Raw genomic sequence first — 57,465 nt, forward strand, 5'->3', positions numbered from 1 at the left:
ACCGTGATGCCGCCCAGCACACCTCCGGGGATGGCAGCCACGACCGCCCCGAACTTCGGGCACAGGCCGAAGAGCAAGGCAAAGCCGGCGGCCGCGTAGTAGGCCGCGGTGGAGTAGACGCGGGTCGCTGCCATCACGCCGATGTTCTCGGCGTACGTCGTGGTGGCCGGGCCCCCGACCGCGGTGGAGAGGACCGTGGCCGTACCGTCGGCGACGATGGCCGTTCCCATCTTGTCGTCCAGGGAGTCGCCAGTCATCTCCCCCACCGCCTTGACGTGTCCAGCGTTCTCGGCAACCAGCGCGACGAGTACGGGCAGGGCGACCAGGATCGCGGAGGCTGAGAAATTTGGGGCGTGAAAGACGGGAAGGCCGATCCAGTCGGCTTTCGCGACGCCGGAGAAGTCGATGCGCCAGTGGTCCGTGATCTTGCCGGAGCCATTGGCGGAATGGATCTGCCCCGCGGTCCGATCGAGGCCCCAGGACAGCACGTAGCCGAAGACCAGGCCCAGGAAGATCGCGATGCGCGACCAGAAACCGCGCAGCACGACGAGGGCGAGGCCGGTGAAGAACATCGTGGCGAGGGCCGTCCACTGGTCCTGAGGCCAATAGGTACTGGCGGTCACCGGCGCGAGATTGAATCCGATGAGCATGACGACCGCACCGGTCACCGTGGGCGGGAGCACGGCGTGGATGACCCGAGCCCCGAGGATCTGGATGGCGACACCGCAGCCGACCAGGCAGACGCCCACCACGAGCATCGCGCCCGTCAAGGTCCCGGTGTCTCCCCCTTGGCCGGCGATCACCGCGCCCACACCGACGAACGACAGGGAGGAACCCAGGTAGCTGGGGACCCGCCCGCGCGTCATCAGCAGGAAGAGCAGCGTCGCCACACCGGAGGCCATCAGGGCCAGGCTGGGGTCCAGCCCCATGAGCACCGGGGCCACGAAACATGCGCCGATCATCGACACCACGTGCTGAGCGCCGAGCCCGATCGTCCGGCTCCACGTGAGACGCTCGCCGGGTTTCACGACCTCGCCCGGCCGCAGTTCCTTACCGTCCCCGTGCAGCTTCCATCCGAAGCTCGCCATGATCATGCTCCGTCTCTGTGATGCCCTGCACATCACAGAGCCGAGTCAGTAGTAGCCGAACACCGTCACCCGGATACACCGAAGCCCCTCCAGTCGCTGTACCGCGACCGGCACACCAGTGATCGCCCGCACAAAGGTTCCCATACCTGCCCAAGATCGCCAGCACTCCGATCATGGATTTCTGTGAGTACCGCACTGTCGGCGTGCCGGGTGCCCAGCCATCCGGGGTGCAGCCTGTCGTTCGTCGGCGTGGCCGCGGTGATCCGGCCGCGCACCGTAAGGCCCTGTGCCCCAAGCCAACCCCCTCCCGAACCGGGGACACCCCGGCCCCGGCGCGGGTGCTGCGTGGCCGCTCGTCCGCAAGCAGCGCGGCGCGGGCGCGCGTACGACGGCGGCCGCGCGCCGTACGCCCTGTCCGGGGGTACCCCGGGCCCCGGCGTGGAGGCTCTCGGGGCGTCGTGTGAAAGTCGTCGCGGGGCGGTTGCGTGGGGCTCGGGCGCGGCCCCAGCCGGGGGCCAGGGGCCGCCCTGCGCGGGGGCCGGGGTGTCCCCGGTTCGGGAAGGGGCGGGGTGGGGATGACGGCCCCCGCAGGGGTCAGCCGCTCGGGGTCAGGTTCTGAAGGCCCACCACGCGCAGCAGTTCCAGGCGTTCGGACGACTCGCTGCCCGGCACCGCCGTGTGGACGATCAGCCGCTGGGCGTGCTCCGCGCTCAGCAGCACCTCGCAGTCCAGCTCCAGCTCCCCCACCACCGGGTGCACGAACCGCTTGACGGTCGAGCGGCGCACCGCGACCTCGTGGGTCTCCCACAGGGCCGCGAACTCCGCGCTGGCCGCGCGCAGTTCGGCGACCAGGGCCGCCGGGGCCGGGTCGCCGGGGCGGGCGGCGACCACGGCGCGGAGGTTGGCGACGTGGATGCGGGCGTGCTCGGCCATGTCCTCGGGCGGGAAGAGGCCGATGTCGGGCCGCCGCCGGAGGAAGAAGCTCCGGACGAAGTTGCGGTCACCCGGCGGGCGGGCGGTGATGTCGCCGACCAGGGCGGCCGCCATCGCGTTCTGCGCGAGCACATCGCCCCAGTCGGTGACCACCTGCGCCGGGGTGTCGTACAGCCGGTCCAGGACCCGCAGCAGACCGGGACGCACATGCCCGGACGTGGTCGCGTCGCGCGGCGGCTCCTCCCCGACCAGGTGGAACAGGTGGTCGCGCTCGTCGTCGGTGAGCCGTAGCGCACGGGCCAGCGCGGTGAGCATCTGGCGGGACGGGCGCGGGCCGCGGGCCTGTTCCAGCCGGGTGTAGTAGTCCGTGGACATGCCGGTGAGCTGGGCGACCTCCTCCCGGCGCAGTCCGGGCGTACGCCGCCGCGGGCCGGGGGTGAGCCCCACGTCGGCGGGGCCGAGGCGGGCGCGGCGGCGGCGCAGGAAGTCCGCGAGTTCCGTTCGGTGCACGCCTCCATCGTCGCGCCGCGGCCGGTCCGTATCCAGGGTCTGCCGATCCCTGGATGAGGAGGTCTCTCCCGGTGCCGCGGCCCCTCGGCCCAGAGTGATCGGGAAGAAGCCGATCGAAAACGAGAGGGTGCTGATCGCATGCCGATGATTCTGGTGACGGGTGTGACAGGCCGGGTGGGGCAGCGGTTCGCGAAGCGGCTGCTGGCGGAGGCCCGGCCCGGGACCGAGGTGCGGGTGCTGGTCCGCGACGAGGAGCGGGGCGCGCCGTTCGCGGCGCTCGGCGCGCGGGTCGCGGTGGGGGATCTGCGCGAGGAGAAGGATCTGCGGAAGGCGATGGACGGGGCGCACGCCGTGGTCAACATCGCGGCGGCGTTTCGCGGGGTGCCGGACGAGGAGGCGTGGGCGGTCAACCGGGACGCCGCGGTGGCGCTGGGACGGGCCGCGGTCGAGGCGGGCACGAGCCGGTTCGTGCAGGTCAGCACGAATCTCGTCTATGGCGCCTCGCGCGGGCGGCCGCTGGTGGAGGACGACGAGAGCGTGCCCGGCGGCGTGTTGTGGGGCGCGTACCCCGCCGCGAAGGCGGAGGCCGAGCGGGAACTGCTGGCGCTGCATCGCGACCAGGGCCTCGACTTGCGGATCGGCAGCCTGTCCTTCGTGTACGGGGACGGCGACCCGCATCTGGCCGAGGCGCTCCAGCTGGTCGGGGCCTGGCCCGGGAACCAGCGGCTGGCCATGGTCCACCACGCGGATGTGACCCAGGCGCTGCTGCGGCTGCTGCGCGCGCCCGGCGGTACGGCGGGCGGCTCGGCGTCGGGGCGGAAGTACAACATCGTGGACGACGCCCCGGCGACCGCCGTCGAGCTGCATGAGATCCTCGGGGCGCCGCTCCCCGAGGGCATGACCGAGCGGACGGACGGCGACACCTGGTGGGGGTGCACCTCCAACCGGCGGCTGCGCGAGGAGCTGGGCTGGCGTCCGCTGTACCCGACGATGTGGACGGCCTACGACGCGGGCGCGCTGTAACGGTCTTGCCGAAACGCTCCGCCGTACGGGGGATGTGACGGCACACCAGTATCCGGCCGGGGGCGTGCGCTGCCACGCTGTTCCCCATGACGATGCCCGCCCAGCGGCTGGATGCGCCGCGTACCGTGCAGAGCGTCGTGGCGCGCATGAGCGCGCTCGGCGCGGCGCTGCCGCCCGAGGACGGGGTGGCGGTCTTCAACCGGGTGTATCTGTCGGTCACCGAGGAGGTCGGCCGCCGCCTCGGCACCGGCGGCTTCCAGGACCCGGCCGCCACCGAGGAGTTGGACGTACGGTTCGCCTGCCGCTATCTGGCGGCGGTCGACGCGGGGGCGGCCGGGCGGCGGCCACCGGCCTGCTGGCGGCCGCTGTTCGAGCTGCGCGGCCACCCCGCGGTCCGTCCGGTGCAGTTCGCGCTCGCCGGGATCAACGCCCATATCGGGCATGATCTGGCGCTCGCGCTGGTGGACACCTGCCGGGCCCGGGGGATGGAACCGGCCGCCCTGGAGGGCGACTTCGGCCGGGTCGGGGCGCTGCTGGCGGAGATGGAGGAGCGTATCCGCGAGGAGCTGATGCCTGGCCCCGATCCGCTGGAGGCGGCCGATCCGCTCACCCATCTCGTCGGCTCCTGGAGCCTGGACAAGGCGCGGGACGCCGCGTGGGCGTCGTTCCGCGCCCTCTGGGGTCTGCGGGCGCTGCCGGAGCTGGTGGAGGAGTTCACGGAGCGGATCGACAAGACCGTGGGTCTGGTCGGGCGCTGTCTGCTCACTCCCCTGCCGTCCACCGGGTAAAGGCGCTCAGTCCTCGGGGAGTTCGACGGGCGCGATCTCGTCGTACACATCGCCCGGCCCCGGGTTGCCCGGATCGGTGGCGCCCCCGAAGCGGTGCATGACGCCCCACACCGCGTTGAGCGCGGTCTGTACGGCGCCCTCGGCCCAGCCCGCGGTCCAGGAGATGTCGTCCCCCGCAAGGAAGATGCCGCGCTGTCCCGCCTCCAGCCGGTCCTGCATGAAGTGGGTGAACAGCCGCCGCTGGTAGCGGTAGTGGCCGGGCAGGTTGGCCTTGAACGCACCCATGAAGTACGGCTCGTTCTCCCAGGACACCGTGACCGGGCTGCCGATGATGTGCTTGCGGATGTCCACCTTCGGATAGATCTCCGACAGCGACTTCAGCATGACCTCCATCCGCTCGTTCGCGGACAGCGGCAGCCACTTGAGGCTGTCGTCGCACCAGGTGTACGAGAGGCAGATGACGGCGGGCCGGTCCGGGCCGTTGTCCAGGAGGTACGTACCTCGGGTCATCCGGTCGGTGAGCGTCATGCTCATGGTGTCCCGGCCGGTCTCCTCGTCCTTGTCCAGCCAGAACGGCCGGTCGACGGGGACGAAGAGCTTGCTGGACTCCATGTAGTGGGTGCGCTCGATCGCCGTCCAGTGGTCGATCGGGAAGAGCGAGTCATCGCAGTCGATCTTGGAGAGCAGCATCCAGGACTGCGCGGTGAAGACGACCGCCTGGTACGAGCGGATGTCGCCGCCCGCGTCCGTCACCACGATCCGGTCGCCCGCGGCGCGGTGCAGCCGGGTCACGGCCGGGCGCGGCGCGCCGTCGTGCAGGGAGGACAGCGAGGTGCCCTGCGCCCAGTGGACGATCTTCTCGGGCGCGCGCTCCCACAGCCGCAGCGGCAGCTGCTGGCTGCCGCCGACGATGCCGCGGTGGTGGTCGTCGGCCTCGGTGTAGACGACGCGGAGGATCTCCAGGATGGAGTTGGGGAAGTCGGTGTCCCAGCCGCCGGTGCCGAAGCCGACCTGGCCGAAAATCTCCCGGTGGCGGAAGGAGGTGAAGGCCGAGGAGTTACAGAGGAAGCCGTAGAACGTCTGGTTGTCGAGCTTCTCCACGAGCTTCGCCCAGATCTCGCGGATGCGCGGGACGTCGCGCTCGCGGATGGCGCGGTTCATGTCGGAGAAGTCGGCGCCCTCTTCCAGGCAGGCGTTCCACGCCTCGGCGACCTCGCGGTACACCTGCGGCAGGTCGTCGATGGTGCGGGCGTAGTGGGACTGGCCCTTGAGGTCGACGACGGTGGACGGGGTCTCCGGGGCCAGCGGGTTGGGGAACGGCTCGGTGACGAGGCCGACCAGGTCGATGTAGTGCTGGAGCGCGGTGGAGGACGGCGGGAACCGCATCGCGCCCATCTCGGCGGTCAGCTCCCCGTCGCAGCCCTCGAACCCGACGGTCCGCAGCCGTCCGCCGATCCGGTCGGCCTCGTACACGACGGGCCGCAGGCCCATCTTCATCAGCTCGTACGCCGTCACGATGCCGGACAGTCCGCCTCCGATGACCGCGACCTCGGCGCCGTGCTCGGTGGCCGGTATCTGGCCGAGGCCCGCGGGGTGGGCGAGGAAGTCGTCGTAGGCGTACGGGAAGTCCGGGCCGAACATGGTGACGGGCGGGAGGGTGTCGGTGTGCTCGGACGCGTGCTCGTCGTGGACGGCGGTGGGCACCGTGGACGTCATCGGGTACGGACTCCTTGCGGATCGAGCCGGGGCGAGGGTGAGGAGGGAGGGGAGGGAGCGGGGCGGGTCAGGGTCGGTCGAGGGACCCGTACAGCCCGGGGCGGCGGTCGCGCAGATACGTGTTGATCCGGCGCGAGGTGGCCAGCAGCCTGGGGTCGGCGTCGCCGAGGATCAGCTCCTCGGAGCGGCCCGCCCGGGCGCGCATGGTGCCGTCGGGACCGGCCAGACAGCTCAGCCCGATGAAGTCGAACTCGCCCTCGGGGCCGCTGCGGTTGACGTACGCGATGTACATCTGGCTCTCGAAGGCCCGTACCGGGACGAGCGATTCGGCGACGAACTGGAAGGGGTGCATCTGCGCGGTCGGCACCAGGAGGAGATCGGTTCCGGCCAGGGCGTGGGCCCGGACGTTCTCCGGGAACTCCACGTCGTAGCAGATCATGATGCCGATGGTCAGCCCGCCCAGCTCGGCCTGGACGACGGGGGTGTCGCCGGGGGCGAACCAGTCGTTTTCGAAGCAGCCGAAGAGGTGGGTCTTGCGGTAGTTGGCGAGCGCGGTGCCGTCGGGGCCGACCAGGCGGGCGGAGTTGTGGACGGCCTGCCCGGCGCGCTCCGGGTAGCCGTAGAGGACGGCGATGCCGTGCTCGGCGGCGATCTCGGCCACGGCCCGCCCGGCGGGCCCGTCGGCGGGCTCGGCCAGCCGGTGCACACCGTCGCCGATGGCGTAGCCCGTGAGGAACATCTCGGACGTGACCAGCAGCCCGGCCCCGTCCGCGGCGGCGCGCCCGGCGGCGGCGTCGAGGGCCTTGAGGTTGCGGGCGGGGTCGCCGGGGTGACCGGAGCTCTGGAGCAGGGCGGTGCGCAGCGGCGGCATGGAGACCTCTGGGGAGACGTGACGTACACGGAAAACGGTACGTTGCGCCGAGATCGGCCGACAAGCCGCGATCGTTGCGCGCTCCGCGTGGATTCGTTACGTGTTTTTGGCCGGGTACGGCGATTCGTTGCGCCGGGGCCGGAGCGGCTGCCGCCACTCCGGCCCGGGGCACCGCGTGGGACGCCCCCTACGTCGGGGCGCCCGAGGTGTAGCGCCGCAGCAGCGGCGACAGCACCAGCACCGACTTGGTGCGCTCCACGAACGGCTCGCCCGCTATCCGCTCCAGCACCCGTTCGAAGTGGCGCATATCGGCGGCGAACACCTGGACGACGGCGTCCGCGTCGCCGGTGACGGTCGACGCGGACGCCACCTCGGGGTAGCGGGACAGGCCGCGGCGGATGTCGCCGGGCGAGGTGTTGTGGCGGCAGTACAGCTCGACGAACCCCTCGGTCTCCCAGCCCAGCGCCGCCGGGTCCACCCGTACGGTGAAGCCGGTGATGGCGCCGTCGGCCCGCAGCCGGTCCACCCGCCGTTTGACGGCGGGGGCGGACAGGCCGACCAGTTCGCCGATGTCGGCGTAGGAGCGGCGGGCGTCTTCGGCGAGGGCGTGGACGATGCGTTCGTCGAGGTCGTTCAGTCGCACTGCGGGGGCGTCACTTCTCTGCTGTGGCCAGTCGGGATCGGCGCATGCCGTATCCGAAGTACAGCACAAGCCCGACGGCCATCCAGACACCGAAGACCACCCAGGTCACCAACTCCAGACTGTTCATCATCCACAGGCACAGCCCGAAGCCGATGAGCGGGAAGAGCGGCGACAGCGGCACCCGGAAGGTCCGCGGCATCTCCGGCCGGGTCCGGCGCAGCACGATCACGGCGATGTTGACCAGCGCGAACGCGAAGAGCGTGCCGATGCTGGTGGCGTCGGCGAGCTGGCCGAGCGGGATCGCGGCGGCGAGGACGCCGCAGAAGAGGGAGACGATCACGGTGTTGGCGCGCGGCACCCCGGTTCCGGCGTGGATCTTGGAGAAGACCGGCGGCACCAGCCCGTCGCGGGACATCGCGAACAGGATGCGGGTCTGCCCGTAGAGCACGGTCAGCACCACGGAGGCGATCGCGATGACCGCTCCGGCCGCCAGCACCACCGCCCAGAAGCTCTGACCGGTGACGTTCTCCATGATCCCGGCGAGCGCGGCCTCGGTGCCCGCGAACTTCTTCCACGGCAGGGCGCCCACCGCCACCGCCGCGACCAGGCAGTACAGCGCGGTGACGATGACCAGCGAGAGCATGATCGCCCGGGGCAGGTCGCGCTGCGGGTTCTTGGCTTCCTCGCCCGCCGTGGAGGCGGCGTCGAAGCCGATGTACGAGAAGAAGAGGGTGGCCCCGGCGGCGCTGACGCCCGCCATGCCCAGCGGCATGAACGGCGTGTAGTTCCCGGCCCGGATGCCGGTGAAGGCGACGGCGCAGAACAGGATCAGCGCGGCGATCTTCACCGCGACCATGATCGTGTTGGCGCGGGCGCTCTCCTTGGCGCCGCCCAGCAGGAACGCCATGGCCAGCAGCACCACGAGCAGCGCGGGCAGGTTGAAGACGCCGCCGTCGCCGGGCGGGGCGGCCAGCGCGTCGGGGATGGTGAGGCCGAGCGTGCCGTCCAGCAGTTCGTTGAGGTACTGCCCCCAGCCGACGGCGACGGCCGCGACCGAGACGCCGTACTCCAGGATCAGGCACCAGCCGCACACCCAGGCGATCAACTCGCCCAGGGTGGCGTACGCGTACGAATACGAGGACCCGGAGACCGGGATCGTGCCCGCCAGCTCCGCGTACGAGAGCGCGGAGAACAGCGCGGTGATCCCGGCTATCACGAAGGACACGATGACCGCGGGGCCCGCGTCCGGCACGGCCTCGCCGAGGACGACGAAGATGCCGGTGCCCAGCGTCGCGCCGATGCTGATCATGGTCAGCTGCCAGACGCCCATGGAGCGCCGCAGACTCCCGCCCTCGCCCTGGCCGCCCTCGGCGACCAGCCGCTCCACCGGTTTGCGGCGCATCAAGCGGGCGCCGAGCCCGCCGGCCGGAGGTTTGCCCTCCGGTCGCTGGGCGGTGGGAGGGGCTGCGCCGTGCTCCAACACGTGGGTGGCTCCTTAATCGCTGCCATCGGCTTCGTATCTGGTAGTGACGACCGAACGCGGGCATAGGAATGCCCGGTGACAAATCCGCAGGTGGGAATCGCCGAGCTGACGGCCTCCGCCACTCAGCGTCAGCGCACGACCCTATGAGCCGTCCGGCCACGGCCGTAATGCACCATCCTTGCGCATACGTGTCCGAACATTGCGCGCGGGGGCGCTCGCCGGGGAATCATTGCGACACCCGTGCGCGCGTCACCCCCCGATTCACCCGAATGCCGCGATACGGCACCAATTTGGCGGTCGTTGGTGGGGACGTGACGACTGACAGGCTGCAGCCCCCTGACCACGCTCCGCTTACAGCCGAACCCGTGTTCCGGGCCCGGGACCACGGGACGGAGGAGGAGCGGTTCCCGCACGATTACCCCCTCGAATACTGTTCGAGGGTCTGGGAGGACTTCCTCACCACCCTGGGCAGGATCGAGGACGACTTCCTCCAGCGCTCCGCTTCGGCGGAGCCGGGCGTCGAGGCGGGCGTCCAGGCATGACGTACACCGAGCCGAGGCCGGGCGGCTACGGGCCCCCTCCCACCGGCCACCGCCCGCCGCCCGACCCGGCGGAGCGGTTCGACACGGGGTTCGCGTACCAGATGAATCCTTTCCCCCTGCCGGACCCCGATTCCCTGGAGGGCCGCTGGGACCTGGAAGGAGACCTGGCGCGGCTGCTCCAGGGCACCGGGGCCATCCCCACCGTCCCCGCCCCGGACCCCGTCCCCGGCCCGGTCCCGGGCCCCGTACACGGGTCCTTCCCCGGGCCCTTCCCCGGCGCTGTCCCCGGGTCCTTCCCCGGCCCCTTCCCCGAGTCCTTCCCTGGCCCTGTCCCCGGCCCTGTCCCCGGTCCCGTATCCGCCGAGGAGCCGGTGCATTCCACCGGACCGATCCCCCTCCGGCCCCCCTCCCCCACCCATGGGCGCGGGCGCGGCAAGCGCCGCCGGGTCCGCTTCCGGGTGCCGACCATGCCGTGGCTCCAGCTGATCAGCCTGCTCTTCGCGGCGATGACCACCGTGATCGTCGGCATGCTGAGCGTGCTGGGCGGGATGATCTCGTACCGCCCGCTGCGCTATCTGGCCTCCCCCAGCACCTCGGAGTCCATGGCGGCGTGGTGGCCCCTGCTGGTCTACGGCCCCTGGCTGGTCGCCTCGCTGTCCGTGCTGCGGGCCGCGCTGCACCGCCGCGGGGCGGCGCACTCCTGGGCGGTGGTCGTGCTCTTCTCCACGATCGCGGTGTTCCTGTGCGTCGCGCACGCCCCCAGGAACGCGCCCAGCATGGCCGTCGCCGGTCTCCCCCCGGTCGCCGCGCTGGTCTCGTTCCACCAGCTGGTACGCCAGATCACCCTCACCAGCCCGCCCCGGCACGCCCTGCCCCGCCGGGGCGGTGACCCGCGAGGCGTCATCCGGTAGAGCCGGTAGCGCCGGTAGCGACATGACGGTGGCCCCACTCACCCGAGCCGAGTGGGGCCACCGTCATGTGGTGCCCTCGCGGGGCACCGCCTCGTCACTCCCAGCTGGCGTGCAGCGGCTTGCCCTCCGCGTAGCCCGCGGCGCTCTGTACGCCGATCACGGCGCGCTCGTGGAACTCCTCCAGCGAGCCCGCGCCCGCGTAGGTGCAGGAGCTGCGCAACCCCGCGATGATCGAGTCGATCAGGTCCTCGACCCCGGGCCGGGTCGGGTCCAGGAACATCCGCGACGTCGAGATGCCCTCCTCGAACAGGGCCTTGCGGGCACGGTCGTAGGGCGACTCCTCGCTGGTGCGGTTGCGCACGGCGCGCGCGGACGCCATGCCGAAGCTCTCCTTGTACGGCCGCCCGTCGGCGGCGTGCTGGAGGTCGCCCGGGGACTCGTACGTACCGGCGAACCACGAGCCGACCATGACGTTGGACGCCCCGGCCGCGAGCGCCATCGCCACGTCGCGCGGATGCCGGATGCCGCCGTCCGCCCAGACGTGCTTGCCCAACTTCCGCGCCTCGGCGGCGCATTCCAGCACCGCCGAGAACTGCGGGCGGCCCACACCGGTCATCATGCGGGTGGTGCACATGGCGCCCGGTCCGACGCCGACCTTGACGATGTCGGCGCCCGCCCCGATCAGATCGCGCACCCCCTCGGCGGCGACCACGTTGCCCGCGACGACGGGGACGTCCGGCCCGAGCGCGCGGACCGCCTTGAGCGCGGTGATCATCGACTCCTGGTGGCCGTGCGCGGTGTCCACGACCAGGGCGTCCGCCCCGGCGTCGAGCAGCGCCTTGGCGCGCCCCTCCACATCGCCGTTGACGCCCACCGCGGCGGCGATCCGCAGTCGGCCCCCCGCGTCCACGGCGGGCTGGTACAGCGTGGCGCGCAGCGCGCCCTTGCGGGTCAGGATGCCGGCCAGCTTCCCGTCCGCGTCGACGGCCGGGGCGAACTTGCGGTGCGCCGCGTCGAGGCGGCCGAAGGCGTCCTGGGGGTCGATGTCGGCGTCGAGCAGCAGCAGTTCCGTGGACATCACCTCGGACAGCTGCGTGAACCGGTCCACGCCGGTCAGGTCGGACTCGGTCACCACCCCCACCGGCCGCCCGTCCTCCACCACGACCCCCGCGCCGTGCGCCCGCTTGGACAGCAGCGACAGGGCGTCGGCGACGGTACCGGAGGGGGCGAGCACGATCGGGGTGTCCAGGACCAGGTGGCGGCCCTTGACCCAGCGGACGACATCGGTCACGACGTCGATCGGGATGTCCTGCGGAATGACGACGAGGCCGCCGCGCCGGGCGACCGTCTCGGCCATCCGGCGCCCCGCGATGGCGGTCATGTTCGCGACCACGAGCGGAATGGTGGTGCCGGTGCCATCGGGTGAGGCCAGGTCGACGCCCTGGCGGGAGCCGACCGCGGAGCGGCTCGGCACCATGAACACATCGTCGTAGGTCAGGTCATACGGCGGCTTCTGATCATTGAGGAAACGCACGTACTTCAGTGTCCCATGCGGGCCGTGATACGAACCGTGATACAAACGGTACGAACCGTGATACGAACCGTGATACGAACCGGCCCCGGCGCCCGCGGGCGCCGGGAGCACACCGCTTACACGCCGTCAGGGTCGGCGCGGTCGAGGGCGGGGCGGGGGCCGGGGTCCGCCTCCAAGAGCAGGTGGTCGGCCGCCGCCGTGTCCGTCACCAGGCTGGTGACCAGCCCCGACCGCAGGACCGCACCGATCGCCTCCGCCTTGCGGCGGCCGCCCGCGATCGCCACCACCTCGGGAATCCGGCGCAGCCGGTCGGCCTCCACCGTGATGCACCGCTCGCCCAGGTCGCGGCCGATGCGGCGGCCCTCGGCGTCGAAGAGGTGGGCCGACATCTCGGCGGCGGCGCCGAGGCTCTCGTAGTGGGCCCGCTCCTTCTCGCTGATCATGTCGTACACCGTGGAGATCCCGGCCTCCCAGGAACCGATGGAGACGCAGGCCACGGTGACCTTGTCGAAGTACTCGAAGGCGCGGGCGATCCCGGTCTGCGCGCGCAGCGCGTCGGCCGTCGCGGTGTCCGGCAGCAGCATCGGCGCGTAGATCGGGTGGGCCTCGCCGCCGGCGACGGCGGCGGCCCGCCGGACCGCCTCGACCGATCCGCGCTCGGCCGTGCCCGCGTCGTACACGCCGGTGAGCTGGACGACGGTGCACGGGGGCAGCCGGTGCAGCGCCGCGGCCATGTGGATGGTGGAACGGCCCCAGGCCAGCCCGAGCACATCGCCCTCGTTCACCAGCTCTCCGAGCAGATCCGCGGCGACCTCGCCCAGGTTCTCCGGGTCGGGGCTGTCGGCCTCGGCGTCGGCCGGGGACTCGACGACGACGGCGTGGCGCAGCCCGTAGCGGGCGCGCAGCGCGTCGGAGCGCTCGGCGTCGAGTTCGGCCGGGACCCGGATCTCGATCCGCACCAGGTCGCGTTCGAGCGCGGTCTCCAGCACCCGCGCGACCTTGAAGCGGCTGACCCCGAACTCCTCGGCAATCTGGATCTTGGACTTGCCCTCGAGGTAGAAGCGGCGCGCCATGGCCGCCGCTTGCACCAGTTCGGCGGGTCCCATCCGCGTGGCTGAACGGCCCGTCGACACCGCGGTCTCCTCACTTGTCAAAATGTTCCGGCCTCACCGTTCATCCTGTCAGAAACGGTGGAGTTGGTTCGCGCTTTACTGTGACGTTCACCGACCAGTAGCTTCGTGGCCGCACAGTCCGGCGGTGCCCGCCGCCTTCTCGGCCAGGGCGCGCAGGTCGCGTACGGCCTTGTCCGGCTCCCGCGCCCCGTAGACCGCGGAACCCGCCACGAACACATCGGCGCCCGCCTCCGCGCACCGCTCGATCGTCGAGGCGGACACACCGCCGTCCACCTGGAGCCACATCTCCAGACCGTGCCGGGAGATCAGCTCCCGGGTGCGGCGGATCTTGGGCAGCATGATGTCGAGGAACGACTGCCCGCCGAAGCCGGGCTCCACGGTCATCACGAGCAGCATGTCCAGCTCGGGCAGCAGATCCTCGTACGGCTCGATGGGGGTCGCGGGCTTGAGCGCCATCGCCGCGCGGGCGCCCTTGGCCCGGATCTCGCGCGCCAGCCGTACGGGCGCGGCCGCGGCCTCGACGTGGAAGGTGACCGAGCCCGCGCCCGCCTCGACGTACTGCGGGGCCCAGCGGTCCGGGTCCTCGATCATGAGATGGCAGTCCATGGGCGTGTCCGTCGCCTTGCCCAGCGCCTCGACCACCGGCACTCCGAGGGTCAGATTGGGCACGAAGTGGTTGTCCATCACGTCGACATGGAGCCAGTCGGCACCCTCGACGGCCTTGGCTTCGTCCGCCAGGCGGGAGAAGTCCGCGGACAGGATGCTGGGGTTGATCTGCACGGCCATGGGACCAGCCTGCCACGCCCGGCGCCGGGCCATGGACCCGGGATGATCACGATACGGTCGCCGCCCTGTCGGCCCGCCCGGTCGCCCCCGGTTGCCTCGTCCCGCTTGCGGCCGTGCGAGCGGCGCGATGTCGTGATCGTGGATCTTGGAAAAGGCCGAAGGCGAAGGCGACGATGCGACCGACCACGACAGGGCAGCACGTACACACGCGCTCCCGCGCGGCCCTCTCCCTCGCGCTGGCCGCGGGAATCCTCACCGCTCCGGTGACCCGAGCGGGAGCCGCCACGGAGAGCCCGGCGGTGGTCTGCGCCTCGGCCAGGGCCGGGCTCGCCGCCAGGCTGTCCCGGGACATCGCCGCCGCACTGCGCGGCAGGTCCGCCACCACCGCGGTCGCCCTGCGCGACCACACCACCGGCACCCGCTGCACGCTCCGCGGCGACCGGTGGTTCGACTCGGCGAGCGTGGTGAAGGTGACCGTTCTGGCCGCCCTGCTGCGGGACGCGCGGACCGATCACCGGCGTCTGACACGCCACGAGAGCGAACTGGCCACCGCCATGATCACCAGGTCGGACAACGCCGCCACGACCGCCCTGTGGCGCCGGCTCGGGGTGAAGAGGGTCACGGCACTCCTGCGGCTCGCCGGGATGACGAGGACCGTGCCCGGCGACGGCGGCCACTGGGGACTGACCCGGATCACCGCGAAGGACGAGCAGAGGCTGCTGGAACTGCTGACCCACCGCAACCCGGTACTCGGCAACAGGTCCCGCGCGTACGCCCTCGGGCTGATGCGCAGGGTCGTGGCGCCCCAGCGCTGGGGCACCCCGGCGGGCGCGCCGCGCGGCACCACGATCCAGGTGAAGAACGGCTGGCTGCCCCGGGCCACGCACGGCTGGCGGGTGCACAGCATCGGCGCGTTCACCGGGCCCGGCCACGACTACACGATCACGGTGCTCACCCAGGACAACGCCCGGATGCGGGACGGGGTCGCCACGATCCAGGCCGTGGCCCGCGCTGTCCACAAGGACCTCAACAAGGACCTCAATTCGACGGCGGCCGCAGCGAAGCCGTACACCCTGTCCCCCACCCCGCGGAAAGTGATGCCCGCGGTGCCGTAGCGGTGTGCGGGCGGATACGGAACCGCCCCGGCCGGGTGCGCGAGCACCGGCCGGGGCGGAACGTACGGAAGCGGCGACCGTCAGCGCAGGGCGGACAGCGCCTGGTTGAGGGTCTGCGACGGACGCATCACGGCCGACGCCTTGGCCCCGTCGGGCTGGTAGTAGCCGCCGATGTCGGACGGCGAGCCCTGGACGGCGAGCAGCTCGTCCACGATGGTCTGCTCCTGCTCGGTCAGGGTCGCGGCGAGTGCCTTGAACGACTCCGCGAGCTGGGTGTCCTCGGTCTGCTTGGCCAGCTCCTGCGCCCAGTAGAGCGCCAGGTAGAAGTGGCTGCCGCGGTTGTCGATGCCACCGACCCGGCGGCTGGGCGACTTGTTCTCCTGGAGGAACGTGGCGGTCGCCCGGTCCAGGGTGTCGGCGAGCACCTGGGCCCGCGCGTTGTCGGTGGTCTGCGCGAGGTGCTCGAAGCTGACCGCGAGCGCGAGGAACTCGCCCAGGCTGTCCCAGCGCAGGTAGTTCTCCTTGACCAGCTGCTGCACGTGCTTGGGCGCGGAGCCACCGGCGCCGGTCTCGAACAGCCCGCCGCCGTTCATCAGCGGCACGACCGACAGCATCTTGGCGCTGGTGCCCAGCTCCAGGATCGGGAACAGGTCGGTCAGATAGTCACGCAGCACATTGCCGGTGACCGAGATCGTGTCCTCCCCGCGGCGGATGCGCTCCAGGGAGAACGCGATCGCGTCGACCGGCGACATGATCTCGATCCGCAGCCCCTCGGTGTCGTGCTCCGGGAGGTACTGCTTGACCTTGGCGATGAGGTTGGCGTCGTGGGCGCGGCCCTCGTCCAGCCAGAACACCGCCGGGTCGCCGGTCGCGCGGGCACGGGTGACCGCGAGCTTGACCCAGTCCCGGATCGGCGCGTCCTTGGTCTGGCACATCCGGAAGATGTCGCCCTCGCTGACCGTCTGCTCCAGGACCAGGGCGCCCTGGCCGTCGGTCACGCGGACCGTGCCGGTGGCCGGGATCTCGAAGGTCTTGTCGTGGCTGCCGTACTCCTCGGCCTTCTGCGCCATCAGGCCGACGTTGGGCACCGAGCCCATGGTCGACGGGTCGAAGGCGCCGTTGGCGCGGCAGTCGTCGATGACGACCTGGTAGATGCCCGCGTAGCTGCTGTCCGGGATGACCGCGAGGGTGTCGGCCTCGTCGCCCTTGGTGTCCCACATGTGGCCCGAGGTGCGGATCATGGCCGGCATGGAGGCGTCGACGATGACGTCGCTCGGGACGTGGAGATTGGTGATGCCGCGGTCGGAGTCGACCATGGCCAGCTCCGGGCCCTCGGCCAGCTCCGCCTCGAAGGACTCCTTGATCTTCGCGCCCTCGGGCAGCGACTCCAGGCCCTTGAGGATGCCGCCGAGCCCGTCGTTCGGGGTGAGCCCGGCCGCGGCCAGCGCCTGGCCGTACGCGGCGAACGTCTTCGGGAAGAAGGCCCGTACGACATGGCCGAAGATGATCGGGTCGGAGACCTTCATCATGGTGGCCTTCAGGTGCACCGAGAACAGCACGCCCTCGGCCTTGGCCCGCGCGATCTGCTCCTTGAGGAACTCGCGCAGCACGGCGACGCGCAGCACGGACGCGTCCACGATCTCGCCCGCGAGCACCGGCACCGACTCGCGCAGCACGGTGGTGGAGCCGTCGTCACCGGTCAGCTCGATGCGCAGCGCACCGTCCTCGGCGATGACCGCGGACTTCTCGGTGGAGCGGAAGTCGTCGCCGGTCATGTGGACGACGTTGGTCTTCGAATCGGCCGACCAGGCGCCCATACGGTGCGGGTTGGACCTGGCGTAGTTCTTGACCGACGCCGGGGCGCGGCGGTCGGAGTTGCCCTCGCGCAGGACCGGGTTGACGGCGCTGCCCTTGACCTTGTCGTACCGGGCGCCGATCTCCCGCTCCTCGTCGGTCTTCGGGTCGTCCGGGTAGTCCGGCAGCGCGTAGCCCTGCTCCTGCAGCTCGGCGATGGCCGCCTTCAGCTGCGGAATGGACGCCGAGATGTTCGGCAGCTTGATGATGTTGGCCCCGGGCGTCTTGGCCAGCTCGCCCAGCTCGGCGAGGGCGTCCTCGATGCGCTGGCTCGCCTCCAGGCGCTCGGGGAACTGAGCGATGATGCGCCCGGCCAGGGAGATGTCCCGCCGCTCCACGGAGACCCCGGCCGTCGAGGCGTAGGCCTCGACCACAGGCAGGAACGAATACGTCGCCAAGGCCGGGGCCTCGTCGGTGTGCGTATAGATGATGGTCGAGTCAGTCACCGGGTGCTCCGCTCCACGTCTGCAACATTGCTCGACATCAAGATATCCCGTGACGGGCTCCCGTTCGAACGCCCCCCGCCCCTTCAGCCCGTGCGGCGCAGCAGGGCCAGGTACATGGCGTCGGTGCCGTGCAGATGCGGCCACAGCTGGACGTCGGGGCCCTCGCCCAGGGCGGGGACGCCGGGCATCAGGGGGCGGGCGTCGATCCACTCCGCCGTCGCGCCCTGGCCCTTGCGGGCCTCCCCGAGCACGTCCTCGACCACGGCGCGGGTCTCGGCGGGGTGCGGGGAGCAGGTCGCGTAGCCGACGATGCCGCCGACGCGTACCGCGGCCAGCGCCTCGCGCAGCAGGCCGCGCTGGAGCGGGGCGAACCCGGCCAGGTCCTCGGGGCGGCGGCGCCAGCGCGCCTCGGGGCGGCGGCGCAGCGCGCCGAGGCCGGTGCACGGCACATCGACCAGCACCCGGTCGAAGCTCTCCGGCCGCCAGGGCGGGCGGGTCCCGTCGGTGGCGATGACCTGGTACGGGCCGGGGTTACCGGCGAGCGCCCGCTCCACCAGCCGGGCCCGGTGCGGCTGCTTCTCGGCGGCCAGCAGGGCCGCGCCGCGCCCCGCGGCGAGCGCGGCGAGCAGCGCGGCCTTGCCGCCGGGGCCCGCGCAGCCGTCCAGCCAGCGCTGGTCGGGGCCGTCCAGCGGGGCGTTCGCGAGGGCGAGGGCGACGAGCTGGCTGCCCTCGTCCTGCACCCCGGCGCGTCCGTCGCGGACCGCGTCCAGCGCGCCGGGTTCGCCGCCCTCGGTGAGCCGCACGGCGTACGGGGACCAGCGGCCCGGCAGCGCGGAGTCCGCGCCGACGGCGGCGACCAGTTCGTCGGGGTCGGCCCGGCCGGGGCGGGCGACGAGGGTGACCTCGGGCCGTTCGTTGTCGGCCTCCAGCAGGTCCTCGATCCCGGCCCGGCCGCCGCCGAGCGCGTCCCACAGCGCCGAGACGACCCAGCGCGGATGGGCGTGGACGACGCCGAGGTGGTCCTCGGGGTCCTCGTCGTACGGCGGGGCGACCCGTTCCAGCCAGGTGTCGAGGTCCGCGGCGGCGATCTTGCGCAGCACCGCGTTGACGAACTTGGCGCGCCCGTCGCCGAGTACCACCCGGGCCAGTTCGACGCTCGCGGAGACGGCGGCGTGGGTGGGGATGCGGGTGCCCAGCAGCTGGTGGGCGCCCAGGCTCAGCACGTCGAGGACGGGCGGGTCCACCTCGCGCAGCGGGCGGTCCACGCATTCGGCGATGATCGCGTCATAGGTGCCCTGGCGGCGCAGGGTGCCGTAGACCAGCTCGGTGGTGAGTGCCGCGTCCCGGGCGTCGAAGCCGTCGCCCTCCCGCGCCTTGCGGAGCAGGGGCGGGAGGACGAGGTTGGCGTACGCGTCCCGTTCGTCGACGGCCCGCAGCGCCTCGAAGGCGAGGGCCCGCACGGGGTCCTTCTTCGGTCGGCGGTAGGGCTTGCCGGGGCGGCTGCGACGGGGAGTGCCGGGCTGGGGGCTCACGGGAAATGTGCTCCGGAAGGTATGGGGTGATCACCCCCAAGCCTACGCGGGCCGGCTCAGCGCCTTCGCCGCCTCTCCCGCCGCGGGGCGCTGTTCGAACTGGGTGCGGTACAGCTCCGCGTAGCGCCCCTCGGCGACGAGCAGCGCGTCGTGGGTGCCGCGCTCGACGATCCGGCCGTCCTCCACGACGAGGATGAGGTCCGCCGCCCGCACCGTGGACAGCCGGTGGGCGATCACCAGCGCGGTCCGTCCGTCGAGCGCCTCGGCGAGCGCCTCCTGCACGGCGGCCTCGGAGGTGGAGTCCAGATGGGCGGTGGCCTCGTCGAGGATCACCACCCGGGGGCGGGCCAGCAGCACCCGGGCGATGGTCAGCCGCTGGCGCTCACCGCCGGAGAGGCGGTAGCCGCGTTCGCCGACGACCGTGTCGAGACCGTCCGCGAGCGAGGCGATCAGCCCCTCCAGCCGGGCCCGGCGCAGCACCTCCCACAGCTCGTCCTCGGTCGCCCCGGGACGGGCCAGCAGCAGGTTGGCGCGGATGCTGTCATGGAAGAGGTGGCCGTCCTGGGTGACCATGCCGAGGGTTTCGCGCAGCGAGGCGGCGGTCAGGTCGCGGACGTCCACGCCGGACATCCGGACGGCGCCCGCGTCGGTGTCGTAGAGGCGCGGCAACAGCTGCGCGATGGTCGACTTGCCCGCGCCGGACGATCCCACCAGCGCGACCATCTGGCCGGGTTCGGCGCGGAAGGACACCTCGTGCAGCACCTGGACGCCGCCACGGGTGTCCAGCTGGGCGACCTCCTCCAGCGAGGCCAGCGACACCTTGTCGGCGGACGGATAGCCGAAGTCGACGTGGTCGAACTCCACCGCCACCGGCCCGTCCGGGACCTGCCGGGCGTCCGGCTTCTCGGTGATCAGCGGCTTCAGGTCGAGCACCTCGAAGACCCGCTCGAAGCTGACGAGGGCGCTCATCACCTCCACCCGCGCCCCGGCCAGCGCGGTCAGCGGCGCGTACAGCCGGGTGAGCAGCAGCGCGAGGGAGACGACGGCGCCGGGGTCGAGGCTGCCGCGCAGCGCGTAGTAGCCGCCGAGGCCGTAGACGAGGGCGAGGGCCAGGGCGGAGACGAGGGTCAGCGCGGTGACGAACGAGACCTGGACCATCGCCGTACGCACCCCGATGTCCCGCACCCGGCGGGCCCGCGCGGCGAATTCGGCGGACTCCTCGGCCGGGCGGCCGAAGAGCTTGACCAGCGTGGCGCCGGGCGCGGAGAACCGCTCGGTCATCTGGGTGCCCATCGCCGCGTTGTGGGCCGCCGCCTCGCGCCGCAGCGTGGCGAGCCGCCTGCCGACCCGGCGGGCGGGCAGCAGGAACACCGGCAGGATCAGCAGCGCGAGCAGCGTGATCTGCCAGGAGATGCCGACCATCACGACGAAGGTGAGCAGCAGCGTCACCGCGTTGCTGACCACTCCGGAGAGGGTGTCGCTGAACGCCCGCTGCGCGCCGATCACATCGTTGTTGAGACGGCTGACCAGCGCACCGGTGCGGGTGCGGGTGAAGAAGGCGACCGGCATCCGCTGGACGTGGTCGAAGACGGCGGTGCGCAGATCGAGGATCAGCCCCTCGCCGATGTTCGCGGACAGCCGCCGGGTCAGCAGCCCGACGCCCGCCTCGGCCACCGCGATGGCGGCGATCAGCCCGGCCAGCCCGAGGACCGTGGACTCGTGTGCGTGGCGGTCGATCGCGTTCACCACCCGGCCCGCGAGCAGCGGCGTGGCCACCGCCGTCACCGCCACCACCGTGCTCAGCAGGAGGAACAGCAGCACCGGACGGCGGTGGGGGCGGGCGAAGGCGCCGATGCGGCGCAGGGTCGCGCGGGAAAAGGGCCGCCGGTCGTCGCTGGCGTTCGCGGCCTGGTACAGGGAATGCCACGCGGTGACTTCCATGCTCATCGCGCACCTCCGAAGGGTTTCGGGGTGCCGCCACGGAAGTTACGCCGGTGGGTCCGGACCGGCGGCACGACCAGAACCGTAGGACTTCAACCAAGGTTCAGGTCAATGGCAGGGCCGCGCTGCGCCGACGAGGCCGCCCCTCTCAGCCGTCGAGGCGCTCGCCCTCGGCGATCCGTACGCCACGGGCCCAGTCGGCCGCGCGCATCGGCTTCTTGCCCTGCGGCCGGACCCAGGTCAGCTCCACGGCGTGGCTGCCCGTGCCCGCGTACACCGCCTTCTTGGTCGCGGCCAGCGCACCGGGGGCCAGATCCGTACGGTCCGCCACCGGCGCCGCCGAGACCACCTTCAGCCGCTCCCCGCGGAACGTCGTCCACGCGCCCGGCGCCGGGGCGCACCCGCGCACCAGCCGGTCGACCCGCAGCGCGGGCGCCGACCAGTCGATCTCCGCGTCCTCGACGTTGATCTTCGGGGCGAGCGAGACGCCCTCGGCGGACTGCGGCACCGCCCGCAGCGAACCGTCCTCGATGCCGTCCATCGTCGCCGCGAGCAGCCCGGACCCGGCCATGGCCAGCCGGGTCAGCAGATCGCCGCTGGTGTCGGTGGTCCGCACGTCCTCGGTCACCACCCCGTACACCGGCCCGGAGTCCAGCCCCTCCTCGATCTGGAACGTCGACGCCCCGGTCACCTCGTCGCCCGCGAGCACCGCGTGCTGCACCGGCGCCGCACCGCGCCACGCGGGCAGCAGCGAGAAGTGCAGATTGACCCAGCCGTGCGCCGGGATCTCCAGCGCCGCCTTGGGCAGCAGCGCGCCGTAGGCCACCACCGGGCAGCAGTCCGGGGCGATCTCGGTGAGCCGGGCGAGGAAGTCCGCGTCCCGCGGCTTGGCCGGTTTCAGCACCTCGATGCCCGCCTCCTCGGCCCGCTCCGCGACCGGGCTGGCCACCAGCCGCCGGCCGCGCCCGGCGGGGGCGTCGGGACGGGTCACGACGGCCACCACCTCATGCCGCTCGGACGCGATCAGCGCGTCCAGCGCGGGCAGGGCGACCTCGGGAGTACCGGCGAAGACGAGCCTCATGGGTGGCGAACGACCTCTCATACAGGGCGGAGAACGGCGAGGAACGGCAAAAACGCGACCTCAGTCTATGGGCCGTACGCCCCGGGGGGCGTACGGACCGACTCCCGCACGCCCCGGACCGTGACCGACTGGCGGGTGTCGCGTTGGTCAAGAGAGATTGACCAACGCCGGGCCGCGACCCGCGGCCGGGCACCCTTCCCGCCCACCCCCTTCACCGCCGGTTCGAGAGGCTTGTTCATGGCCGACCACGCAACTCACGACGCCCAGGCACGGGCCAGCCTGCACCTCCTGGTCCGGGACATCGAGCGGGTCCGCCGACAGGTGGACGCCCTGCGCACCCTCACCGCCCAGCTGGGCAACGTCTACCGGCCGCGGCGCACCGGACCGGCCGCGGGCTTCGTCGTCTACGGCCGCGCCCCCGCCCCCACCGTGCGGCTCGCCCAGGAGCTGCGGGACAGCGTCGAAACCCTGGTCACCGCCGCGGTCGACTTCGACCGCTCGCTCGGCTTCTCCTGGGACGCGGTGGGCTCCGCGCTCGGCGTCACCAAGCAGGCGGTGCACCGCCGTTACGGCTCCCGCCGCGCGTCCGCGGCGAACCCCGCGGAGGGCGGCGAGCCCGACACGGCGGCGCACAGCCCCGAGCCCGCCGCCGTGCCGCCGCTCCCGTCCGTACCGGCCGCCCGCTCCGTCCCCCCGCAGCCCGCCCCGGCCCTCCCCGAACCCCGCCCGGGCGTCTTCCCCAGCCCCCGAAACGGCTGAAGCTCAGCCGATGTCCAGCGGGTCCACCCGGACCGTCGGGTCCTTGTCGCCGCGGGCCAGCCGGAGCGCCTTGGCCTCCTTGACGGCCGCGGCCAGCGCGCGGCCCTGGCCCGGGGGCACCCGCAGCAGGGCGCGCTCCCACTGCGCTCCGGGCGGCGGGTCGCCGGGGCGGCGCGGGCGGCCCGGCGGGGTGGGGGGCAGCGGGACCGGGCCCAGGGTCTCGGTCCCCTCCGGCAGCGCGGCCGAGCCGATCAGTTCGGCCACCGCCTCCGCGGGACCGGCCACCGCGGCCATCCGGGAGACCGGCGGGAAGCCCAGCTGGGACCGCTCGGCGAGTTCGCGCGCCGCGTAACCGGCGGGGTCCCAGCGGACCAGCGCCTGGACGGGCCGCTGCGTCGGTTCGGCGGTCACCACGACGAGGCCGCCGTCCTCGTGCCCCCGCACCAGCGCGGCCGCCTCCAGCCAGCGGCGCAGCGCGTCCTCGCCCGCGCGCAGGTCGGGACGGCCGAGCAGGGCCCAGCCGTCGAGCAGCAGGGCGGCCGCGTAGCCGCCCTCGGCGACCGGTTCGGCGCCGGGAGTGGAGACGACGAGCGACGGACGGTCCGGCACGGTGTCCAGAATGTGGTCCCGGCCCGAGGTGCGGACCGGGACGGCGGGGAAGGCGCGGCCCAGCTCCTCCGCGGTGCGCCGGGCGCCGATGACGCTCGCCCGCAGCCGGAAGCCCCCGCACTCGGCGCAGTGCCAGGCGGTCTCGGCCCGCCCGCACCAGCCGCAGGCCAGCCGGTCCGCCTCGCGGGCCTCCAGGGGGCCCGCGCAGTGCCGGCAGCGGGCGGGCTCACGGCAGCGCTCGCAGGCCAGCCGGGGTACGTAGCCCCGGCGCGGCACCTGCACCAGCACCGGGCCGCGGGTCAGCGCCTGCCGCACGGTCTGCCAGGCGAGCGTGGGCAGCCGGGCCGCACGGGCCTCGGTGTCCCGGGCCACCTCGTCCTCACCGACGGTACGGATCAGCGGGGCCGCCGCGCGGACCTGCTCGCGGTCGGCCTCCAGGGGCCGGGCCCAGCCGTTCTCCACCAGCTGGGCGGCTTCCACGGTGCGCCCGAGGTCGCCCAGCAGGAAGCCCGTCTGCTCGTGGACGGCGCGCAGCAGCAGGACGTCGCGGGCATGCGGCTGCGGGGCGTGGTCGTCGCTGTGGCTCTGGTCGCCGTCGTCCCAGATCCCCACCAGGCCGAGGTCACGGACCGGCGCGAACATGGCCGCCCGGGTGCCGACGACGGCCCGCACCGACCCGCGGCTGACCGCCAGCCACCGCCGGTAGCGCTCCTCGGGGCCGAGGTCCGCGGTGAGCAGCACATGCCGCCCCGGGCCGCCGAGCGCCCGGGTGAGCGCCGTGTCGACCCGGGCGGCGGTGCGTCCGTCCGGTACGACGACGAGCGCGCCGCGCCCGGAGGCGAGGGTGGCGGCGACCGCGGCGGCCCACTCGTCCGGCCAGTGCGGTCCGGGCAGCGCGGTCCACACGGCCCGGGGCGTGCCGCCGCCCGCGAGCGCGTCCAGGAACCCGGGCCCGGCCGGATAGCGCTGCCAGCTGCCGGGCGCGGGCGGTGCGGGCGGGGGCAGCGGTGGCGGGGACGTCTCGGACTCGGCGCGGACGTTGCGCTTGGGCATGGCCAGCTGGAGGACGTCGGCCAGCGATCCGGCGTACCGGTCGGCGACGGCCCGGCACAGCGCGAGCAGCCCCGGCCCGAGCACCACCTCGGACGAGACGACCTGGGCGATGGCGGCCAGGGGCCCGCGGTAGTCGGACTCGGCGACCCGCTCGACGATGTACCCGTCGAGCAGCCCGCCGCCCTCGCGCCGCCCCTCGCGCACCTTGCCGGTCCCGGCCCCGAACCGCACCCGCACCCGCACCCCGGGCCGCGCCTCGGCGTCCATCTCGGCCGGGACCGCGTAGTCCCACAGCTTGTCGAGGTGGACCGGGCCCTTGTCCACCAGCACCTTGGCCACCGGCCACTCCTTGGCCAGCGCCGCTCCCCGCCAGGTCCGCGGCTTGGCCTTCGGCACCTTGGCCTTGCGCACGCTGTCCCGGATGAGCGCGAGCTGCTCACCCGCTTGCGGCTCCTCCGCCGGGGTTTCGCGCCGCTCGTCGTCCCTGCTCACAGATCAAGTCTTAGCAGAGGGCTCGGACATACGAGGGCCCGGACGCCGCAGGGGCGTCCGGGCCTTCGCTTCAAGCCGTACCGGCCGGGGTCCTTACAGACCGGCCGCCGCGCGCAGGGCGTCGACGCGGTCGGTCCGCTCCCAGGTGAAGTCGGACTCCTCACGGCCGAAGTGGCCGTAAGCCGCCGTCTGGGCGTAGATCGGGCGGAGCAGGTCGAGGTCGCGGATGATCGCGGCCGGGCGGAGGTCGAAGACCTCCGAGATGGCCTTCTCGATCTTCTCGGCGTCGACCGTGGCGGTGCCGAAGGTCTCGACGAAGAGACCGACCGGCTCGGCCTTGCCGATGGCGTAGGCGACCTGGACCTCGCAGCGCTGGGCGAGGCCCGCGGCGACGACGTTCTTGGCGACCCAGCGCATCGCGTACGCGGCGGAGCGGTCGACCTTGGACGGGTCCTTGCCGGAGAAGGCGCCGCCACCGTGGCGGGACATGCCGCCGTAGGTGTCGATGATGATCTTGCGGCCGGTGAGACCGGCGTCACCCATCGGGCCGCCGACCTCGAAGCGGCCGGTCGGGTTGACCAGCAGCCGGTAGCCCTCGGTCTCCAGCTTGATGCCGTCCTCGACCAGCTCGTTCAGGACGTGCTCGACCACGAACTCCTTGATGTCGGGAGCGAGCAGCGAGTCCAGGTCGATGTCGGAGGCGTGCTGCGAGGAGACGACGACGGTGTCCAGGCGGACCGCCTTGTGGCCGTCGTACTCGATGGTGACCTGCGTCTTGCCGTCCGGGCGCAGGTAGGGGATGGTCCCGTTCTTCCGGACCTCGGAGAGCCGGCGGGAGAGCCGGTGCGCCAGGTTGATCGGCAGCGGCATCAGCTCGGGCGTCTCGTCGCACGCGTAGCCGAACATCAGGCCCTGGTCGCCCGCGCCCTGCTTGTCCAGCTCGTCCTCGTCGCCCTCGACCCGCAGCTCGTAGGCGGAGTCGACGCCCTGGGCGATGTCGGGGGACTGCGAGCCGATGGACACCGAGACGCCGCAGGAGGCGCCGTCGAAGCCCTTCTTCGACGAGTCGTAGCCGATCTCGAGGACCTTGTTGCGGACGAGCGACGCGATATCGGCGTACGCCTTGGTGGTCACCTCACCGGCGACGTGGACCAGGCCGGTGGTGATCAGGGTCTCGACGGCGACCCGGGAGGTCGGGTCCTCCTTGAGGAGCGCGTCGAGGATGGAGTCGCTGATCTGGTCAGCGATCTTGTCGGGGTGACCCTCGGTCACAGATTCCGAGGTGAACAGGCGGCGGGACACATCGCTCCCTGGGGTTGCAGCGGCTGCTGGCTGATCATGGGCGGGACCGCCCGGGGGCTGCGCCCGACGCGGTTCCTCGGCCAGTTTATCCGGCGTATCCGCCGGTTGAGCATCCCCGTCTCACTGGACGGGCAGGCCTGACCTGGAACATACCTCGCATCGAGCCGAAATACAGCAAGGCCTCCATGACAGATAACCGTCATGGCCCGAACGGGCGCTCCCGCACTGGATCAACCCACGGTGGCGGCAATGCCTACCCACAAACGGCCGAAGGTCACGCGAATGTCTTGTGAAGATCGGGCGGAGGCCGGTACGGAAGCGGTGAGGGGCTCAGCCGAAGCGGGCCGCCACCAGGTCCCAGACCGTGTCGGCCAGGACCTCCTTCGGGCCGTACGGAACGGGCGTCTCGGCGCCGTCCGCCGCGAGCACGACCGCCTCGTTCTCCTCCGAGCCGAAGGTCTTGTGCTCGCCCACCTCGTTCACCACGAGCAGATCGCAGCCCTTGCGGGCGAGCTTCGCCCGGCCGTTGACGAGGACGTCATCGGTTTCGGCGGCGAAACCGACGACGACCTGCCCGGGGCGGGCGCGCTCGGCGGAGATTTCCGCCAGAACATCCGGGTTACGCACCAGAGCGACCGGTTCGGGCTCCTGGCCGTCCCGCTTCTTGATCTTTCCGGGGGCGTAGCGGGCGGGCCGGAAGTCGGCGACCGCCGCGGCCATGACCACGGCGTCGGCGTCCGCGGCGGCCTTCAGGACCGCCTCCCGCAGCTGGACCGCGGTCCCCACCCGCACCACATCGGCACCGGCCGGGGCGGGCAGCTCGCTGTTGGCCGAGACAAGAGTCACTCTGGCGCCCCGGGCCACGGCGGCGCGGGCCAGCGCGTACCCCTGCTTGCCGGTGGAACGGTTGCCCAGGTAGCGCACCGGGTCCAGCGGCTCACGGGTGCCTCCGGCGCTGATCACCACATGGCGTCCGGCCAGATCGGGGCGGGCCGCCTCGGGCCCGCGGGTGAGCACCCGGCGGCAGACCTCGAAGATCTCCTGCGGGTCCGGCAGCCGCCCCTTGCCGGTGTCCACCCCGGTCAGCCGCCCGACGGCGGGCTCGACGACCACGGCGCCGCGGCGGCGCAGGGTCGCCACGTTCTCCTGGGTCGCGGGGTGCTCCCACATCTCGGTGTGCATGGCCGGTGCGAAGACGACCGGACACCGCGCGGTGAGCAGCGTATTGGTGAGCAGGTCGTCCGCGAGGCCGTGGGCGGCCTTGGCGAGCAGATCGGCGGCGGCGGGGGCGACCACGACCAGGTCGGCGGACTGGCCGATGCGCACATGCGGCACCTCGTGGACGGACTCCCACACCTCGGTGCCCGCCGGATGCCCGGAGAGCGCCGACCAGGTGGCCTCGCCGACGAAGTGCAGCGCCGAAGCGGTCGGCACGACGCGTACGTCATGCCCGGACTCCGTCAGCCGCCGCAGCAGCTCGCACACCTTGTAGGCGGCGATCCCGCCGCTGACCCCCAGTACGACCCGGGGCTTGTCCGCCTTGGCCATCGCTCGCCTCTTCCCCGCCGTTCACGCATGGACGTACCCATGACACACCACGAGCCCGGCAGCGAGGCCGCCGGGCCGGTGATGAGCGTTTCGGACCTTACTGAGCCGGACCCTCGATGGCCTCGGAGGTCAGCAGACCCGCGTTGATCTCGCGGAGCGCGATCGACAGCGGCTTCTCGTGGACGTGGGTGTCCACCAGGGGGCCGACGTACTCGAGCAGACCCTCACCGAGCTGCGAGTAGTACGCGTTGATCTGACGCGCGCGCTTGGCCGCGTAGATCACGAGGCTGTACTTCGAGTCGGTCGCCTCGAGCAGCTCATCAATCGGAGGGTTGATGATGCCCTCGGGCGCGGTCATGGGAGAGGACACTCTCTAGCCTTCCTTATTACGCCTCATGGCAAGAATGAATTGAAGATCAAGCCACTCGCATCAAGGCTAGCAGCTCGGTCGCCACGTCCTCGACGGAGGTATTGACCAGGGTGGTATCGAACTCGGATTCGGCGGCCAGCTCGACGCGGGCCGCCTCCAGCCTCCGCTCGATGACCTCGGGCGCCTCGGTCCCCCGGCCGGTGAGCCGGCGGACCAGCTCCTCCCAGCTGGGCGGCGCGAGGAAGACCAGCTGGGCCTCCGGCATGGACTCGCGGATCTGCCGCGCGCCCTGCAGGTCGATCTCCAGCAGCACGGGCTCGCCCGCTTCGAGCCGGTCGATGACCGCCTCACGGGGAGTCCCGTAGCGGTTACCGGCGAACTCGGCCCACTCCAGCAGCTCACCGTTGGCGATGAGCTTGTCGAACTCACCGTCGTCCACGAAGAAGTACTGAACACCGTGCCGCTCACCGGGGCGGGGCTTACGAGTCGTGGCGGAGACCGAGAGCCAGACCTCGGGGTGTGCCTTGCGCATATGCGCGACGACCGTGCTCTTGCCGACCCCTGAGGGGCCGGAGAGCACGGTCAGCCGCGGACGTACTGGATGTGCTGCCATGCAGCAGATTATCCAGGTTCCCGGCGCTGCCGGAAAACGTCAGCCGGCGGCGCCGCCGAACTCACGCTCGAGGGATGCGATCTGGTTGGAGCCGAGCCCGCGCACACGACGGCTTTCGGAGATGCCGAGCCGCTCCATGATCTGCTTGGCGCGGACCTTGCCGACGCCCGGCAGGGACTCCAGGAGGGCGGAGACCTTCATCTTGCCGATGACATCGTTCTCCTGGCCCTGCTTGATGACCTCATGCAGAGACGCGCCGGAGTGCTTGAGTCGATTCTTGACCTCGGCGCGCTCCCGGCGAGCCGCGGCGGCCTTTTCGAGCGCGGCTGCGCGCTGTTCAGGGGTAAGGGGCGGAAGAGCCACGCCTACGTCACCTCGGATGTCGAACTGTCGGATAGGGACCGGTGAGGAACCTAGTCGGCCCTCACCTGCGGAGCAACGCGCAACGCAACAGCGCGTTCGCTCTCGTCGGAGACTAGCGGCCGATCCCGCTCCAGTCAGCGAGAACAGACGAAAAGTCCTGGTCAGACTCGCTCGACTGGGACATTTAGGGACAAAATAGCTCGGTTATTCAGCCACGGCACGCACGTCATCAGCCATTCGGGCCGCCGCCTCGACCAGTGCCGCGGCGTCCGGACCGTGCTTGAGGACCCCCCGGCTGACGCTCGGAACGACATTGCGGACCGCCGCACCGAAGACCGCCGGAAGGTCCGCGGGGGTCGCGCCCTGGGCCCCGATGCCGGGCGCCAGCAGCGGCCCGTCGATGGCCAGCTCCGCGCCGATCCGCGCCGCGGTGCCGCCGAGGGTCGCCCCGACGACCGCGCCGTACGACCCGAGGGCACCCTTTTCGGCCTCCTCGGCGTTCTCCGCCTTGAGGTGGGCGAGGACGGACGCGGCGACGGTCGTCCCGTCGGGCCCCGCCGCGTGCTGCACCTCGGCGCCCTCCGGGTTGGACGTCAGCGCCAGCACGAAGACCCCCGCGCCGCCCGCCCGCGCGGCGTCCAGCGCGGGGCGCAGCGAGCCGAAGCCGAGGTAGGGGCTGACGGTGACCGCGTCCGAGAACAGCGGGCTGGTGGGGTCGAGGTAGGCGGCGGCGTACGCGGCCATCGTGGACCCGATGTCGCCGCGCTTGGCGTCCATCAGCACCAGCGCCCCGGCGTCCCGGGCGTCCGCCACGGCCCGCTCCAGCACGGCGATGCCGCGCGAGCCGAAGCGCTCGAAGAAGGCCGACTGCGGCTTGAGCACGGCGACGCGCCCGGCGAGCGCGTCCACGACGGTCCGCGTGAACCGCTCGAGCCCCGCCACGTTGTCCCCGAGCCCCCAGTCGGCGAGCAGGGAGGCATGCGGATCGATACCGACACAGAGCGGACCACGCTCGTCCATGGCCCGGCGCAGCCGCGCACCGAAGGGGACGGGGTCGGGGGTCGTCGTCATGGGTTTCTCCTCGATGAATTCCAGCCCCTCCGGCGTTTGAGGAGCGGGGTCCGGGGCGGAGCCCCAGCGGGGGTGTGGGGGCGGAGCCCCCACCCACTAGGCCGCGGCGTCGGCCCCCACCGCGTCGGCCAGGGTCTCGTACGGGGAAGCGGCAAGCCGGGCGGCCAGCCCACCGTGGATCTCGCGGGCCCAGCACGGCCCGCGGTAGATGAACGCGCTGTAGCCCTGCACCAGCGTCGCCCCCGCGAGAATCCGCTCCCACGCGTCGTCGGCCGTCTCGACCCCGCCCACACCCACGAGCGTCAACCGGTCCCCCACACGGGCGTACAGACGGCGCAGCACCGCCAGCGAGCGGGCCTTGAGCGGGGCGCCGGACAGCCCGCCGGTCTCGGCGGTGAGGGACGCGGGGGACGTCAGGCCCAGCCCGTCCCGCGCGATGGTCGTGTTCGTGGCGATGATGCCGTCCAGGCCCAGCTCGACGGCGAGGTCGGCGACCGCGTCCACGTCCGCGTCCGCCAAATCTGGCGCGATCTTTACCAGCAGCGGCACCCGGCGCCCGGTCACGGTCCGGTCGGCGGCCTCGCGGACCGCGGTCAGCAGCGGCCGCAGCTGGTCGACGGCCTGAAGGTTCCGCAGTCCGGGGGTGTTGGGCGAGGAGACGTTGACGACGAGGTAATCCGCGTGGGCGGCCAGTCGCTCGGTCGAGGTCACGTAGTCGGCGACCGCTTCCGCCTCCGGGACGACCTTGGTCTTGCCGATGTTGACGCCGACCGTCGTACGGAAGGCGGCGCGGCGGCCCGCGAGACGGTCGGCGACGGCGGCCGAGCCCTCGTTGTTGAAGCCCATGCGGTTGATCAGCGCACGGTCGGAGACCAGCCGGAAGAGCCGCTTCCTGGGGTTGCCGGGCTGCGGCTGACCGGTGACGGTGCCGATCTCGACGTGGTCGAAGCCGAGCATGGCCATGCCGTCGATCCCGGCGGCGTTCTTGTCGAACCCGGCGGCGAGCCCGAACGGCCCGTGCATCCGCAGGCCCAGCGCCTCGGTGCGCAGCGCCTTGTCGCGGGGGGCGAGGAGGGCGGCGACGAAGGTGCGCAGGACGGGGATGCGGGCGGCCAGCCGAATCCAGCCGAAGGCCAGGTGGTGGGCGCTCTCCGGGTCCATGCGCCGGAAGATCAGGTTGAAGAGCAGCGAGTACATGGGGAACTTTCTGCGCGCGAGGGGATCACGAGGGGGTGGGGGGGCTCATGAAGAGGGGGACACCGGCCGGTGTCCCCCTCCTGCGCCTCACTCCTCGCGGGCGGCGGTCAGATGTTCCGCGTGTTCCTGGAGCGACCGGACGCCGACCGAGCCCCGGCCGAGCGCCTCGATGCCCTGGACGGCGGCGGCGAGGGCCTGGACGGTGGTCAGGCACGGGACGCCGCGGGCGACGGCCGCCGTACGGATGTCATAGCCGTCGAGACGGCCGCCGGTGCCGTACGGGGTGTTGACGATGAGGTCGACGTCCCCGTCGTGGATGAGCTGGACGATGGTCTTCGTACCGTCCGGCCCCTCCCCCTCGCTCTGCTTGCGGACGACGGTGGCGTTGATGCCGTTGCGCTTGAGCACCTCCGCCGTGCCCGAGGTGGCCATCAGCTCGAAGCCGAGGGCGACCAGCTCCCGGGCCGGGAAGATCATCGAGCGCTTGTCGCGGTTGGCGACGGAGACGAAGGCGCGCCCCTTGGTGGGCAGCGCCCCGTACGCCCCGGCCTGCGACTTGGCGTAGGCCGCGCCGAAGACCGAGTCGATGCCCATGACCTCGCCGGTGGAGCGCATCTCCGGGCCGAGGATGGTGTCCACACCGCGCCCCGAGGCGTCGCGGAACCGCGACCAGGGCATCACGGCTTCCTTGACGGAGATCGGCGCGTCCAGCGGCAGGGTGCCGCCGTCGCCGGTCGCGGGCAGCAGGCCCTCGGCGCGCAGCTCGGCGACGGTCGCGCCCAGCGAGATCCGGGCGGCGGCCTTGGCCAGTGGTACGGCGGTGGCCTTGGAGGTGAAGGGGACCGTGCGGGAGGCGCGCGGGTTCGCCTCCAGGACGTACAGGATGTCCCCGGCCATCGCGAACTGGATGTTGATCAGTCCGCGGACGCCGACACCACGCGCGATGGCCTCGGTGGAGGCGCGCAGCCGCTTGATGTCGAAGCCGCCGAGGGTGATCGGGGGCAGCGCGCACGCCGAGTCGCCGGAGTGGATACCGGCCTCCTCGATGTGTTCCATGACGCCGCCGAGGTACAGCTCCTGGCCGTCGTAGAGCGCGTCGACGTCGATCTCGATCGCGTCGTCGAGGAAGCGGTCGATGAGCACCGGGTGCTCGGAGATGAGGCCCGCGTGGCGCTCCAGGTACGCGGCGAGCGAGGGCTCGTCGTAGACGATCTCCATGCCGCGGCCGCCCAGCACGTAGGACGGGCGGACCATGACCGGGTAGCCGATCTCGGCGGCGATGCCCTTGGCCTGCTCGAAGGAGAACGCGGTGCCGTACTTGGGGGCGGGCAGTCCGGCCTCGGTCAGCACCCGGCCGAAGGCGCCGCGCTCCTCGGCGAGGTTGATGGCCTCGGGCGAGGTGCCGACGATGGGCACGCCGTTGTCCTTGAGGGCCTGGGCCAGGCCCAGCGGGGTCTGGCCGCCGAGCTGGACGATCACACCGGCGACCGGGCCCGCCTGCTGTTCGGCGTGGACGATCTCCAGGACGTCCTCCAGGGTGAGCGGCTCGAAGTAGAGCCGGTCGGAGGTGTCGTAGTCGGTGGAGACGGTCTCCGGGTTGCAGTTGACCATGACGGTCTCGTAGCCGGCGGCGCTCAGCGCGAAGGAGGCGTGGACGCACGAGTAGTCGAACTCGATGCCCTGGCCGATGCGGTTCGGGCCGGAGCCCAGGATGATCACGGCGGGCTTCTCGCGCGGCGCGACCTCGGACTCCTCGTCGTAGGAGGAGTAGAAGTACGGGGTCCTGGCGGCGAACTCGGCGGCGCAGGTGTCGACCGTCTTGTAGACGGGCCGGACGCCGAGCGCGTGCCGCACCTCGCGGACCACGTCCTCGCGCAGCGAGCGGATTCCGGCGATCTGGGCGTCGGAGAAGCCGTGCCGCTTGGCCTCGGCGAGCAGCTCCGGGTCCAGCTTGTCGGCGGCCGCCAGCCCGTCCGCGATCTCCTTGATCAGGAAGAGCTGGTCCACGAACCAGGGGTCGATCTTCGTGGCGTCGAAGACCTCCTGCGGGGTGGCCCCGGCGCGGATCGCCTCCATGACCGTGTTGATCCGGCCATCGGTGGGGATGTCGGCCCGCTCCAGCAGCTCGGCCTTCTTCCCGGGGTCGGGCTCGCCGGTGAAGTCGAACTGGCTGCCCTTCTTCTCCAGCGAGCGCAGCGCCTTCTGCAGCGCCTCGGTGAAGTTGCGGCCGATGGCCATGGCCTCGCCGACCGACTTCATGGTGGTGGTGAGGCGGGCGTCGGCGGCCGGGAACTTCTCGAAGGCGAACCGCGGCACCTTGACCACGACGTAGTCGAGCGTGGGCTCGAAGGACGCCGGGGTCTTCTCGGTGATGTCGTTGGGGATCTCGTCCAGCGTGTAGCCGACGGCCAGCCGGGCGGCGATCTTCGCGATCGGGAAGCCGGTGGCCTTGGAGGCCAGCGCGGAGGAGCGGGAGACACGCGGGTTCATCTCGATGACGATGACCCGGCCGTCCTCGGGGTTGACCGCGAACTGGATGTTGCAGCCGCCGGTGTCGACGCCGACCTCGCGGATGACGGCGATGCCGATGTCCCGCAGCACCTGGTACTCGCGGTCGGTCAGCGTCATCGCCGGGGCGACGGTGATCGAGTCGCCGGTGTGCACGCCCATGGGGTCGAAGTTCTCGATGGAGCAGACGACCACGACGTTGTCGTGCTTGTCGCGCATCAGCTCCAGCTCGTACTCCTTCCAGCCCAGGATCGACTCCTCCAGCAGCACCTCGGTGGTGGGCGAGAGGTTCAGGCCCTGGCCCGCGATGCGGCGCAGCTCGTCCTCGTCGTGCGCGAAGCCGGACCCGGCGCCGCCCATGGTGAAGGACGGGCGGACGACGACGGGGTAGCCGCCGAGCCCCTCGACGCCCCCGAGGACGTCGTCCATGGTGTGGCAGATGACCGAGCGGGCGGACTCGCCGTGGCCGATCTTGGCGTGGACGGCCCTGACGACCTCCTTGAACAGGTCGCGGTCCTCGCCCTTGTTGATCGCCTCGACATTGGCGCCGATCAGCTCGACGCCGTAGGTGTCGAGGGTGCCCGCCTCGTGCAGGGAGATGGCCGTGTTCAGGGCGGTCTGGCCGCCGAGGGTGGGCAGCAGCGCGTCGGGGCGCTCCTTGGCGATGATCTTCTCGACGTACTCCGGGGTGATCGGCTCGACGTACGTGGCGTCGGCGATCTCCGGGTCGGTCATGATCGTGGCCGGGTTGGAGTTGACCAGGATGACCCGCAGGCCCTCGGTCTTCAGCACCCGGCAGGCCTGGGTGCCGGAGTAGTCGAACTCGGCGGCCTGGCCGATGACGATCGGGCCGGAGCCGATGACCAGAACGGACTGGATGTCGGTGCGCTTAGGCACGCTGGCCCTCCATCAGGGTGACGAAGCGGTCGAACAGGTACCCGGCATCGTGCGGGCCCGCGGCGGCTTCCGGGTGGTACTGGACGCTGAAAGCGGGGCGGTCGAGCAGGCGCAGCCCCTCGACCACGTTGTCGTTGAGGCAGACGTGGGAGACCTCGGCCCGCCCGTAGGGGGTGTCGCTGGGCGCGTCGAGCGGGGCGTCCACGGCGAAGCCGTGGTTGTGCGCGGTGACCTCGACCTTGCCGGTGGTGCGGTCCTGCACCGGCTGGTTGATGCCGCGGTGGCCGTACTTCAGCTTGAAGGTGCCGAAGCCGAGCGCGCGGCCCAGGATCTGGTTGCCGAAGCAGATGCCGAACAGCGGGGTGGACCGCTCCAGGACCGCCTGCATGAGGGAGACCGGGTGGTCGGCGGTGGCCGGGTCGCCGGGGCCGTTGGAGAAGAACACGCCGTCCGGGTTCACCGCGTAGACGTCGTCCACGGTGGCGGTGGCGGGCAGGACGTGCACCTCGATGCCGCGCTCGGCCATCCGGTGCGGGGTCATGCCCTTGATGCCCAGGTCGACGGCGGCGACGGTGAACCGCTTGGTGCCGATCGCGGGAACGACGTACGTCTCCTGGGTCGCCACCTCGCGGCTCAGGTCGGCGCCCTTCATCTGCGGTGCGGCCCGCACCCGGGCGAGCAGCGCGGCCTCGTCGGCGACCGCCTCGCCGGAGAAGATGCCGACGCGCATGGCGCCGCGCTCGCGCAGATGGCGGGTGAGGGCGCGGGTGTCGACGCCGCTGATACCGACGACGCCCTGGGCGGTCAGCTCGTCGTCCAGCGAGCGCCGGGAGCGCCAGTTGGACGGGGTGCGGGCGGGGTCGCGCACCACGTAGCCGGAGACCCAGATGCGCCCGGACTCGGGGTCCTCGTCGTTGACGCCGGTGTTCCCGATGTGCGGCGCGGTCATGACGACGACCTGGCGGTGGTAGGACGGGTCGGTCAGGGTCTCCTGGTAGCCGGTCATCCCGGTGGAGAACACGGCCTCGCCGAAGGTCTCCCCCACGGCCCCGTAGGCGCGGCCACGGAAGGTGCGGCCGTCCTCCAGGACGAGAACGGCGGGGGTCTGGGCCCCCTTGGTGGAGGTCGTCATCGTGCGCCTTCCTGGTTGTGCTCTGGGTTGTGCTCTGTGTTCGTGACGTTCTTGACGCCGTGCTCGACGTCGTCGTTGACGTCCAGCGCCTCGACCCAGGCCGCGTGCTCGGCGGCGTGGTCGGAGCGGAAACCGGAGTCGATCTGCCGGTCGCCGAGCTGCCAGGTGACGATCAGCAGCCCGCCCTCGGCGAGGACCTTGCCCGCGATGCCCTTGTCGAGCCGGGCGCCGCGCAGGCTTCCGGCGGGGATGAAGAAGTCCTGGGCGCCGGGTCGTAGGACGCTCACGCCCTGGTCGGTCAGGGTCAGCTCGACGCGGCTGCGGGTGCCCAGGCCATGGGCCACGATGCGGTCGAGCCACTGTCCGGCGGTGGTGGAGCCGTGGTAGCGGCCGGTGAGGGTCAGCTTCGCGGGGCCCGGTTCGGCCGGGGGCCCGGGCAGCTCGGGGAGATCGCCCTGGAGGGTGCCGCGCCACTTCCAGCCCTCGCGCATCAGCCAGTAGACCAGCGCGATGACGAGCAGCAGGCCGACGACCCAGCCGATGCGTGCGGCCCAGTCCGTGACGTCCTGGGACCGCTGCTCAGCTGCCAGAGGAGTCGCTGCCAGATGGGTCAGAGTTATCACGCGAGTTTCCCGTCCACGACCGTCGCCCGGCCCCGCAGGAAGGTGTGCGTCACCCGGCCCGGCAGCTCCCGGCCCTCGTAGGGGGTGTTGCGGCTGCGGGAGGCGAAGCCCGCGGGGTTCACCGCACCACGGTATGCCGAGTCCAGCAGGGTGAGGTTGGCGGGCTCCCCGGCGGCGATGGGGCGGCCCTGCCCGGTGAGGCGGCCGATGGCGGAGGGGCGGACGGCCATCCGGTCGGCGACGCCCGCCCAGTCCAGCAGCCCGGTGTCGACCATGGTGTGCTGGACGACGGACAGCGCGGTCTCCAGGCCGACCATGCCCATGGCGGCCGCGCCCCACTCGCAGTCCTTGTCCTCGTGCGGGTGCGGGGCGTGGTCGGTGGCGACGCAGTCGATGGTGCCGTCGGCCAGCGCCTCGCGCAGCGCCATGACGTCGGCCTCGGTGCGCAGCGGCGGGTTCACCTTGTAGACCGGGTCGTAGGACCGTACGAGCTCGTCGGTGAGCAGCAGGTGGTGCGGGGTGACCTCGGCGGTGACGTTCCAGCCCTTGGACTTGGCCCAGCGGACGATCTCGACCGAGCCCGCGGTGGACAGGTGGCAGATGTGCACCCGGGAGTCGACATGCGCGGCGAGCAGCACATCGCGGGCGATGATCGACTCCTCGGCGACGGCGGGCCAGCCGCCCAGGCCCAGTTCCGCGGAGACGATGCCCTCGTTCATCTGGGCACCCTCGGTGAGCCGCGGCTCCTGGGCGTGCTGGGCGATGACGCCGTCGAAGGCCTTCACGTACTCCAGGGCGCGGCGCATGATCACGGCGTCGTCGACGCACTTGCCGTCGTCGGAGAAGACCCGGACCCCGGCGGCGGACTCGTGCATGGCGCCCAGCTCGGCGAGCTTCTTGCCCTCCAGGCCGACGGTGACGGCGCCGATGGGCTGTACATCGCAGTAGCCGGACTCCGTGCCGAGCCGCCACACCTGCTCCACGACGCCCGCGGTGTCGGCTACGGGGAAGGTGTTGGCCATGGCGTGGACGGCGGTGAAGCCGCCGACCGCGGCGGCTTTGGTGCCGGTGAGGACGGTCTCGGAGTCCTCCCGGCCGGGCTCGCGCAGATGGGTGTGGAGGTCGACCAGGCCCGGCAGCAGGATCTGCCCGGCGGCGTCGATCACGGTGGCACCGTCCGCGTCGAGGCCGGTGCCGACGGCGGCGATGCGCTCGCCCTCGATCAGCACGTCCCGCGGCTCGCCGCCGAGCACCTGCGCGCCGCGCAGCAGCGTCTTGTTCGTCTCGCTCATGGTTACTGGTTCTCCTCGGTGCGGGCGGCGGTGACGGCGGGCTCGTTGCCGCCGAGCAGCAGGTACAGGACGGCCATGCGGATCGAGACGCCGTTGGCGACCTGCTCGACGGCGGTGCAGCGGTCGGAGTCGGCGACCTCGGCGGTGATCTCCATGCCGCGGTTCATCGGGCCGGGGTGCATGACGATGGCGTGCTCGGGCATCCGGGCCATCCGGTCGGCGTTCAGGCCGTAGCGGCGCGCGTACTCGCGCTCGGTGGGGAAGAATGCGGCGTTCATCCGCTCGCGCTGGACCCGCAGCATCATCACGGCGTCGGACTTGCCCACCACCGCGTCCAGGTCGTACGAGACGTCACAGGGCCAGCTCTCGACGCCGAAGGGGACGAGCGTGGGCGGGGCGACCAGGGTGACGTCGGCGCCGAGGGTGGACAGCAGGTGGACGTTGGAGCGGGCGACCCGGCTGTGCAGCACGTCGCCGACGATGGTGATCCGGCGTCCGGCCAGGTCCTGGCCCACCCCGGAGGCCCCGGAGGCCAGCCGGCGGCGCATCGTGAAGGCGTCGAGGAGGGCCTGGGTGGGGTGCTCGTGGGTGCCGTCACCGGCGTTGACGACGGAGCCGTTGATCCAGCCGGAGGTGGCGAGCCGGTGCGGAGCGCCGGAGGCGTTGTGCCGGATGACGACGGCGTCGGCGCCCATCGCCTCCAGGGTGAGCGCGGTGTCCTTCAGGGACTCGCCCTTGGAGACCGAGGAGCCCTTGGCGGAGAAGTTGATGACGTCGGCGGACAGCCGCTTGGCGGCCGCCTCGAAGGAGATGCGGGTGCGGGTCGAGTCCTCGAAGAAGAGGTTCACGACGGTGCGGCCGCGCAGGGTCGGCAGCTTCTTGATCGGCCGGTCGGCGAGCCGGGCCAGCTCCTCGGCGGTGTCGAGGATCAGGACGGCGTCGTCGCGCGAGAGGTCGGCGGCCGAGATGAGGTGACGCTTCATCCGGTTGCTCCGTGGTTGAGGAGGTGTGCGGGCGTGCGGGCGGGCGCCTGGTCGGTGCCGGGCTGTGGAGCCCTCCGCACCGGTGGTACCGCGGCCGGGTACCCGGGATCGCCGGGAGCCGTCGCCGTCGGTACCGGGGCGCTACTTTCCGTCCGCGGGGGTGGTCTCGCGCAGGCCGAGGAGCACGCTGTCGCGCCCGTCCTCCTCGGTGAGCTGGACCTTGACCGTCTCCCGCAGCGACGTGGGGAGGTTCTTGCCGACGTAGTCGGCCCGGATCGGCAGTTCCCGGTGACCGCGGTCGACGAGGACCGCGAGCTGGACGGCGCGCGGCCGCCCGATGTCACCGAGGGCGTCGAGCGCGGCGCGGATGGTGCGGCCGGAGAAGAGCACATCGTCGACGAGGACGACCAGGCGGCCGTCGACGCCGTCGTCGGGGATGTCGGTGCGGGCCAGCGCGCGGGCGGGCCGCAGCCGCAGGTCGTCGCGGTACATCGTGATGTCGAGCGAGCCGACCGGCAGCTCGCCGGGCGACCTGCCGGTGATCTCCTCCAGCCGGGCGGCCAGCCGCCGGGCGAGGAAGACACCGCGGGTCGGGATGCCGAGAAGCACCACGTCGTCGGCGCCCTTGGCGCGCTCGACGATCTCGTGGGCGATGCGGGTCAGAACGCGCGCGATGTCCGGTGCTTCCAGCACGGAACGCGCGGCGTCCGAGGTAGGTGCGTCCATGGATACGGACCTCCTTCTCCGCCTCACGGGACGGACCTTAAAGGACGTCGGATTTGCGCCATTCACAGTAGCAGGGGCGCATGGGGTGCTCACCAACACCCCTGGCGGGAGCCCCTCCGCTCCATTCGGCTTGACGAATGGAGATTACGCTACGTAACCTTCACAGTGAGTTACCAGCCGCGCGGCGGAGCCGCACGTCGATTCAGTGTCCGGGGAGCTTTATGTCCAGCGAATACGCCAAACAGCTCGGGGCCAAGCTCCGCGCCATCCGCACCCAGCAGGGCCTCTCCCTTCACGGCGTCGAGGAGAAGTCCCAGGGCCGGTGGAAGGCCGTGGTGGTGGGATCGTACGAGCGCGGCGACCGCGCCGTGACCGTCCAGCGTCTCGCCGAACTGGCCGACTTCTACGGCGTCCCGGTGCAGGAGCTGCTGCCGGGCACCAGCCCGGCCGGGGCGGCCGAGCCGCCGCCGAAGCTGGTGCTGGACCTGGAGCGACTGGCCCATGTGCCGGTCGAGAAGGCGGGCCCGCTCCAGCGGTACGCCGCCACGATCCAGAGCCAGCGCGGTGACTACAACGGCAAGGTGCTGTCGATCCGCCAGGACGACCTGCGCACCCTCGCCGTGATCTATGACCAGTCGCCGTCGGTGCTGACCGAGCAGTTGATCAGCTGGGGAGTGCTGGGCGCCGACGCGCGCCGCGCGGTCCAGCACGAGGATGTGTGACGGGCGCCCGTAGCGCTCTCGCACCCTCTCCACCAGCAGAAACGTGCCGCCGGGGGCGGTGGAAGTGCCGTACGGCCTCCACCGCCCCCGGCGGCTTTGTTGCTGACTCCTGCTGACTCCTGCTGACCGGTCGGCCTGGGCCTGGGTCAGGCCTGGGTCTCCGAGTCCTCGGTCTCCTGGTCGCGGCGCAGCCCCGGCTTCAGCTCCTTGAGCCGGCCGAGCAGACCGTTGACGAACGACGGCGAGTCGTCGGTGGAGAACTCCTTGGCGAGCTGCACCGCCTCGTCGATCACCACCGCGTCCGGAGTCGCGTCCTCCCACAGCAGCTCATAGGCACCGAGCCGCAGGATGTTCCGGTCGACGACCGGCATCCGGTCCAGCGTCCAGCCCACCGAGTAGGTGGCGATCAGCTCGTCGATCCGGGCGGTGTGCTCCGCGTACCCCTCGACGAGCTGCATCGTGTATTCGCTGACCGGCGGCTGCCGGTCGTCGGTCCGGGCGTGCCGTATCCAGTCCGCGAGGACGGTCTGAACAGAGCTGCCACGCTGGTCGGCCTCGAAAAGGATCTGAAAGGCACGCTTACGGGCCTTGTTGCGGGCAGCCACGGTTAGTTGTTCACCCGACCGAGGTACTCGCCGGAACGGGTGTCGACCTTGATCTTTTCACCGGTGGTGATGAACAGCGGGACGCCGATCTCGTAGCCGGTCTCCAGCTTGGCGGGCTTGGAGCCACCGGTCGAGCGGTCGCCCTGGATGCCCGGCTCGGTGTACTCGATCACCAGCTCGACGGCGGCGGGCAGCTCGACATACAGAGGGTTGCCCTCGTACATCGCCACGACCGCCTCGAAGCCCTCGAGCAGATACCGGGCGTTGTCGCCGACGACCTCGGGGGTGATGTAGATCTGGTCGAACGTGTCCATGTCCATGAACACAAAGCTCTCGCCGTCCTTGAACGAGAACTGCATGCCGCGCTTGTCGACGTTGGCCGTCTCGACCTTCACGCCGGCGTTGAAGGTCTTGTCGACCACCTTGCCGGACAGCACGTTCTTGAGCTTGGTACGCACGAAGGCAGGGCCCTTGCCGGGCTTGACGTGCTGGAACTCGACGACGGACCAGAGCTGGCCGCCGTCGAGCTTGAGCACAAGGCCGTTCTTGAGGTCGTTCGTGGATGCCACGGTTGCGGGATCTCCTGGACTACAGCTGGTGGAGACCAGAGAGCCGCGGTGCGCCGTTATCAGCCAATGCCTCCAGCCGGAAACTGTCAGCCAGGACTACAGCGCGAGCAGCTCTTTGGTCGTGATGGTGAGTAGCTCGGGTCCGCCGTCCGCCTCGGGGCGGACGACGAGCGTATCGTCGATCCGGACACCGCCCCGGCCCGGGAGGTGGACCCCCGGTTCGACGGTGACCGGCACACAAGCGTCCAGTTTACCCATGGCCGACGCCGAGAGCCGAGGGTCCTCGTCGATTTCGAGGCCCACACCGTGTCCGGTACGCGTCTCCAGCCCGTCCCCGTACCCCGCGGCGTCCAGCACCTGGCGGGTCGCCCGGTCCACGTCCCGGTACGCCATCCCCGGCAGCAGCGCCTCCCGTCCGGCCCGCTGAGCGGCGAAGACGAGGTCGTACAGCTCGACCTGCCAGTCCGCGGGCGAGGGGCCGATGACGAACGTACGGCCCACCTGGCAGCGGTATCCCCGGTAGTCGGCGCCCAGGCAGATGGTGAGGAAGTCGCCCTCCTCGACCCGCCGGTCGGTCGGCAGATGCCCGGCCCGGCCCGCGTGCGGCCCCGCGGCGACCACGGTGGGGAACGCCGGTCCGTCCGCCCCGTGATCCACCAGACGGCGTTCCAGCTCCAGCGCGAGATGGCGCTCGGTGCGGCCCACCAGGATCGATTCCAGCAGCTCGCCGAGCGCCTGGTCGGCCAGCTCCCCGGCGATCCGCATACAGGAGATCTCCTCGTCGTCCTTGACGATCCGCAGCTGCTCGACGGCCCGCCCCAGGTCGGCCAGGCGCAGCCGCGGGGCGGCGGTGGCGAGCGCCCGGTGGCGGGCCACGGTCAGATCGTGTTCCTCGACGGCCAGCGACTCGGCGCCGTCCGCCGCCGCCAGGTCGGCGGCGGCCACGGCCGGGTCGCCGTCCGGCCCGGACAGCATCAGAAGCCGCAGATCCTCCGGATGCGGGCCCGTCCCCGGCCCCCACGAGGACGCCTCGGGCACCACCAGGACGTCCTGGACGGGCCCGAGCAGCAGCGTGGCGCCCGGGGGCGCGTCGCCGCACAGGTAGCGCACGTTGGCGGGCCGGGAGACCAGGGCGGCCTCGCTCCCGGCCGCCGCGTACTGGTCGTGCAGGCGGGCACGTCGGGCCGCGTACACCTGGGACATGCCCCTGAGCGTACGCACTCCGCCCCGCCCCGGCCGTTCGGACGGGTCCGGATGGGTCCCGCCCCCGAGCTCTCGATCCGCCCCGGGCTTTTAGAAGGCGGGCGGGCTCGCTATGGAACGGGCCACTACCTCGTCCAGCATGCGGGCGGTGGTCTCGACGTCGTATGTCGAGTTGTCGATGATCGGCAGACCGGAGCCGTACCAGCCCGCCATGCGGCCGTGGATGCGGGCGACCTCCTCGTCGCTGAGGCGGCGGTTGCCACTGCGGGCCGCGTTCCGCTCCAGGACGATTTCGAGGCCGGGCAGCACGACCACGGGCAGGAGGCCGGGGCCGACGTGCCGCTTCCAGCCGCCGAGTCCGACGACGGGGCGGTCCGGGAAGACGGCGTCGTCGAGGATGCAGGAGATGCCGTTGGCGAGGAAGTTACGGGCGGCGAAGCCGCAGGTGCGGCGGGCGAGGCGGTACTGCGCCTCGGAGTTCTCGTTCCAGCCCGACTGGGGGTTGGCGAAGCCTGACCTGACCCATTCGCGGACGTCGTCGAGGCTGATGTGGGCGGTGGGCACCCGGCGGCGGTCGGCCCAGTGGCGGGCGACGGTGGTCTTGCCCGCTCCGGCCGGTCCGATGAGCAGCACCGCGACGGCCGCCTGCGAGGCGTCGGCCATCGCCGGGTCGGCGGGCGGATGGGGCAGCGGGACGGGCCCGCCGGGCGGGAGCTGGATGTGGCCGGTGGTGCCGGAGCGGTCGACGGACGGCCCGGGGGGCGGCTGCGGGGTGGGGTGCCCGGTCTGCGGATGGCCCGCCACCGGGGGCACGGGCGGGGCGGGCACCGGGGGCACGGGCACCGGCGGCATGGGCGCCGCGGGGTGCGCGGGCGGGGCCGGTGGGGTGGGCGCCGGAGGTACGGGCGGGGCCGGGGGGTGCGCATGGGGACCGGGGGGCTGGCTCGCACTCTGAACCCAGCCTGCGCCCTGCGGCCCGGGCCCCTGCCCCGTCGGCCGGTGGGACGGTGGCAGCGGAGCTCCCACAGCGTGCTGCATCCGGTGGCACTCCGTCTCGTACAGGCGGCAGTCGTGACGGACAACTGTCGCGTGGTGACACGGCGCTGAGGCCGCTCCTACCGAACGGTACCTGCCCAGGACCGCGCTGTGTGAACGCCTTGGAAACCCGAAGAGTGCCCGTCTCACCGCGCTAGCCAGGCAATTTGTCCGCGGTGGCCCGTAACTGCGGGCGGGTTCCGGGGTGTTCGAAAGCCCGCGGCGGTGCCGCGGGCTTCGAAGGCGATGACACAGTTGTGACGGAATCCGGTCAGCCCGCGGAGGTCTCCCGGGAGATCTCCCCGTAGGCCGCGAGCAGCACCGCCGGGTCCGGCCCTTCCAGCACGGTCGGCTTGGCGATGCCGTCCAGCACGATGAAGCGCAGCAGGTCACCGCGGGACTTCTTGTCGACCTTCATGGTCTCCAGCAGCTTGGGCCACTGGTCGCCGCGGTAGGTGAGCGGCAGGCCGACGGATTCCAGGACGGCGCGGTGCCGGTCGGCGGTGGCGTCGTCCAGGCGGCCCGCGAGACGGCCCAGTTCGGCGGCGAAGACCATGCCGACGGAGACGGCGGCGCCGTGCCGCCAGTTGTAGCGCTCGTTCTTCTCGATGGCGTGCGCGAGCGTGTGCCCGTAGTTGAGGATCTCGCGCAGGCCGGACTCCTTGAGGTCGCTGGAGACGACCTCGGCCTTGACCCGGATGGAGCGCTCGATCAGCTCGGCGGTGTGCTCACCGCCGGGGACGCGGGCGGCGGCCGGGTCCTGCTCGATCAGCTCAAGGATGGCCGGGTCGGCGATGAACCCGGCCTTGATGACCTCGGCGAGGCCGCTGATGTAGTCGTTGGCGGCCAGCGAGTCCAGCGCGGCCAGGTCGCACAGCACCCCGGCCGGGGGGTGGAAGGCGCCGACGAGGTTCTTGCCCTCGGCGGTGTTGATGCCGGTCTTGCCGCCGACCGCCGCATCGACCATGCCGAGGACGGTCGTCGGGACGGCGATCCAGCGCACCCCGCGCAGCCAGGTCGCGGCGACGAAGCCCGCGAGGTCGGTGGTCGCGCCGCCGCCGACGCCGATGATCACATCGCTGCGGGTGAAGCCGGTCTGGCCGAGCGCCTTCCAGCAGTACGCGGCGACCTCGGCGGTCTTGGCCTCCTCCGCGTTCGGCAGCTGGATCGCGATGGCGTCGTACCCCTGGTCGGCGAGGTCCTGGCGGATCGCCTCACCGGTGTCGGCCAGCGCCTCGGGGTGCAGGACGGCGACGCGCTTGACCGCGTCCCCGATGAGCCCGGGCAGCTCGCCGAGGAGCTGGCGGCCGACCAGGACCTCGTACGGCGCGGTGCCCGCGGTGCCGCCGACCTGGATGCGCGTGGGGGTTTCGGTGCTCATGCCTTCTTCAGCTCCAGTGCGTCCATGACGGCGTCGACGACCTCGTCGGGGGTACGGCCCTCGGTCGTCACGACGGCCCGGGCCACTTCGGTGTACAGCGGGCGGCGCTGCTTCATCAGCTCCCGCCAGCGCTGGCGGGGGTTGACGGCGAGCAGCGGGCGGGGGGCGTCCAGGCCGGTGCGCTTGACGGCCTCGGCGACGCCCATCTCCAGGAAGACCACCGGGAGGCCGGTGAGCAGGGCGCGGGTGTCCGGGTCCAGGATCGCGCCGCCGCCGAGCGCGAGCACACCCCGGTGACCGGCGACGGCGGTCCGCACGGCCTGCCGCTCCAGCTCGCGGAAGTGGGGCTCGCCCTCGTCGATGAAGATCTCGGAGATTTCCTTGCCCGCGGTCTCCACGATGTCGGTGTCGGTGTCGCGGAACGTGGTGTCCAGCCGCTCCGCGAGCGCCCGTCCGACGGTGCTCTTCCCGACGCCCATGGGCCCGACCAGGACCGCGGCGGGCCCCTCCGGTGCGCTGGAACCCTCCGGTGTGCCGGGTCCCTCCGGTGTGCTGGAGGCGGTCACCGGATGGCCAGGCTGTCGAGGAAGCCCTGGACGTTACGGCGGGTCTCGGCGACCGAGTCGCCGCCGAACTTTTCGGCGACCGCGTCCGCCAGCACCAGGGCCACCATCGCCTCGGCGACGATCCCGGCGGCCGGTACCGCGCATACGTCGGAGCGCTGGTGGTGGGCCTTGGTGGCCTCGCCGGTGGCGACGTCGACGGTGGCCAGCGCGCGGGGCACGGTCGCGATGGGCTTCATCGCGGCCCGCACCCGCAGCAGCTCGCCCGTGGTCAGCCCGCCCTCGGTGCCGCCGGAGCGGCCGGAGGTGCGCTTGATGCCGTCGTCGGTCGAGACGATCTCGTCGTGCGCCTGCGAGCCGGGCACCCGGGCGAGGTCGAAGCCGTCGCCGACCTCGACACCCTTGATGGCCTGGATGCCCATCAGCGCGGCGGCCAGCCGGGCGTCCAGCCTGCGGTCCCAGTGCACATGCGAGCCGAGGCCCACCGGCACGCCGTACGCCAGCACCTCGACGACGCCACCGAGGGTGTCGCCGTCCTTGTGGGCCTGGTCGATCTCGGCCACCATCGCCTTGCTCGCGTCCGCGTCCAGGCAGCGCACCGGGTCGGCGTCGAGCCGCTCGACGTCGGACGGCTCGGGGTAGACGCCGTACGGAGCCTTGGCGGCGGCCAGCTCGGTCACATGGGAGACGATCTCGATCCCGGCCGTCTCCTTCAGGTAGGAGCGGGCGACCGTGCCGAGGGCGACGCGGGCGGCGGTCTCACGGGCGCTGGCGCGCTCCAGGATGGGCCGCGCCTCGTCGAAACCGTACTTCTGCATGCCCGCGAGATCGGCGTGACCGGGGCGGGGGCGGGTCAGCGGCGCGTTGCGGGCCAGCCCGTCGAGGATCTCGGGGTCGACCGGGTCGGCGGCCATCACCTGCTCCCACTTGGGCCACTCGGTGTTGCCGACCATGATCGCGACCGGGGAGCCGATGGTCAGACCGTGCCGGACGCCGCCGATGAAGGTGACCTCGTCGCGCTCGAACTTCATCCGCGCCCCGCGGCCGTAGCCGAGACGGCGCCGCGCGAGGGCGTCCGCCACCATGTCGGTGGTGATCGGCACCCCTGCGGGCAGCCCCTCCAGCGTCGCCACAAGCGCGGGGCCGTGCGACTCCCCCGCGGTCAGCCAGCGCAACCTGCTCAACGGTGCTCCCTCATGCGTTGCCCCTCGACGTCTCGTGGCGGGACCTGGTGGGGCCTGGCCCGCCTCCTTTGATCCTCCCACGTCCGCCCGGGCGCCCGGGGCAGTGGTCCACCAGACGGACCTGCGCATGAGACACCGCGCGGGCGCCGGGCGCGGGCGGGCACGACCGGCGTCGGGCGCGGGCGGGCGTCAGGAACGGGCGGCGAGAGCCGCCTCACCCGCCTCGCGCATCGCCGCGAGCGGCGCCGGGGCGCGCCCGGTGATCTGCTCGACCTGCGGCACCGCCTGGTGGACCAGCAGGTCGAGGCCGCCGACCACCGCGCCGCCGCGCGCCGACCAGGCGGCGGCCAGCGCGGTCGGCCAGGGGTCGTAGAGGACGTCGAAGAGCGTGCCGGGACGTTCGGGGACCGACGCCGCGAGCGCGTCGGTCGTCCCGGCGGGGGTGGTGGCGATCACCAGCGGGGCGTCGAACGCCTCGGGCGCGGCGGCCCAGTCCGCCGTGCGCACCGCCACGCCCAGCCGCTCGCCCCACTGCCGCATCTCGGCGGCCCGGGCCTCACTGCGGACGTACGCGGTGACCTCGCCGTCGCAGACACGGGCGAGCGCGGCCAGGGCGGAGGAGGCGGTGGCTCCGGCGCCGAGGACGGCGGCCCGCTCCACCCGCTGGACGCCGCGCTCCCCGAGCGCCGCCACCATGCCGGGGATGTCCGTGTTGTCGCCGAGCCGTCGGCCGTCGTCGGTCAGGACGACCGTGTTGACCGCCTCCACCGAGGCCGCCGTGTCACTGATGCCGTCCAGCAGCGGGATGACCGCGCGCTTGAGCGGCATGGTCACCGAGAACCCCGCCCAGCCCTGCTCCCCCGTCTCGCCGATCCGCTCGAAGAAGCCCGGCAGCGCGGCCTCGTCCAATTCGACGGCGCCGTAAGTCCAGCCGTCGAGGCCCAGCTTCCGGTACGCGGCGTTGTGCAGCGCCGGGGACAGGGAGTGGGCGACCGGCGAACCGAGCACGGCCGCCCGGCGGATGTGCGACATGGCTTTCCTCAGTTGTTTCTGCGCTGCTTGTTGAACTTGTCGACCAACTTCTGGTGCTCCGCGTAGGTCTTGGAGAACTCGCTCGTCTTGCCGTCGAGCGAGATGAAGTAGAACCACCCGTTGTCGGTCGGGTTCACGGACGCCTTGAGCGCGTCCGCACCCGGATTACCGATGGGTCCGGGCGGCAGCCCCTTGTAGAAGTAGGTGTTGTACGGGTTGTCGTATCCCTTGATCTCGCTGAGCGAGATATCGAGCTTGCTCTGGTTCTTGATGTAGTTGTACGTCGAGTCGAATTCCAGCTTGCCATTGGTCTCGGTGTTGCCGACCTTGAGCCGGTTGTAGACCACCTCGGCCATCTGCCGGAAGTCGCTGTGGGTGATGCCCTCCGCCTGGACCAGGCTCGCCACCGTGAGCAGCTGGAGCGGGGAGTCGAGGCCCGCTTCCTTGGCCTTGCCCTCAAGGTCGATCTTCGCGTAGTTCCTCGTGGCCTCGGCGACCATCTTGCGCAGCACGTCCGCGGGTTTGGCGCTCTTGGCCACGCTGTAGCGGGACGGGTAGAGGAATCCTTCCAGCGGATCTTTGATCTTCGCATTGTCATTCGCCCAGGAAGGCAGCCCGAGGTTCTTGGCCTCCTTCTTGGCAACGCCCGCCGTGGTGCCCGCCTTGACGCCGGTCTTCTTGTCGATCGCCGCGTAGACCGTCGCGTCGCGCATGCCCTCGGTGACGATCAGGGCGTTGTTTCCCGCGGGGCTGAGCATCAGCTTCACGGCGGCCGCGCCGGACATTTCCTTGCGGAGGCTGTAGCTGCCCGGCTGGACGAACTTGCCGCTTTCCTCGACGGCTTCCACGAATGCGCCGCTGCTCTTCACCACGCCCTTTTCGGCGAGGATGCCGCCGATTTCGGCGTTGCCCGACCCGTCGGGGACCTCCACCTCGACCTGCCCGGCACCCTGGCCCGCGTAGTCCGGGGCCGGGCCGAAGCGGGTCTGCCAGAAGTCATAGGCGAAGTAGCCGCCTCCGCCGACGACACCCACCAGGACGACGGTGACGAAGAGACAGGCGACCCCGTTGCGGCCCTTGGGTTTGGACTTCGCCTTCTTGGACTCCGCCTTCGCGGACTTCTTGGACTTCTTGGACTTCTTCGAGCGGCCCTCGGAGGGGGCATCCTCGTCGTCGTCCGCCGTGCTGCCGCCGCCGTCGGCACCACTGTCGCGGAAGAACGGATGGTCGTCCGGACGGTCCTGCGGGGCCTCCCGCGGCTCCTCCGCCGCCTCCTGCGGCACCACGGGCATCTGCTGGGTCCCCCCCGGCAGCTGCGCGTCCGGCTGGGCCGCCTGCGGGGGTTCCTGCACCGCCTGCTGAGGGAAGCCCGCCTGGGCACCGCCCTGGGCCGCGTAGCCGTACGGGTCGTTGGGATCCATCCCGGCGCCGTACGAGGCGTCCCAGCCGCCGTTGTCGTATCCCTGCTGTACCTGCTGTGCCTGCTGCGCCTGCTGGTCCCAGGGTGACTGCTGTTGCTGCTGCGGGAACGGCTGGGCGTCCTGCGGGTATCCGTGCGGGTACTGCTGGTGTCCGTAGGGGTCCTGCCCGTAGAGGTCCTGGCCGTGGATGCCCGGGGCGTAGCCGTCCTGCGCGTAACCATCCCGCGCGTAGCCGTCGGGGGCGTAGCCGTCCTGCGCGTAGGGGCCCTGCCCGTAGGGATCGTTCGGGTCCTGCGGGTACGGTTCCTGACCGGTCATCGCCGGGTGCCCGCCCCATCCCTGGTCCCCGTACAACGGGTCCTCGGGATGCCACGGTTGGGAGCCGGGTCCCCGGCCGTACTCAGTCATCGAACCCCTAGCGATGGCGGTGGCAGCCGCCCAGTGCGCTCGGGGCACAAGCGATGGCTGCCATGTCGCGCGGAACGTTACCGTATCGCGATCAGATGACCACTTCGACGGCCTCGCCCGGCGCCCGGCCGGAGGCCCGCTCGGTCTCCAGCGCGCTCTGCAGAATGACGACCGCGGCTGCCTGGTCAACCACGGAACGGCCCTTCTTCGACGACACCCCGGACGCCCGGAGGCCATGCGTCGCTGTGACGGTCGTCATACGCTCGTCGACGAGCCGTACGGAGACGGGCTGGACCCGCCGCGCCAGCTCCCGGGCGAACGTGCGCACCTTGGCCGCGGCCGGCCCCTCGCGCCCGTTGAGCGAGCGCGGGAGGCCGACCACCACCTCGATGGGCTCGTACTCCTCGACGATGGCCGCCAGCCGCTTGTGGGCGGCCGGGATATCGCGTCCCGGCACGGTCTCCACGGGGGTGGCGAGGATTCCGTCGGGGTCGCACGAGGCGACCCCGATCCGGGCGTCCCCGACGTCGATGGCGATGCGCCGACCGCGTCGCACGGTTACTTGCCCGATTCCGCGACGAGCCGCTCGACGGCCTCGATGGCGTCGCCGATGGCGTCCGGGTTCTGGCCGCCGCCCTGGGCGACGTCCGGCTTGCCGCCGCCTCCGCCACCGAGCGTCTTGGCGGCGGTACGGACCAGGTCACCGGCCTTGAGGCCGCGCTCGCGGGCCGCCTCGTTGGTGGCGATGACGGTCAGCGGACGGCCGCCTCCCACGGTGAACAGGGCGACGACGGCGGGCCGGTCGACGGCCCCCGACTTCTGGTCCAGCCGTCCGCGCACGTCCAGCACCAGCTTGCGCAGATCGTCGGCGGTCGTGCCGTCCGGCACCCGGCCGGTGGCCAGGGTGACGCCCCGGACGTCCTTGGCGCCCTCGGCCAGCCCGGCGGCGGCCTGCAGCACCTTCTCGGCGCGGAACCGCTCGATCTCCTTCTCGGCGTCCCTGAGCTTGGCGAGCATGCCGGAGATCTTCTCCGGAAGCTCCTCGGGACGGCCCTTGACCAGGTCGGTGAGCTGGGAGACGACCGTGTGCTCACGGGCGAGGAAGTTGTACGCGTCCACGCCGACCAGGGCCTCCACGCGGCGCACACCGGAGCCGATGGAGGACTCGCCGAGCAGCTTCACCAAGCCCAGTTGGGCGGTGTTGTGAACGTGCGTACCGCCGCACAGCTCCTTGGAGAAGTCGCCGATGGTCACGACGCGCACCCGGTCGCCGTACTTCTCGCCGAACTCGGCGATGGCGCCCTGCTTCTTGGCGTCGTCCATGCTCATCACCTCGGCGGTGACGTCGAGTTCGCGGGAGAGCACCTCGTTGATCTTCTGCTCGACGTCGGTGAGCACCCCGCCGGGGACGGCGGACGGCGAGCCGAAGTCGAAGCGGAAGCGGCCGGGCGAGTTCTCCGAACCGGCCTGCGCGGCCGTCGGGCCCAGGGCGTCGCGCAGCGCCTGGTGGGTGAGGTGGGTGGCGCTGTGGGCGCGGGCGATGGCCCGGCGGCGCCTGATGTCGATCTCGGCGTACGCGGCGGAGCCGACCGTCACCTCGCCGACCTGGACGACGCCCTTGTGCACGCTGACGCCCGGCACCGGCTGCTGGACGTCCCGCACCTCGACGACGGCGCCGGAGGCCAGCTTGATCTTGCCGGTGTCGGCGAGCTGGCCGCCGCCCTCGGCGTAGAACGGGGTGCGGTCGAGGACGACCTCGACGTCGTCGCCCTCGGAGGCGGCGGGCGAGGAGACCCCGTCGACCAGCAGGCCGACGACGGTGGACTCGCCGGAGGTGTCGCTGTAGCCGGTGAACTCGGTCGAGCCGGAGGTGTCGGCGACCTCGCGGTAGGCGGACAGGTCGGCGTGGCCGGTCTTCTTGGCCCTGGCGTCGGCCTTGGCGCGCTCCCGCTGCTCCCGCATCAGGCGGCGGAAGCCGTCCTCGTCCACCGAGAGGCCCTGTTCGGCGGCCATCTCCAGGGTGAGGTCGATCGGGAAGCCCCAGGTGTCGTGGAGCAGGAACGCCTTGTCGCCGGGGAGCACCGTGCCGCCCGTGGACTTGGTGTCGGTGACGGCGGTGTCGAGGATGTTGGTGCCGGCCTTGAGGGTCTTCAGGAAGGCCGACTCCTCGGCGAGCGCGACGGTCTCGACGCGCTTGCGGTCGGTCAGCAGCTCCGGGTACTGCTGGCCCATCGTCTTGAGGACGACGTCCACCAGCTCGCCGACGACCGGCTCGGTGGCGCCGAGGATGCGCATGTTGCGGATGGCTCGGCGCATGATGCGGCGCAGCACATAGCCGCGGCCCTCGTTGCCGGGGGTGACGCCGTCGCCGATGAGCATGACGGAGGTGCGCATGTGGTCGGCGACCACGCGCAGCGATACGTCGGACTCGTGGGCGGCGCCGTAGGCGACCCCGGTCAGCTCGGTGGCCTTGTCCATCACGACGCGCAGGGTGTCGGTCTCGTACATGTTCCGCACGCCTTGCAGGATCATCGCGAGGCGTTCGAGGCCGAGGCCGGTGTCGATGTTCTGGCTGGGCAGCTCGCCGAGGATGGGGAAGTTCTCCTTGCCCTCGCCCGCGCCCCGCTCGTACTGCATGAAGACCAGGTTCCAGATCTCCACGTAGCGCTCGTCGTTGACGGCCGGGCCGCCCTCCTCGCCGAACTCCGGACCACGGTCGTAGTTGACCTCGGAGCAGGGGCCGCAGGGGCCGGGGACGCCCATGGACCAGTAGTTGTCCTCCATCCCGAGCCGCTGGATGCGTGTCGAGGGGACGCCGACGACGTCGCGCCAGATGCGCTCGGCCTCGTCGTCCTGCTCGTAGACGGTGATCCACAGCTTCTCGGGGTCCAGCCCGTAGCCACCGTCCGCCACGGAGCCGGTGAGCAGCTCCCAGGCGTAGGTGATGGCGCCTTCCTTGAAGTAGTCGCCGAACGAGAAGTTGCCGCACATCTGGAAGAACGTGCCGTGCCGGGTGGTCTTGCCGACCTCTTCGATGTCCGGCGTACGCACGCACTTCTGCACGCTCACGGCGCGCTTGTAGGGCGGCTGGACCTCACCCAGGAAGAACGGCTTGAAGGGGACCATGCCCGCGTTGACGAGCAGCAGGGTCGGGTCGTCCGCGATGAGCGACGCCGACGGCACGACGGTGTGCCCGCGCTCCTCGAAGAAGCGCAGCCAGCGGCGGCGGATTTCAGCCGACTCCATCAGTGGTCCTCATTTCGGGCGTTCGGGTAGGGGTTCGTCGAGGTGTGGGTGAGCTGGGCCCGGCCGCGCTGGGCGGGCAGCTGCGTAAGGTCGTTGGGGGGCGCCGAAGTCAGGCCCAGGGCGTCCTTGAGCGCCACCTCGCGGTCGGCCATGCCGTCGCGCACGTCGAGCGCGAAGACCTTGATCCGCCGTCCGGCGAGCACCGCCCGGTCGGCGGCCTGCGCCGCCAGACTCTCGGGGGTGAGCTGATTGAGCTTGCGCTGGACCTTGGTGGTGGCCCACACACCGGCTGCGACGCCGGTGGTGAACCAGAATGTGCGGCGGAACATCCGGTCTCTCAGCCCTTCGATCCACGGTTGCGGCGGCCGCCCCGGCGGGCGGACGGCAAGGTCTTACCGATGACAACAGTGCGCGCGGGCCCCTCCCCGGGCGGCACCTTGCGGCCGATCGCGCGCCGGACGCCGTAGCCGAACGCCGCCACCTTGACCAGCGGTCCGCCGAAGGCGGAGGAGACGGTCGAGGACAGCGCCGAGGCGTTGGAGGTGACTTCCTGGACGTCGGAGGCGATCGAGTCCACGCGGGCGAGCTGGGTGTTCGCTTCCCGCACCGTCGCGGACGCCTCGCTGAGCAGCGGCACCGCCTGCTCGGTGACCTCATCCACCAGCCGGGTGGCCGCCTTGAGCGTCTGGGCGAGCCTCACCAGGGCGAGGGCGAGGAAGGACACCAGGATCGCCCAGAAGACGGCCACGAGAATCCCGGCCACCTCTCCACCGGACACGTTGCACCGCTCCCTGCTGCCGATCGCGTCGGTCGTCGTTGTTCAGGTCGTCCGTCATTCGAGTCGTCCGTCGCCCGCCGGTCTCGGGCGGTCGTCCGGGCGCGGGCGGCAGGTCTCGACCCTATCGCGCCGGGCAGGCCCGGCCGAAACGCATTCCGCTCCGCCAAACAGCCCGCGGGTTCCCCCTCGACACACACTGGTCGACGGGGAACCCGCGGGCTGGATGAGCAGGTACGGTCCGCTGGATCAGCGGGCGTAGTACTCGACGACGAGCTGCTCGTCGCAGATCACCGGGATCTCCTTGCGGTTCGGGTCCCGGTCGAGGCGGAAGGCGAGCGCCTTCAGGTTGACCTGCAGGTAACGCGGGGTCTCGCCGTCGGGGGCGTAGCCACCCTCGCGGGCCACCTGGAAGGGGTGCTTCTCGCGGCTGCGCTCGCGGACCATCACCACGTCGTCCGGGCGGACCCGGAACGAGGGCTTGTCGACCTTGCGGCCGTTGACCTCGATGTGACCGTGGACCACCATCTGGCGGGACTGGTAAACCGTGCGGGCGATTCCCGACCGCAGGACGAGCGCGTCCAGACGGCGCTCAAGCTCGATGATCAGGGCCTCGCCTGTCTTGCCATCGACCTTCCGAGCGCGGTCGTAGGCACGGGCCATCTGGCGCTCGCTGATGTCGTACTGAGCGCGCAGGCGCTGCTTCTCCAGCAGCCGGACCTTGTAGTCACTGGTCTGCTTGCGGCCACGGCCGTGCTCGCCGGGCGGGTAGGGACGGGCCTCGAAGTACTTGACGGCCTTCGGCGTCAGCGCGATGCCGAGTGCGCGCGACTTCTTGACCTTGGGACGCGACTGGTTCACGTGGAACGAACCTCCATGTAAGTTAGGTGAGCCTTACCTTAGCCGAGGAGAACGCATGTTTCGACCTGGGATCCCCCTGCCCAGCACTGCTCAGAGTCTTGAGGAGGGTCAGCCGCGTCCCAAGGAAGACGCCCTGCGGCCCACGGCGGCAGAGCGTGTACGGACTCTCGTCGACGCCAAGGCTACGGCGTCGTTGACGATTCCCGGAATCGAGGTCCCCGACGATCTCCCGACGGACGGACCGGCCGCCCGCGCCGTCACTCCGGACGGGGATGTGCTGTTGCTGGTCTCCGGCGCCTCACCGGCGGCCCGCGCCGCGGCCTACGCGCAGGACGACGATCTGACCTGCGTGATGGAGATCACGGACGTCGCCCCGGTCTCGGTTCCGCAGCGAATCCGCGGCCGCGCCTGGGTGGCCGGCTGGCTCACCCCCGTACCCGGCGGCGACCGCGCCACCAGCGCGGCACTGCTCGCCCAGCACCATCCGGTCGGAGAGCTGCTGGGCCTCGGAGAGGCCCTCCAGCCCGACTCCGCCGCCGGTCCCCCTGCCCGGACAGCCGCCTGGACGCTGCTGCGGCTGGAGGTCGCCGAGGCCTGTGTGGACGACCTTTGGGGTGCGGACGGCGTCGAGCCGGAGGAGTTCGCGCAGGCCACCCCCGACCCGCTCGCCCCGCACGAGGCCGAGCTGCTGCAGCATCTGCACGCGGCCCACAGCGACCAGGTGCACGGGCTGTGCGCGCTGCTGGGCGAGCGCTCGTCCGCGGTGTGCACCCGCGGCCCCGCGATCCCCGTGGCCCTCGACCGCTTCGGCCTGCGCGTCCGCTTCACGGACGACGCCGACCAGCCGTTCGACGCGCGCTTCGACTTCCCGGAGCCGGTGCGGAGCGTCACCGAACTGCGCTACGCGATGCACACCCTGTTCGAGGCGGCCGCCGACTAGGCCCGGGCCTCGCGGCGCACGCCTTTACGAGAACTCCGGCTTACGAGGACTCCGGCGGCGGGTCGCCGCGCAGTCGCGCCCGGACCCGCTCGACCACATCGGCGTAGCGGGCCTCCGCCCCGTACCGCGTCGGCTCGTAGTAGCGCTTCCCGTGGATCTTGTCCGGTGCGTACTGCTGTGCCGCGATGCCGCCCGGCAGATCGTGCGGATACAGATACCCCTGGGCGTGGCCGAGCTTTTCGGCGCCCTTGTAGTGCCCGTCCCGCAGATGCGGCGGCACCGGGCCCGCGAGCCCGGCCCGGACATCCGCCATCGCCGCCCCGATCGCGGTCGTGGCCGCGTTGGACTTGGGCGCGAGCGCCAGCGCGATCGTGGCATGGCTCAACGTCAGGGCGGCCTCGGGGAAGCCGATCAGCGCGACCGCCTGCGCCGCCGCCACGGCGGTGGGCAGGGCGGTCGGGTCGGCCAGCCCGATGTCCTCACTCGCCGAGATCATCAGCCGCCGCGCGATGAACCGCGGGTCCTCCCCCGCCTCGATCATCCGCGCCAGATAGTGGAGCGCGGCATCCACGTCCGAGCCGCGGATCGACTTGATGAGAGCGCTTGCCACGTCATAGTGCTGATCACCGTCCCGGTCATAGGTGACCGCGGCCCGGTCGACCGCCTCCTCCAGCGTGGTCAGCGAGATCTCCGCCTCGCCCTTGGCGATCGCCGACCCGGCACCCGCCTCCAGCGCGGTGAGCGCCCGCCGGGCGTCGCCACCCGCGATCCGCAGCAGATGCCCCTCGGCCTCCTCGGGGAGGGTGACCGCGCCGCCGAGCCCCCGCTCGTCGGTCAGCGCACGACGGAGCAGCCCGCGCAGATCGTCGTCGGTGAGCGACTCCAGGGTGAGCAGCAGCGAGCGGGACAGCAGCGGGGAGATCACCGAGAAGTACGGGTTCTCGGTGGTGGCCGCGATCAGGGTGACCCAGCGGTTCTCCACGGCGGGCAGCAGCGAATCCTGCTGCGCCTTGCTGAAACGGTGGATCTCGTCCAGGAAGAGCACGGTCTCCCGGCCGTACGCCCCCGACGAGCGGCGCGCCCCGTCGATGACGGCGCGCACCTCCTTGACCCCCGCGGTGATCGCGGACAGCTCCACGAACCGCTTCTGGGTGGCCTGGCTGACCACGTACGCGAGCGTGGTCTTCCCGATACCGGGCGGGCCCCACAGCAGGACCGAGGACGGCCCGGCCGGACCTCCGCTGCCCTCGCCGACCAGTCTCCGCAACGGCGACCCGGGGCGCAGCAAATGCTGCTGGCCCACGACCTCGTCCAGCGTGCGCGGGCGCATGCGTACGGCCAGCGGACTGCTGGCCGGGTCCTTTTCCTGGCGGTCTTCGGCGGCGGCGGTGAACAGATCTGGCTCCACCCGGGAAGCCTATGACACCCCACCGACAGCGCCCCTTCCCCGGGGCCGGGGCCTGCTGCTTCCCGAAGCTGGGGCTAGCTGGTCCAGAAGTCCCACCAGCGCGTCAGGATGAGCATCCCGATCACGCCGATCCACATCACCGGCACCACCCAGTGGAACTCCAGCAGCCCGCGCCGCAGTCCGTCCGGCGCCGGGAGGTATCCGTGCTTGAGGTTGTGGCCGGTGACGTAGCAGAACATCACGATGGTGGCGACCCAGGCGAGGCAGCACCACAGGCACAGCGAGCCGATGACGTACAGCGACTCGTACTGGAGCCAGGTCACGAAGCCGACGCCGAAGAGGGTGCCCGCATTGAACGTCAGCCAGTACCAGCGCGGGAAGCGCGCCCCGGCCAGCAGGGACACGCCTACGCAGATGACGATGCCGTACGCGACCAGGCCGAGCATGGGGTTCGGGAAGCCGAACGCCGCGGCCTGCTTGCTCTCCATGATGTTGCCGCAGGAGACCACGGGGTTGAGGCTGCAGCCGGGGGTGAAGACCTTGCCGTCGGCCTTGTACTCAAGGATCTTGTTCTTGTCGAGCGTGATGACCCAGGCCGCCAGCAGCCCCATCGCGCCGGTGATCACGAGCAGGAGCGCGAAGGC

Annotated in this window: 51 protein-coding genes (2 of these 51 running past the window's edge); 8 read left to right on the plus strand and 43 right to left on the minus strand. The window is 71.7% G+C overall.

What is annotated here, in order from left to right:
* Both ABZ370_RS19840 and ABZ370_RS19845 read right to left on the minus strand, forming a co-directional pair.
* On the minus strand, positions 1–1,088 hold the 5' portion of the coding sequence (locus ABZ370_RS19840; RefSeq protein WP_358622361.1) for a solute carrier family 23 protein. 304 nt of this gene lie to the left of the window's left edge; only the first 1,088 of its 1,392 coding nucleotides appear in the window; the start codon lies at positions 1,086–1,088; its stop codon lies off the left edge, out of view.
* Positions 1,089–1,682: 594 nt separating this feature from the next.
* Entirely contained in the window at positions 1,683–2,531 is an 849-nt protein-coding gene (locus ABZ370_RS19845; protein WP_358622363.1) for a helix-turn-helix transcriptional regulator, read from the minus strand.
* 138 nt (positions 2,532–2,669) lie between these two features.
* Between ABZ370_RS19845 and ABZ370_RS19850 the strand changes: the two genes are divergently transcribed.
* The gene (locus ABZ370_RS19850; RefSeq protein WP_358622366.1) at positions 2,670–3,554 is read left to right on the plus strand and encodes an NAD(P)-dependent oxidoreductase; all 885 of its coding nucleotides are present in this window, start codon (positions 2,670–2,672) and stop codon (positions 3,552–3,554) included.
* Positions 3,555–3,646: 92 nt separating this feature from the next.
* Positions 3,647–4,342 carry a DUF5995 family protein gene (locus ABZ370_RS19855; RefSeq protein ID WP_358622841.1) on the plus strand — a complete coding sequence of 232 codons (696 nt, stop codon included), beginning with the start codon at positions 3,647–3,649 and terminating at the stop codon, positions 4,340–4,342.
* Between the two features lie 6 nt (positions 4,343–4,348).
* Here ABZ370_RS19855 and ABZ370_RS19860 read toward each other — a convergent pair whose 3' ends face one another.
* From ABZ370_RS19860 to ABZ370_RS19875, 4 genes are all read right to left on the minus strand, one after another.
* A complete protein-coding gene (locus tag ABZ370_RS19860) occupies positions 4,349–6,058 on the minus strand; it encodes an NAD(P)/FAD-dependent oxidoreductase (protein WP_358622368.1) in 1,710 nt (569 codons plus the stop codon).
* Positions 6,059–6,125: 67 nt separating this feature from the next.
* Positions 6,126–6,929 (minus strand): carbon-nitrogen hydrolase family protein, encoded by an 804-nt coding sequence (locus tag ABZ370_RS19865; protein WP_358622371.1) that lies wholly within the window; start codon positions 6,927–6,929, stop codon positions 6,126–6,128.
* Positions 6,930–7,116: 187 nt separating this feature from the next.
* A complete protein-coding gene (locus ABZ370_RS19870; protein WP_358622373.1) occupies positions 7,117–7,572 on the minus strand; it encodes an Lrp/AsnC family transcriptional regulator in 456 nt (151 codons plus the stop codon).
* A 10-nt stretch (positions 7,573–7,582) separates the two neighbouring features.
* Positions 7,583–9,055 (minus strand): amino acid permease, encoded by a 1,473-nt coding sequence (locus ABZ370_RS19875; protein ID WP_358622376.1) that lies wholly within the window; start codon positions 9,053–9,055, stop codon positions 7,583–7,585.
* A gap of 365 nt (positions 9,056–9,420) precedes the next feature.
* Between ABZ370_RS19875 and ABZ370_RS19880 the strand changes: the two genes are divergently transcribed.
* A complete protein-coding gene (locus tag ABZ370_RS19880; protein ID WP_358622379.1) occupies positions 9,421–9,597 on the plus strand; it encodes a hypothetical protein in 177 nt (58 codons plus the stop codon).
* On the plus strand, positions 9,594–10,508 hold the full coding sequence (locus ABZ370_RS19885; protein ID WP_358622381.1) for a DUF2637 domain-containing protein: 915 nt from the start codon (positions 9,594–9,596) through the stop codon (positions 10,506–10,508). Before ABZ370_RS19880 ends, ABZ370_RS19885 begins: the two co-directional genes overlap by 4 nt.
* A 94-nt stretch (positions 10,509–10,602) precedes the next feature.
* Here ABZ370_RS19885 and ABZ370_RS19890 read toward each other — a convergent pair whose 3' ends face one another.
* The 3 genes from ABZ370_RS19890 to rpe form a co-directional block, all read right to left on the minus strand.
* Positions 10,603–12,042 (minus strand): GuaB1 family IMP dehydrogenase-related protein, encoded by a 1,440-nt coding sequence (locus ABZ370_RS19890; RefSeq protein ID WP_358622384.1) that lies wholly within the window; start codon positions 12,040–12,042, stop codon positions 10,603–10,605.
* Between the two features lie 116 nt (positions 12,043–12,158).
* Positions 12,159–13,148, minus strand: a complete 990-nt coding sequence (locus ABZ370_RS19895) for a sugar-binding domain-containing protein (protein ID WP_358622844.1) — start codon at positions 13,146–13,148, stop codon at positions 12,159–12,161.
* Positions 13,149–13,262: 114 nt separating this feature from the next.
* Positions 13,263–13,961, minus strand: a complete 699-nt coding sequence (gene rpe / locus ABZ370_RS19900) for a ribulose-phosphate 3-epimerase (protein WP_358622386.1) — start codon at positions 13,959–13,961, stop codon at positions 13,263–13,265.
* Positions 13,962–14,134: 173 nt separating this feature from the next.
* Between rpe and ABZ370_RS19905 the strand changes: the two genes are divergently transcribed.
* A complete protein-coding gene (locus ABZ370_RS19905) occupies positions 14,135–15,076 on the plus strand; it encodes a serine hydrolase (RefSeq protein WP_358622388.1) in 942 nt (313 codons plus the stop codon).
* Positions 15,077–15,156: 80 nt separating this feature from the next.
* Here the strand turns inward: ABZ370_RS19905 and ABZ370_RS19910 are convergent, their stop codons facing one another.
* From ABZ370_RS19910 to fmt, 4 genes are all read right to left on the minus strand, one after another.
* Entirely contained in the window at positions 15,157–17,376 is a 2,220-nt protein-coding gene (locus ABZ370_RS19910) for an NADP-dependent isocitrate dehydrogenase (protein WP_358622390.1), read from the minus strand.
* An 83-nt stretch (positions 17,377–17,459) separates the two neighbouring features.
* Positions 17,460–18,908, minus strand: a complete 1,449-nt coding sequence (locus tag ABZ370_RS19915; protein ID WP_358622393.1) for a transcription antitermination factor NusB — start codon at positions 18,906–18,908, stop codon at positions 17,460–17,462.
* A 42-nt stretch (positions 18,909–18,950) separates the two neighbouring features.
* Positions 18,951–20,855 (minus strand): ABC transporter ATP-binding protein, encoded by a 1,905-nt coding sequence (locus tag ABZ370_RS19920; protein WP_358622396.1) that lies wholly within the window; start codon positions 20,853–20,855, stop codon positions 18,951–18,953.
* Between the two features lie 142 nt (positions 20,856–20,997).
* Positions 20,998–21,930: a methionyl-tRNA formyltransferase gene (gene fmt / locus ABZ370_RS19925; RefSeq protein ID WP_358622398.1), complete on the minus strand. Its 933-nt coding sequence runs from the start codon at positions 21,928–21,930 to the stop codon at positions 20,998–21,000.
* A 237-nt stretch (positions 21,931–22,167) separates the two neighbouring features.
* Here fmt and ABZ370_RS19930 point away from each other — a divergent pair, with 237 nt between their 5' ends.
* On the plus strand, positions 22,168–22,689 hold the full coding sequence (locus tag ABZ370_RS19930; protein ID WP_358622400.1) for a hypothetical protein: 522 nt from the start codon (positions 22,168–22,170) through the stop codon (positions 22,687–22,689).
* A 3-nt stretch (positions 22,690–22,692) separates the two neighbouring features.
* On the opposite strand, the gene ABZ370_RS19935 is transcribed toward ABZ370_RS19930, so the two are convergent.
* The 14 genes from ABZ370_RS19935 to pyrR all read right to left on the minus strand — a co-directional run bounded on the left by ABZ370_RS19935 (position 22,693) and on the right by pyrR (position 39,468).
* Positions 22,693–24,843, minus strand: a complete 2,151-nt coding sequence (locus ABZ370_RS19935) for a primosomal protein N' (protein WP_358622403.1) — start codon at positions 24,841–24,843, stop codon at positions 22,693–22,695.
* Between the two features lie 93 nt (positions 24,844–24,936).
* On the minus strand, positions 24,937–26,145 hold the full coding sequence (gene metK / locus ABZ370_RS19940) for a methionine adenosyltransferase (RefSeq protein WP_358622405.1): 1,209 nt from the start codon (positions 26,143–26,145) through the stop codon (positions 24,937–24,939).
* A gap of 330 nt (positions 26,146–26,475) precedes the next feature.
* Positions 26,476–27,693: a bifunctional phosphopantothenoylcysteine decarboxylase/phosphopantothenate--cysteine ligase CoaBC gene (gene coaBC, locus ABZ370_RS19945; protein WP_358622407.1), complete on the minus strand. Its 1,218-nt coding sequence runs from the start codon at positions 27,691–27,693 to the stop codon at positions 26,476–26,478.
* 97 nt (positions 27,694–27,790) lie between these two features.
* Positions 27,791–28,063, minus strand: a complete 273-nt coding sequence (gene rpoZ, locus ABZ370_RS19950) for a DNA-directed RNA polymerase subunit omega (protein ID WP_009713616.1) — start codon at positions 28,061–28,063, stop codon at positions 27,791–27,793.
* A gap of 46 nt (positions 28,064–28,109) precedes the next feature.
* Positions 28,110–28,676 carry a guanylate kinase gene (gene gmk, locus ABZ370_RS19955; RefSeq protein WP_358622412.1) on the minus strand — a complete coding sequence of 189 codons (567 nt, stop codon included), beginning with the start codon at positions 28,674–28,676 and terminating at the stop codon, positions 28,110–28,112.
* A gap of 39 nt (positions 28,677–28,715) precedes the next feature.
* A complete protein-coding gene (locus ABZ370_RS19960; protein ID WP_009713618.1) occupies positions 28,716–29,039 on the minus strand; it encodes an integration host factor in 324 nt (107 codons plus the stop codon).
* Positions 29,040–29,243: 204 nt separating this feature from the next.
* Complete coding sequence (gene pyrF, locus ABZ370_RS19965) at positions 29,244–30,110, minus strand: orotidine-5'-phosphate decarboxylase (protein ID WP_358622416.1); 867 nt, start codon at positions 30,108–30,110, stop codon at positions 29,244–29,246.
* A gap of 96 nt (positions 30,111–30,206) precedes the next feature.
* A complete protein-coding gene (locus ABZ370_RS19970) occupies positions 30,207–31,307 on the minus strand; it encodes a quinone-dependent dihydroorotate dehydrogenase (protein WP_358622418.1) in 1,101 nt (366 codons plus the stop codon).
* 87 nt (positions 31,308–31,394) lie between these two features.
* Positions 31,395–34,712, minus strand: coding sequence for a carbamoyl-phosphate synthase large subunit (gene carB / locus ABZ370_RS19975; RefSeq protein WP_358622421.1), 3,318 nt, complete (start codon positions 34,710–34,712; stop codon positions 31,395–31,397).
* Positions 34,705–35,844 (minus strand): glutamine-hydrolyzing carbamoyl-phosphate synthase small subunit, encoded by a 1,140-nt coding sequence (gene carA / locus ABZ370_RS19980; RefSeq protein ID WP_358622424.1) that lies wholly within the window; start codon positions 35,842–35,844, stop codon positions 34,705–34,707. Before carA ends, carB begins: the two co-directional genes overlap by 8 nt.
* The gene (locus ABZ370_RS19985; RefSeq protein WP_358622427.1) at positions 35,841–36,467 is read right to left on the minus strand and encodes a hypothetical protein; all 627 of its coding nucleotides are present in this window, start codon (positions 36,465–36,467) and stop codon (positions 35,841–35,843) included. Before ABZ370_RS19985 ends, carA begins: the two co-directional genes overlap by 4 nt.
* Complete coding sequence (locus tag ABZ370_RS19990; RefSeq protein ID WP_358622429.1) at positions 36,464–37,759, minus strand: dihydroorotase; 1,296 nt, start codon at positions 37,757–37,759, stop codon at positions 36,464–36,466. Before ABZ370_RS19990 ends, ABZ370_RS19985 begins: the two co-directional genes overlap by 4 nt.
* 2 nt (positions 37,760–37,761) lie before the next feature.
* Complete coding sequence (locus tag ABZ370_RS19995; RefSeq protein ID WP_358622431.1) at positions 37,762–38,742, minus strand: aspartate carbamoyltransferase catalytic subunit; 981 nt, start codon at positions 38,740–38,742, stop codon at positions 37,762–37,764.
* A 141-nt stretch (positions 38,743–38,883) separates the two neighbouring features.
* Entirely contained in the window at positions 38,884–39,468 is a 585-nt protein-coding gene (pyrR, locus tag ABZ370_RS20000) for a bifunctional pyr operon transcriptional regulator/uracil phosphoribosyltransferase PyrR (RefSeq protein WP_358622433.1), read from the minus strand.
* Between the two features lie 221 nt (positions 39,469–39,689).
* Between pyrR and bldD the strand changes: the two genes are divergently transcribed.
* Entirely contained in the window at positions 39,690–40,190 is a 501-nt protein-coding gene (gene bldD / locus ABZ370_RS20005; RefSeq protein ID WP_014056259.1) for a transcriptional regulator BldD, read from the plus strand.
* A 146-nt stretch (positions 40,191–40,336) separates the two neighbouring features.
* On the opposite strand, the gene nusB is transcribed toward bldD, so the two are convergent.
* The 14 genes from nusB to rpsD all read right to left on the minus strand — a co-directional run bounded on the left by nusB (position 40,337) and on the right by rpsD (position 54,473).
* Positions 40,337–40,795: a transcription antitermination factor NusB gene (gene nusB, locus ABZ370_RS20010; protein WP_358622436.1), complete on the minus strand. Its 459-nt coding sequence runs from the start codon at positions 40,793–40,795 to the stop codon at positions 40,337–40,339.
* Between the two features lie 2 nt (positions 40,796–40,797).
* The gene (gene efp / locus ABZ370_RS20015; RefSeq protein WP_358622439.1) at positions 40,798–41,364 is read right to left on the minus strand and encodes an elongation factor P; all 567 of its coding nucleotides are present in this window, start codon (positions 41,362–41,364) and stop codon (positions 40,798–40,800) included.
* A 96-nt stretch (positions 41,365–41,460) separates the two neighbouring features.
* On the minus strand, positions 41,461–42,567 hold the full coding sequence (locus ABZ370_RS20020) for an aminopeptidase P family protein (RefSeq protein ID WP_358622442.1): 1,107 nt from the start codon (positions 42,565–42,567) through the stop codon (positions 41,461–41,463).
* A 90-nt stretch (positions 42,568–42,657) separates the two neighbouring features.
* A complete protein-coding gene (locus ABZ370_RS20025) occupies positions 42,658–43,605 on the minus strand; it encodes an AAA family ATPase (RefSeq protein ID WP_358622445.1) in 948 nt (315 codons plus the stop codon).
* Positions 43,606–43,873: 268 nt separating this feature from the next.
* A complete protein-coding gene (gene aroB / locus ABZ370_RS20030; protein ID WP_358622447.1) occupies positions 43,874–44,983 on the minus strand; it encodes a 3-dehydroquinate synthase in 1,110 nt (369 codons plus the stop codon).
* Entirely contained in the window at positions 44,980–45,462 is a 483-nt protein-coding gene (locus tag ABZ370_RS20035) for a shikimate kinase (RefSeq protein ID WP_358622847.1), read from the minus strand. The genes aroB and ABZ370_RS20035 overlap by 4 nt, the downstream gene beginning before the upstream one ends.
* Positions 45,463–45,545: 83 nt before the next feature.
* Complete coding sequence (gene aroC, locus ABZ370_RS20040; protein ID WP_358622449.1) at positions 45,546–46,730, minus strand: chorismate synthase; 1,185 nt, start codon at positions 46,728–46,730, stop codon at positions 45,546–45,548.
* Positions 46,731–46,919: 189 nt separating this feature from the next.
* Positions 46,920–47,762, minus strand: coding sequence for a shikimate dehydrogenase (locus tag ABZ370_RS20045; protein ID WP_358622452.1), 843 nt, complete (start codon positions 47,760–47,762; stop codon positions 46,920–46,922).
* Between the two features lie 8 nt (positions 47,763–47,770).
* Positions 47,771–49,591 (minus strand): endolytic transglycosylase MltG, encoded by a 1,821-nt coding sequence (mltG, locus tag ABZ370_RS20050; RefSeq protein ID WP_358622455.1) that lies wholly within the window; start codon positions 49,589–49,591, stop codon positions 47,771–47,773.
* A 91-nt stretch (positions 49,592–49,682) separates the two neighbouring features.
* Positions 49,683–50,147, minus strand: coding sequence for a Holliday junction resolvase RuvX (gene ruvX, locus ABZ370_RS20055; protein ID WP_358622457.1), 465 nt, complete (start codon positions 50,145–50,147; stop codon positions 49,683–49,685).
* A 2-nt stretch (positions 50,148–50,149) separates the two neighbouring features.
* Positions 50,150–52,837 carry an alanine--tRNA ligase gene (alaS, locus tag ABZ370_RS20060; RefSeq protein WP_358622460.1) on the minus strand — a complete coding sequence of 896 codons (2,688 nt, stop codon included), beginning with the start codon at positions 52,835–52,837 and terminating at the stop codon, positions 50,150–50,152.
* The gene (locus ABZ370_RS20065) at positions 52,837–53,166 is read right to left on the minus strand and encodes a DUF6167 family protein (protein ID WP_358622462.1); all 330 of its coding nucleotides are present in this window, start codon (positions 53,164–53,166) and stop codon (positions 52,837–52,839) included. Before ABZ370_RS20065 ends, alaS begins: the two co-directional genes overlap by 1 nt.
* An 8-nt stretch (positions 53,167–53,174) precedes the next feature.
* Positions 53,175–53,615 (minus strand): DUF948 domain-containing protein, encoded by a 441-nt coding sequence (locus tag ABZ370_RS20070; protein ID WP_358622465.1) that lies wholly within the window; start codon positions 53,613–53,615, stop codon positions 53,175–53,177.
* 246 nt (positions 53,616–53,861) lie between these two features.
* A complete protein-coding gene (gene rpsD, locus ABZ370_RS20075; RefSeq protein ID WP_358622467.1) occupies positions 53,862–54,473 on the minus strand; it encodes a 30S ribosomal protein S4 in 612 nt (203 codons plus the stop codon).
* 193 nt (positions 54,474–54,666) lie between these two features.
* Here rpsD and ABZ370_RS20080 point away from each other — a divergent pair, with 193 nt between their 5' ends.
* Complete coding sequence (locus ABZ370_RS20080) at positions 54,667–55,413, plus strand: DUF2470 domain-containing protein (RefSeq protein WP_358622469.1); 747 nt, start codon at positions 54,667–54,669, stop codon at positions 55,411–55,413.
* A 40-nt stretch (positions 55,414–55,453) separates the two neighbouring features.
* On the opposite strand, the gene ABZ370_RS20085 is transcribed toward ABZ370_RS20080, so the two are convergent.
* Both ABZ370_RS20085 and ABZ370_RS20090 read right to left on the minus strand, forming a co-directional pair.
* Positions 55,454–56,821: a replication-associated recombination protein A gene (locus ABZ370_RS20085; protein WP_358622471.1), complete on the minus strand. Its 1,368-nt coding sequence runs from the start codon at positions 56,819–56,821 to the stop codon at positions 55,454–55,456.
* 74 nt (positions 56,822–56,895) lie between these two features.
* Positions 56,896–57,465, minus strand: the 3' portion of a protein-coding gene (locus ABZ370_RS20090; protein WP_358622473.1) for a vitamin K epoxide reductase family protein. It continues 78 nt past the right edge of the window; only the last 570 of its 648 coding nucleotides appear in the window; the start codon falls outside the window, past its right edge; its stop codon occupies positions 56,896–56,898.

This window comes from Streptomyces sp. NPDC005962 (assembly GCF_040629205.1).
Taxonomy (GTDB): domain Bacteria; phylum Actinomycetota; class Actinomycetes; order Streptomycetales; family Streptomycetaceae; genus Streptomyces.

Excerpts from the sequence above, each read along its gene's own strand:
- ABZ370_RS19850 (WP_358622366.1), top strand. The coding sequence starts at position 2,670 with ATGCCGATGATTCTGGTGACGGGTGTGACAGGCCGGGTGGGGCAGCGG.
- ABZ370_RS19855 (WP_358622841.1), top strand. The coding sequence starts at position 3,647 with ATGCCCGCCCAGCGGCTGGATGCGCCGCGTACCGTGCAGAGCGTCGTG.
- ABZ370_RS19860 (WP_358622368.1), bottom strand. The coding sequence starts at position 6,058 with ATGACGTCCACGGTGCCCACCGCCGTCCACGACGAGCACGCGTCCGAG.
- ABZ370_RS19865 (WP_358622371.1), bottom strand. The coding sequence starts at position 6,929 with ATGCCGCCGCTGCGCACCGCCCTGCTCCAGAGCTCCGGTCACCCCGGC.
- ABZ370_RS19885 (WP_358622381.1), top strand. The coding sequence starts at position 9,594 with ATGACGTACACCGAGCCGAGGCCGGGCGGCTACGGGCCCCCTCCCACC.
- ABZ370_RS19895 (WP_358622844.1), bottom strand. The coding sequence starts at position 13,148 with ATGGGACCCGCCGAACTGGTGCAAGCGGCGGCCATGGCGCGCCGCTTC.
- rpe (WP_358622386.1), bottom strand. The coding sequence starts at position 13,961 with ATGGCCGTGCAGATCAACCCCAGCATCCTGTCCGCGGACTTCTCCCGC.
- ABZ370_RS19905 (WP_358622388.1), top strand. The coding sequence starts at position 14,135 with ATGCGACCGACCACGACAGGGCAGCACGTACACACGCGCTCCCGCGCG.
- ABZ370_RS19920 (WP_358622396.1), bottom strand. The coding sequence starts at position 20,855 with ATGAGCATGGAAGTCACCGCGTGGCATTCCCTGTACCAGGCCGCGAAC.
- fmt (WP_358622398.1), bottom strand. The coding sequence starts at position 21,930 with ATGAGGCTCGTCTTCGCCGGTACTCCCGAGGTCGCCCTGCCCGCGCTG.
- ABZ370_RS19930 (WP_358622400.1), top strand. The coding sequence starts at position 22,168 with ATGGCCGACCACGCAACTCACGACGCCCAGGCACGGGCCAGCCTGCAC.
- coaBC (WP_358622407.1), bottom strand. The coding sequence starts at position 27,693 with ATGGCCAAGGCGGACAAGCCCCGGGTCGTACTGGGGGTCAGCGGCGGG.
- gmk (WP_358622412.1), bottom strand. The coding sequence starts at position 28,676 with ATGGCAGCACATCCAGTACGTCCGCGGCTGACCGTGCTCTCCGGCCCC.
- pyrF (WP_358622416.1), bottom strand. The coding sequence starts at position 30,110 with ATGACGACGACCCCCGACCCCGTCCCCTTCGGTGCGCGGCTGCGCCGG.
- ABZ370_RS19970 (WP_358622418.1), bottom strand. The coding sequence starts at position 31,307 with ATGTACTCGCTGCTCTTCAACCTGATCTTCCGGCGCATGGACCCGGAG.
- carA (WP_358622424.1), bottom strand. The coding sequence starts at position 35,844 with ATGACGACCTCCACCAAGGGGGCCCAGACCCCCGCCGTTCTCGTCCTG.
- ABZ370_RS19990 (WP_358622429.1), bottom strand. The coding sequence starts at position 37,759 with ATGAGCGAGACGAACAAGACGCTGCTGCGCGGCGCGCAGGTGCTCGGC.
- ABZ370_RS19995 (WP_358622431.1), bottom strand. The coding sequence starts at position 38,742 with ATGAAGCGTCACCTCATCTCGGCCGCCGACCTCTCGCGCGACGACGCC.
- pyrR (WP_358622433.1), bottom strand. The coding sequence starts at position 39,468 with ATGGACGCACCTACCTCGGACGCCGCGCGTTCCGTGCTGGAAGCACCG.
- bldD (WP_014056259.1), top strand. The coding sequence starts at position 39,690 with ATGTCCAGCGAATACGCCAAACAGCTCGGGGCCAAGCTCCGCGCCATC.
- ABZ370_RS20020 (WP_358622442.1), bottom strand. The coding sequence starts at position 42,567 with ATGTCCCAGGTGTACGCGGCCCGACGTGCCCGCCTGCACGACCAGTAC.
- ABZ370_RS20025 (WP_358622445.1), bottom strand. The coding sequence starts at position 43,605 with ATGCAGCACGCTGTGGGAGCTCCGCTGCCACCGTCCCACCGGCCGACG.
- aroB (WP_358622447.1), bottom strand. The coding sequence starts at position 44,983 with ATGAGCACCGAAACCCCCACGCGCATCCAGGTCGGCGGCACCGCGGGC.
- ABZ370_RS20035 (WP_358622847.1), bottom strand. The coding sequence starts at position 45,462 with ATGGGCGTCGGGAAGAGCACCGTCGGACGGGCGCTCGCGGAGCGGCTG.
- ABZ370_RS20045 (WP_358622452.1), bottom strand. The coding sequence starts at position 47,762 with ATGTCGCACATCCGCCGGGCGGCCGTGCTCGGTTCGCCGGTCGCCCAC.
- mltG (WP_358622455.1), bottom strand. The coding sequence starts at position 49,591 with ATGACTGAGTACGGCCGGGGACCCGGCTCCCAACCGTGGCATCCCGAG.
- alaS (WP_358622460.1), bottom strand. The coding sequence starts at position 52,837 with ATGGAGTCGGCTGAAATCCGCCGCCGCTGGCTGCGCTTCTTCGAGGAG.
- ABZ370_RS20065 (WP_358622462.1), bottom strand. The coding sequence starts at position 53,166 with ATGTTCCGCCGCACATTCTGGTTCACCACCGGCGTCGCAGCCGGTGTG.